The sequence below is a fragment of the Spiroplasma endosymbiont of Phyllotreta cruciferae genome, from assembly GCF_918697755.1.
This window is the reverse complement of sequence record NZ_OU953854.1, coordinates 349,801-407,096: the sequence shown is the minus strand read 5'-3', so window position 1 is coordinate 407,096 and position 57,296 is coordinate 349,801. Positions and strand designations below refer to the sequence as shown.

The 57,296-nt window shown below is 25.2% G+C and carries 75 protein-coding genes and 8 pseudogenes; 54 read left to right on the top strand and 29 right to left on the bottom strand.

Annotation, left to right across the window (positions count from 1 at the left end; translation table 4 throughout):
- From NL276_RS02620 to NL276_RS02610, 3 genes are all read left to right on the top strand, one after another.
- On the top strand, window positions 1-477 hold a 477-nt coding region (locus NL276_RS02620; RefSeq protein ID WP_253301047.1), incomplete at its 5' end, for a recombinase RecT.
- Entirely contained in the window at window positions 471-932 is a 462-nt protein-coding gene (locus NL276_RS02615) for a hypothetical protein (RefSeq protein WP_253301046.1), read from the top strand. The genes NL276_RS02620 and NL276_RS02615, both read left to right, overlap by 7 nt.
- A gap of 4 nt (window positions 933-936) precedes the next feature.
- Window positions 937-1,113 (top strand): hypothetical protein, encoded by a 177-nt coding sequence (locus tag NL276_RS02610; protein WP_253301045.1) that lies wholly within the window; start codon window positions 937-939, stop codon window positions 1,111-1,113.
- 24 nt (window positions 1,114-1,137) lie between these two features.
- On the opposite strand, the gene NL276_RS02605 is transcribed toward NL276_RS02610, so the two are convergent.
- The 5 genes from NL276_RS02605 to NL276_RS02585 all read right to left on the bottom strand — a co-directional run bounded on the left by NL276_RS02605 (window position 1,138) and on the right by NL276_RS02585 (window position 5,095).
- Window positions 1,138-1,473: a hypothetical protein gene (locus NL276_RS02605; RefSeq protein ID WP_253301044.1), complete on the bottom strand. Its 336-nt coding sequence runs from the start codon at window positions 1,471-1,473 to the stop codon at window positions 1,138-1,140.
- 74 nt (window positions 1,474-1,547) lie between these two features.
- The gene (locus NL276_RS02600; protein WP_253301043.1) at window positions 1,548-2,198 is read right to left on the bottom strand and encodes a hypothetical protein; all 651 of its coding nucleotides are present in this window, start codon (window positions 2,196-2,198) and stop codon (window positions 1,548-1,550) included.
- A 16-nt stretch (window positions 2,199-2,214) separates the two neighbouring features.
- Complete coding sequence (locus NL276_RS02595; RefSeq protein ID WP_253301042.1) at window positions 2,215-3,456, bottom strand: hypothetical protein; 1,242 nt, start codon at window positions 3,454-3,456, stop codon at window positions 2,215-2,217.
- Window positions 3,446-4,363, bottom strand: coding sequence for a hypothetical protein (locus NL276_RS02590; RefSeq protein WP_253301041.1), 918 nt, complete (start codon window positions 4,361-4,363; stop codon window positions 3,446-3,448). The genes NL276_RS02595 and NL276_RS02590 overlap by 11 nt, the downstream gene beginning before the upstream one ends.
- Window positions 4,364-4,369: 6 nt before the next feature.
- Window positions 4,370-5,095 (bottom strand): hypothetical protein, encoded by a 726-nt coding sequence (locus NL276_RS02585; RefSeq protein WP_253301040.1) that lies wholly within the window; start codon window positions 5,093-5,095, stop codon window positions 4,370-4,372.
- A gap of 61 nt (window positions 5,096-5,156) precedes the next feature.
- Between NL276_RS02585 and NL276_RS02580 the strand changes: the two genes are divergently transcribed.
- The 3 genes and pseudogenes from NL276_RS02580 to NL276_RS02575 all read left to right on the top strand — a co-directional run bounded on the left by NL276_RS02580 (window position 5,157) and on the right by NL276_RS02575 (window position 6,271).
- Window positions 5,157-5,420, top strand: coding sequence for a transposase family protein (locus NL276_RS02580; protein WP_253301010.1), 264 nt, complete (start codon window positions 5,157-5,159; stop codon window positions 5,418-5,420).
- A pseudogene (locus NL276_RS05165) lies at window positions 5,387-5,707 on the top strand (IS3 family transposase); the annotation flags it as partial. The gene NL276_RS02580 and the pseudogene NL276_RS05165, both read left to right, overlap by 34 nt.
- 12 nt (window positions 5,708-5,719) lie before the next feature.
- Window positions 5,720-6,271, top strand: coding sequence for a DDE-type integrase/transposase/recombinase (locus NL276_RS02575; RefSeq protein WP_253301039.1), 552 nt, complete (start codon window positions 5,720-5,722; stop codon window positions 6,269-6,271).
- 13 nt (window positions 6,272-6,284) lie between these two features.
- Here the strand turns inward: NL276_RS02575 and NL276_RS02570 are convergent, their stop codons facing one another.
- Both NL276_RS02570 and NL276_RS02565 read right to left on the bottom strand, forming a co-directional pair.
- The gene (locus NL276_RS02570; protein ID WP_253301038.1) at window positions 6,285-6,983 is read right to left on the bottom strand and encodes a hypothetical protein; all 699 of its coding nucleotides are present in this window, start codon (window positions 6,981-6,983) and stop codon (window positions 6,285-6,287) included.
- 17 nt (window positions 6,984-7,000) lie between these two features.
- A complete protein-coding gene (locus tag NL276_RS02565; protein WP_253301037.1) occupies window positions 7,001-7,462 on the bottom strand; it encodes a hypothetical protein in 462 nt (153 codons plus the stop codon).
- 342 nt (window positions 7,463-7,804) lie between these two features.
- On the opposite strand from NL276_RS02565, the gene NL276_RS02560 reads away from it, so the two are divergent.
- A complete protein-coding gene (locus NL276_RS02560; protein ID WP_253301036.1) occupies window positions 7,805-8,437 on the top strand; it encodes a hypothetical protein in 633 nt (210 codons plus the stop codon).
- Window positions 8,438-8,590: 153 nt separating this feature from the next.
- Complete coding sequence (locus NL276_RS02555) at window positions 8,591-9,103, top strand: lipoprotein (protein ID WP_253301035.1); 513 nt, start codon at window positions 8,591-8,593, stop codon at window positions 9,101-9,103.
- Between the two features lie 38 nt (window positions 9,104-9,141).
- Here NL276_RS02555 and NL276_RS02550 read toward each other — a convergent pair whose 3' ends face one another.
- The 7 genes from NL276_RS02550 to NL276_RS02520 all read right to left on the bottom strand — a co-directional run bounded on the left by NL276_RS02550 (window position 9,142) and on the right by NL276_RS02520 (window position 17,101).
- The gene (locus NL276_RS02550; RefSeq protein WP_253301034.1) at window positions 9,142-10,014 is read right to left on the bottom strand and encodes an IS3 family transposase; all 873 of its coding nucleotides are present in this window, start codon (window positions 10,012-10,014) and stop codon (window positions 9,142-9,144) included.
- A complete protein-coding gene (locus tag NL276_RS02545; protein WP_253301033.1) occupies window positions 10,002-10,274 on the bottom strand; it encodes a hypothetical protein in 273 nt (90 codons plus the stop codon). Before NL276_RS02545 ends, NL276_RS02550 begins: the two co-directional genes overlap by 13 nt.
- A gap of 94 nt (window positions 10,275-10,368) precedes the next feature.
- The gene (locus NL276_RS02540; RefSeq protein ID WP_253301032.1) at window positions 10,369-13,584 is read right to left on the bottom strand and encodes a hypothetical protein; all 3,216 of its coding nucleotides are present in this window, start codon (window positions 13,582-13,584) and stop codon (window positions 10,369-10,371) included.
- A gap of 3 nt (window positions 13,585-13,587) precedes the next feature.
- A complete protein-coding gene (locus NL276_RS02535) occupies window positions 13,588-14,979 on the bottom strand; it encodes a hypothetical protein (RefSeq protein ID WP_253301031.1) in 1,392 nt (463 codons plus the stop codon).
- Complete coding sequence (locus NL276_RS02530; RefSeq protein WP_253301030.1) at window positions 14,972-15,250, bottom strand: hypothetical protein; 279 nt, start codon at window positions 15,248-15,250, stop codon at window positions 14,972-14,974. Before NL276_RS02530 ends, NL276_RS02535 begins: the two co-directional genes overlap by 8 nt.
- Window positions 15,250-16,710 (bottom strand): PBSX family phage terminase large subunit, encoded by a 1,461-nt coding sequence (locus tag NL276_RS02525; RefSeq protein WP_253301029.1) that lies wholly within the window; start codon window positions 16,708-16,710, stop codon window positions 15,250-15,252. Before NL276_RS02525 ends, NL276_RS02530 begins: the two co-directional genes overlap by 1 nt.
- On the bottom strand, window positions 16,703-17,101 hold the full coding sequence (locus NL276_RS02520; protein WP_253301028.1) for a hypothetical protein: 399 nt from the start codon (window positions 17,099-17,101) through the stop codon (window positions 16,703-16,705). Before NL276_RS02520 ends, NL276_RS02525 begins: the two co-directional genes overlap by 8 nt.
- A 309-nt stretch (window positions 17,102-17,410) precedes the next feature.
- Between NL276_RS02520 and NL276_RS02515 the strand changes: the two genes are divergently transcribed.
- Entirely contained in the window at window positions 17,411-18,394 is a 984-nt protein-coding gene (locus NL276_RS02515; protein WP_253301027.1) for an IS30 family transposase, read from the top strand.
- 159 nt (window positions 18,395-18,553) lie between these two features.
- On the opposite strand, the gene NL276_RS02510 is transcribed toward NL276_RS02515, so the two are convergent.
- From NL276_RS02510 to NL276_RS02465, 10 genes are all read right to left on the bottom strand, one after another.
- On the bottom strand, window positions 18,554-19,246 hold the full coding sequence (locus tag NL276_RS02510; RefSeq protein WP_253301026.1) for a hypothetical protein: 693 nt from the start codon (window positions 19,244-19,246) through the stop codon (window positions 18,554-18,556).
- Entirely contained in the window at window positions 19,216-19,566 is a 351-nt protein-coding gene (locus NL276_RS02505) for a hypothetical protein (protein WP_253301025.1), read from the bottom strand. The genes NL276_RS02510 and NL276_RS02505 overlap by 31 nt, the downstream gene beginning before the upstream one ends.
- A 61-nt stretch (window positions 19,567-19,627) precedes the next feature.
- Entirely contained in the window at window positions 19,628-19,978 is a 351-nt protein-coding gene (locus tag NL276_RS02500; protein ID WP_253301024.1) for a hypothetical protein, read from the bottom strand.
- Window positions 19,932-20,780, bottom strand: a complete 849-nt coding sequence (locus NL276_RS02495) for a hypothetical protein (RefSeq protein ID WP_253301023.1) — start codon at window positions 20,778-20,780, stop codon at window positions 19,932-19,934. The genes NL276_RS02500 and NL276_RS02495 overlap by 47 nt, the downstream gene beginning before the upstream one ends.
- Window positions 20,781-20,783: 3 nt before the next feature.
- Window positions 20,784-21,077 (bottom strand): hypothetical protein, encoded by a 294-nt coding sequence (locus tag NL276_RS02490; protein WP_253301022.1) that lies wholly within the window; start codon window positions 21,075-21,077, stop codon window positions 20,784-20,786.
- Between the two features lie 93 nt (window positions 21,078-21,170).
- The gene (locus NL276_RS02485) at window positions 21,171-22,175 is read right to left on the bottom strand and encodes a hypothetical protein (protein ID WP_253301021.1); all 1,005 of its coding nucleotides are present in this window, start codon (window positions 22,173-22,175) and stop codon (window positions 21,171-21,173) included.
- Window positions 22,168-22,446, bottom strand: a complete 279-nt coding sequence (locus NL276_RS02480; protein ID WP_253301020.1) for a hypothetical protein — start codon at window positions 22,444-22,446, stop codon at window positions 22,168-22,170. The genes NL276_RS02485 and NL276_RS02480 overlap by 8 nt, the downstream gene beginning before the upstream one ends.
- Window positions 22,447-22,904: 458 nt before the next feature.
- Window positions 22,905-23,234: a hypothetical protein gene (locus tag NL276_RS02475; RefSeq protein ID WP_253301019.1), complete on the bottom strand. Its 330-nt coding sequence runs from the start codon at window positions 23,232-23,234 to the stop codon at window positions 22,905-22,907.
- Window positions 23,186-23,905 carry a phage terminase large subunit gene (locus NL276_RS02470; RefSeq protein ID WP_253301018.1) on the bottom strand — a complete coding sequence of 240 codons (720 nt, stop codon included), beginning with the start codon at window positions 23,903-23,905 and terminating at the stop codon, window positions 23,186-23,188. The genes NL276_RS02475 and NL276_RS02470 overlap by 49 nt, the downstream gene beginning before the upstream one ends.
- Entirely contained in the window at window positions 23,898-24,233 is a 336-nt protein-coding gene (locus NL276_RS02465) for a hypothetical protein (RefSeq protein WP_253301017.1), read from the bottom strand. Before NL276_RS02465 ends, NL276_RS02470 begins: the two co-directional genes overlap by 8 nt.
- A 357-nt stretch (window positions 24,234-24,590) precedes the next feature.
- Here NL276_RS02465 and NL276_RS02460 point away from each other — a divergent pair, with 357 nt between their 5' ends.
- The 4 genes from NL276_RS02460 to NL276_RS02445 all read left to right on the top strand — a co-directional run bounded on the left by NL276_RS02460 (window position 24,591) and on the right by NL276_RS02445 (window position 25,846).
- Window positions 24,591-24,869, top strand: a complete 279-nt coding sequence (locus tag NL276_RS02460; RefSeq protein WP_253301016.1) for a UPF0236 family transposase-like protein — start codon at window positions 24,591-24,593, stop codon at window positions 24,867-24,869.
- Window positions 24,854-25,129, top strand: a complete 276-nt coding sequence (locus tag NL276_RS02455; protein WP_253301015.1) for a hypothetical protein — start codon at window positions 24,854-24,856, stop codon at window positions 25,127-25,129. The genes NL276_RS02460 and NL276_RS02455 overlap by 16 nt, the downstream gene beginning before the upstream one ends.
- Window positions 25,113-25,448, top strand: coding sequence for a hypothetical protein (locus tag NL276_RS02450; protein ID WP_253301014.1), 336 nt, complete (start codon window positions 25,113-25,115; stop codon window positions 25,446-25,448). The genes NL276_RS02455 and NL276_RS02450 overlap by 17 nt, the downstream gene beginning before the upstream one ends.
- A 167-nt stretch (window positions 25,449-25,615) precedes the next feature.
- On the top strand, window positions 25,616-25,846 hold the full coding sequence (locus NL276_RS02445) for a hypothetical protein (protein ID WP_253301013.1): 231 nt from the start codon (window positions 25,616-25,618) through the stop codon (window positions 25,844-25,846).
- A gap of 1,318 nt (window positions 25,847-27,164) precedes the next feature.
- On the opposite strand, the gene NL276_RS02440 is transcribed toward NL276_RS02445, so the two are convergent.
- Both NL276_RS02440 and NL276_RS02435 read right to left on the bottom strand, forming a co-directional pair.
- Window positions 27,165-27,380, bottom strand: a complete 216-nt coding sequence (locus NL276_RS02440) for a Vmc-like lipoprotein signal peptide domain-containing protein (protein ID WP_370281051.1) — start codon at window positions 27,378-27,380, stop codon at window positions 27,165-27,167.
- 14 nt (window positions 27,381-27,394) lie between these two features.
- The gene (locus NL276_RS02435) at window positions 27,395-27,847 is read right to left on the bottom strand and encodes a hypothetical protein (protein WP_253301011.1); all 453 of its coding nucleotides are present in this window, start codon (window positions 27,845-27,847) and stop codon (window positions 27,395-27,397) included.
- A gap of 100 nt (window positions 27,848-27,947) precedes the next feature.
- Here NL276_RS02435 and NL276_RS02430 point away from each other — a divergent pair, with 100 nt between their 5' ends.
- The 5 genes and pseudogenes from NL276_RS02430 (at window position 27,948) to NL276_RS02420 (ending at window position 29,934) form a co-directional block, all read left to right on the top strand.
- Window positions 27,948-28,211 carry a transposase family protein gene (locus NL276_RS02430; RefSeq protein ID WP_253301010.1) on the top strand — a complete coding sequence of 88 codons (264 nt, stop codon included), beginning with the start codon at window positions 27,948-27,950 and terminating at the stop codon, window positions 28,209-28,211.
- A pseudogene (locus NL276_RS05160) lies at window positions 28,178-28,498 on the top strand (IS3 family transposase); the annotation flags it as partial. The gene NL276_RS02430 and the pseudogene NL276_RS05160, both read left to right, overlap by 34 nt.
- Window positions 28,499-28,510: 12 nt before the next feature.
- Window positions 28,511-28,708, top strand: coding sequence for a hypothetical protein (locus NL276_RS02425; protein WP_253301009.1), 198 nt, complete (start codon window positions 28,511-28,513; stop codon window positions 28,706-28,708).
- 299 nt (window positions 28,709-29,007) lie between these two features.
- Window positions 29,008-29,328 (top strand): annotated as a pseudogene (locus tag NL276_RS05155) (IS3 family transposase); the annotation flags it as partial.
- Window positions 29,329-29,340: 12 nt separating this feature from the next.
- Window positions 29,341-29,934 carry a DDE-type integrase/transposase/recombinase gene (locus tag NL276_RS02420; protein WP_253301008.1) on the top strand — a complete coding sequence of 198 codons (594 nt, stop codon included), beginning with the start codon at window positions 29,341-29,343 and terminating at the stop codon, window positions 29,932-29,934.
- 274 nt (window positions 29,935-30,208) lie between these two features.
- On the opposite strand, the gene NL276_RS02415 is transcribed toward NL276_RS02420, so the two are convergent.
- The 3 genes from NL276_RS02415 to NL276_RS02405 all read right to left on the bottom strand — a co-directional run bounded on the left by NL276_RS02415 (window position 30,209) and on the right by NL276_RS02405 (window position 31,824).
- Window positions 30,209-30,955, bottom strand: coding sequence for a recombinase RecT (locus NL276_RS02415; protein WP_253301007.1), 747 nt, complete (start codon window positions 30,953-30,955; stop codon window positions 30,209-30,211).
- 1 nt (window position 30,956) lies between these two features.
- Window positions 30,957-31,145 (bottom strand): hypothetical protein, encoded by a 189-nt coding sequence (locus NL276_RS02410; protein WP_253301006.1) that lies wholly within the window; start codon window positions 31,143-31,145, stop codon window positions 30,957-30,959.
- Between the two features lie 181 nt (window positions 31,146-31,326).
- Window positions 31,327-31,824, bottom strand: coding sequence for a helix-turn-helix domain-containing protein (locus tag NL276_RS02405; RefSeq protein ID WP_253301005.1), 498 nt, complete (start codon window positions 31,822-31,824; stop codon window positions 31,327-31,329).
- A 794-nt stretch (window positions 31,825-32,618) separates the two neighbouring features.
- On the opposite strand from NL276_RS02405, the gene NL276_RS02400 reads away from it, so the two are divergent.
- The 36 genes and pseudogenes from NL276_RS02400 to NL276_RS02230 form a co-directional block, all read left to right on the top strand.
- Entirely contained in the window at window positions 32,619-32,942 is a 324-nt protein-coding gene (locus NL276_RS02400) for a hypothetical protein (protein WP_253301004.1), read from the top strand.
- Window positions 32,943-33,059: 117 nt separating this feature from the next.
- Window positions 33,060-35,906, top strand: coding sequence for an excinuclease ABC subunit UvrA (gene uvrA, locus NL276_RS02395; protein ID WP_253301003.1), 2,847 nt, complete (start codon window positions 33,060-33,062; stop codon window positions 35,904-35,906).
- Window positions 35,907-35,909: 3 nt separating this feature from the next.
- The gene (locus NL276_RS02390) at window positions 35,910-37,034 is read left to right on the top strand and encodes a bifunctional folylpolyglutamate synthase/dihydrofolate synthase (RefSeq protein WP_253301002.1); all 1,125 of its coding nucleotides are present in this window, start codon (window positions 35,910-35,912) and stop codon (window positions 37,032-37,034) included.
- Between the two features lie 4 nt (window positions 37,035-37,038).
- The gene (locus NL276_RS02385; RefSeq protein WP_253301001.1) at window positions 37,039-37,797 is read left to right on the top strand and encodes a folate family ECF transporter S component; all 759 of its coding nucleotides are present in this window, start codon (window positions 37,039-37,041) and stop codon (window positions 37,795-37,797) included.
- A gap of 165 nt (window positions 37,798-37,962) precedes the next feature.
- Window positions 37,963-39,204: a DnaD domain protein gene (locus tag NL276_RS02380; protein ID WP_253301842.1), complete on the top strand. Its 1,242-nt coding sequence runs from the start codon at window positions 37,963-37,965 to the stop codon at window positions 39,202-39,204.
- Window positions 39,205-39,231: 27 nt separating this feature from the next.
- On the top strand, window positions 39,232-40,143 hold the full coding sequence (locus NL276_RS02375) for an ATP-binding protein (protein WP_253301841.1): 912 nt from the start codon (window positions 39,232-39,234) through the stop codon (window positions 40,141-40,143).
- Window positions 40,118-40,444, top strand: a complete 327-nt coding sequence (locus tag NL276_RS02370; protein ID WP_253301840.1) for a hypothetical protein — start codon at window positions 40,118-40,120, stop codon at window positions 40,442-40,444. The genes NL276_RS02375 and NL276_RS02370 overlap by 26 nt, the downstream gene beginning before the upstream one ends.
- Window positions 40,445-40,471: 27 nt before the next feature.
- Window positions 40,472-40,753 carry a hypothetical protein gene (locus tag NL276_RS02365; RefSeq protein ID WP_253301839.1) on the top strand — a complete coding sequence of 94 codons (282 nt, stop codon included), beginning with the start codon at window positions 40,472-40,474 and terminating at the stop codon, window positions 40,751-40,753.
- A 132-nt stretch (window positions 40,754-40,885) separates the two neighbouring features.
- Window positions 40,886-41,887 carry a type I glyceraldehyde-3-phosphate dehydrogenase gene (gene gap, locus NL276_RS02360; RefSeq protein WP_253301838.1) on the top strand — a complete coding sequence of 334 codons (1,002 nt, stop codon included), beginning with the start codon at window positions 40,886-40,888 and terminating at the stop codon, window positions 41,885-41,887.
- A 382-nt stretch (window positions 41,888-42,269) separates the two neighbouring features.
- Window positions 42,270-42,533 carry a transposase family protein gene (locus tag NL276_RS02355; protein WP_253301010.1) on the top strand — a complete coding sequence of 88 codons (264 nt, stop codon included), beginning with the start codon at window positions 42,270-42,272 and terminating at the stop codon, window positions 42,531-42,533.
- A pseudogene (locus tag NL276_RS05150) lies at window positions 42,500-42,820 on the top strand (IS3 family transposase); the annotation flags it as partial. The gene NL276_RS02355 and the pseudogene NL276_RS05150, both read left to right, overlap by 34 nt.
- Before the next feature lie 12 nt (window positions 42,821-42,832).
- Window positions 42,833-43,384, top strand: coding sequence for a DDE-type integrase/transposase/recombinase (locus NL276_RS02350; protein WP_253301837.1), 552 nt, complete (start codon window positions 42,833-42,835; stop codon window positions 43,382-43,384).
- Window positions 43,385-43,513: 129 nt separating this feature from the next.
- Window positions 43,514-43,903 (top strand): rolling circle replication-associated protein, encoded by a 390-nt coding sequence (locus NL276_RS02345; RefSeq protein ID WP_253301836.1) that lies wholly within the window; start codon window positions 43,514-43,516, stop codon window positions 43,901-43,903.
- 189 nt (window positions 43,904-44,092) lie between these two features.
- Window positions 44,093-44,317 carry a hypothetical protein gene (locus tag NL276_RS02340; RefSeq protein ID WP_253301835.1) on the top strand — a complete coding sequence of 75 codons (225 nt, stop codon included), beginning with the start codon at window positions 44,093-44,095 and terminating at the stop codon, window positions 44,315-44,317.
- 80 nt (window positions 44,318-44,397) lie between these two features.
- Window positions 44,398-44,598 carry a hypothetical protein gene (locus NL276_RS02335; RefSeq protein WP_253301834.1) on the top strand — a complete coding sequence of 67 codons (201 nt, stop codon included), beginning with the start codon at window positions 44,398-44,400 and terminating at the stop codon, window positions 44,596-44,598.
- A 573-nt stretch (window positions 44,599-45,171) separates the two neighbouring features.
- Complete coding sequence (locus NL276_RS02330; RefSeq protein ID WP_253301833.1) at window positions 45,172-45,333, top strand: hypothetical protein; 162 nt, start codon at window positions 45,172-45,174, stop codon at window positions 45,331-45,333.
- Between the two features lies 1 nt (window position 45,334).
- Window positions 45,335-45,475 carry a hypothetical protein gene (locus NL276_RS02325; RefSeq protein ID WP_253301832.1) on the top strand — a complete coding sequence of 47 codons (141 nt, stop codon included), beginning with the start codon at window positions 45,335-45,337 and terminating at the stop codon, window positions 45,473-45,475.
- Window positions 45,459-45,686, top strand: coding sequence for a hypothetical protein (locus NL276_RS02320; protein ID WP_253301831.1), 228 nt, complete (start codon window positions 45,459-45,461; stop codon window positions 45,684-45,686). The genes NL276_RS02325 and NL276_RS02320 overlap by 17 nt, the downstream gene beginning before the upstream one ends.
- Before the next feature lie 226 nt (window positions 45,687-45,912).
- Window positions 45,913-46,104: a hypothetical protein gene (locus tag NL276_RS02315; protein ID WP_253301830.1), complete on the top strand. Its 192-nt coding sequence runs from the start codon at window positions 45,913-45,915 to the stop codon at window positions 46,102-46,104.
- A gap of 125 nt (window positions 46,105-46,229) precedes the next feature.
- Entirely contained in the window at window positions 46,230-46,439 is a 210-nt protein-coding gene (locus NL276_RS02310; RefSeq protein WP_253301829.1) for a hypothetical protein, read from the top strand.
- A gap of 219 nt (window positions 46,440-46,658) precedes the next feature.
- Complete coding sequence (locus tag NL276_RS02305; protein ID WP_253301828.1) at window positions 46,659-46,868, top strand: DUF2649 family protein; 210 nt, start codon at window positions 46,659-46,661, stop codon at window positions 46,866-46,868.
- Window positions 46,869-46,870: 2 nt separating this feature from the next.
- Entirely contained in the window at window positions 46,871-47,485 is a 615-nt protein-coding gene (locus NL276_RS02300) for a hypothetical protein (RefSeq protein ID WP_253301827.1), read from the top strand.
- A 24-nt stretch (window positions 47,486-47,509) separates the two neighbouring features.
- On the top strand, window positions 47,510-47,881 hold the full coding sequence (locus NL276_RS02295) for a hypothetical protein (RefSeq protein ID WP_253301826.1): 372 nt from the start codon (window positions 47,510-47,512) through the stop codon (window positions 47,879-47,881).
- The gene (locus tag NL276_RS02290) at window positions 47,874-48,167 is read left to right on the top strand and encodes a hypothetical protein (RefSeq protein WP_253301825.1); all 294 of its coding nucleotides are present in this window, start codon (window positions 47,874-47,876) and stop codon (window positions 48,165-48,167) included. Before NL276_RS02295 ends, NL276_RS02290 begins: the two co-directional genes overlap by 8 nt.
- Window positions 48,167-48,403 (top strand): hypothetical protein, encoded by a 237-nt coding sequence (locus NL276_RS02285; RefSeq protein ID WP_253301824.1) that lies wholly within the window; start codon window positions 48,167-48,169, stop codon window positions 48,401-48,403. The genes NL276_RS02290 and NL276_RS02285 overlap by 1 nt, the downstream gene beginning before the upstream one ends.
- A gap of 13 nt (window positions 48,404-48,416) precedes the next feature.
- Window positions 48,417-49,298 (top strand): hypothetical protein, encoded by an 882-nt coding sequence (locus NL276_RS02280; RefSeq protein WP_253301823.1) that lies wholly within the window; start codon window positions 48,417-48,419, stop codon window positions 49,296-49,298.
- A gap of 6 nt (window positions 49,299-49,304) precedes the next feature.
- Window positions 49,305-49,844 carry a spiroplasma phage ORF1-like family protein gene (locus tag NL276_RS02275; protein ID WP_253301822.1) on the top strand — a complete coding sequence of 180 codons (540 nt, stop codon included), beginning with the start codon at window positions 49,305-49,307 and terminating at the stop codon, window positions 49,842-49,844.
- Window positions 49,845-49,992: 148 nt separating this feature from the next.
- Window positions 49,993-50,868, top strand: a complete 876-nt coding sequence (locus NL276_RS02270; protein ID WP_253301821.1) for a hypothetical protein — start codon at window positions 49,993-49,995, stop codon at window positions 50,866-50,868.
- Window positions 50,869-51,195: 327 nt separating this feature from the next.
- Window positions 51,196-52,394: pseudogene (locus tag NL276_RS02265) on the top strand (arginine deiminase).
- Window positions 52,395-52,432: 38 nt separating this feature from the next.
- Window positions 52,433-53,436 (top strand): annotated as a pseudogene (gene argF, locus NL276_RS02260) (ornithine carbamoyltransferase).
- A gap of 38 nt (window positions 53,437-53,474) precedes the next feature.
- Entirely contained in the window at window positions 53,475-54,470 is a 996-nt protein-coding gene (locus NL276_RS02255; protein ID WP_253301820.1) for a hypothetical protein, read from the top strand.
- A gap of 34 nt (window positions 54,471-54,504) precedes the next feature.
- Window positions 54,505-54,966 carry a hypothetical protein gene (locus NL276_RS02250; RefSeq protein WP_253301819.1) on the top strand — a complete coding sequence of 154 codons (462 nt, stop codon included), beginning with the start codon at window positions 54,505-54,507 and terminating at the stop codon, window positions 54,964-54,966.
- A 24-nt stretch (window positions 54,967-54,990) separates the two neighbouring features.
- Window positions 54,991-55,923, top strand: a pseudogene (arcC, locus tag NL276_RS05145) (carbamate kinase).
- Between the two features lie 425 nt (window positions 55,924-56,348).
- Window positions 56,349-56,612 (top strand): transposase family protein, encoded by a 264-nt coding sequence (locus NL276_RS02235; RefSeq protein ID WP_253301010.1) that lies wholly within the window; start codon window positions 56,349-56,351, stop codon window positions 56,610-56,612.
- Window positions 56,579-56,899: pseudogene (locus NL276_RS05140) on the top strand (IS3 family transposase); the annotation flags it as partial. The gene NL276_RS02235 and the pseudogene NL276_RS05140, both read left to right, overlap by 34 nt.
- Before the next feature lie 12 nt (window positions 56,900-56,911).
- On the top strand, window positions 56,912-57,296 hold a 385-nt coding region (locus tag NL276_RS02230; RefSeq protein WP_253301817.1), incomplete at its 3' end, for a DDE-type integrase/transposase/recombinase.

Genomic DNA, 57,296 nt, shown 5'->3' with positions numbered 1-57,296 from the left:
ATACAAAATGAAGATGAAAGAGAAAAATTACCAATTATTGGTTATGTAGCATATTTTAAAATGGTTAATGGTTTTGAAAAAACTTTATATATGACAAAAGAACAAATGGAAAATCATTTTATGAAATATTCTAAAACTTATGCTAAAAATAAATCATTTTATATTGCTACTTTTGATGAAATGGCATTAAAAACAGTATTAACTAGTTTATTAAGAAAATGAGGTATTATGTCAGTCGAATTACAACAAGCTTATAAATCAGACCAAGCAGTTATTACAACTAATGATGAAAAGATTTATATTGATAATGATAGTAATATAAGCCTAAATAAGGGTCAAATTAGTAATGAAAATATATCAAATAATAATTTATCCGAACTAAGTGAAGAAGTGACAGATAATAATGTAGTAAAAGAAGAAGATATATCAAATGTAGTACCGGCAGTTAACAATGATGAGGAATGAGCAACTTGATAAAAATAGGTATTGACCCATCAGGAACTGGTACTACGGCTGTTGCTATTTTTGAAAATAATAAATTAATTGATAAATCTGAATATACAAATCGTGATTGAATTGCACAAACCGATATTATTTTAGATAAGTTAAAACAAAATGCAATTATTAATATTGAAGATTGTTTATATACATCTGCTAGTGCGAGTAAAGATAGAGATGATTTATTAAAACTTATAGGGGCAATTAAATATAAAACAGAAAAATTATTAAATATTAATTGAATATCACCACGTCATACTAAATCAGTTGTTAAGAATATGGAAAATTTAAGTAAATATAATGATAGTTGTATATGAAAATATGATAAAGATAATAATTTAACTTATCAATATGGTAAAGGCTGAAAATATAATAATAAAAAAATAAGTAATCATATCCGAGATGCAATTATTATTGCTAATTATAAGGGTTAATATTATGAAACATTCATTTAATCAAAAAACAGGAAAATATTATTCTTGCAAAATTCGGAATGTTAATATTTACTTAAATAAAAATGAAGAACAAGTTTGAAATGAATTTAATGGCTTTACTTATTCACAACGAATAGAATATCTTATTAATTATTATATAAAACACAATAAAGAAAAATAAAAAATAACCAATTAAGGTTATTTTTTAAATACTATTTGTTAGTTGTCTAATAGCATCTTTTTGCGCTTGTTTTTTATCATTTACTTTAACTTGTTTTTTAACATTTTTAATTTGACCTGTTTTTAATGCTAATTCTGTTGCATAATCAGGTCCTCGTAAATGTTTTTCGTGGGCAATAACAGCAGTTCTTAATTCTCTAATTTCTGCTTTATATTTTTTAATTTTTTTAGCAGATAATCCAAGAATACCAAGACTACTCATTCCACCAGCACCCGATAACACAAGTAAAGTAATCATTAATGTATCATTAAACATTTTTTTAATTCCTTTCTTATCCTTACTCAAACAGTGGCCATCCATTTTTTCAGAACAAAATAATTTATTAAATTAAACTATATAACCACCCAAAAATATCAGCCGCCCCTATATATAGTCTATTTTAAATTTAATTCTTGTTTATTTTCATTTTGTATATTTTTTAATTTTTCTTCTTGTTTTTTAGTATATTCATCTTGCATATTTTTAAATATCTCTTCTGTTATACCATCTAAATTATTTCATTGTTTTGCTATTCTTGGTTGAATAACACGCGGATTAATCCGACAATCTAAACAATGTCTTAAATGGTCTTTTTTTCATTTTGATTTATCAATTCAAATGATAATTAAAGAAATTATTAAAGTAATTAAAGGCAATATTGTAAATACTAATCCCATTTTAGATATTTTTAATCGTGGTATATCAATTTTCATATCTACTTTCGGTTTACTACTAGCAACAAATATGCCTTGAATTCCATGTGTAAATAAAGGTGTTAATAATATTGCGATGCCATTACCCCAATATTGACCATAATTATATCAATTAATACTATCTTTTATTGCATTAATCATGCCATATTCTAATCAACAATTTAATGCTAAAAATATCAATGTATAAAAATTAACTACTCAACTACGAATTTTATATTTTCTTTCTCATTCTCTAATATCTTTATGAGTTCAATTATAAGTCGGAATAGGGTCTTTTTTAAATCAATTTCAAGGTAAGGCCCCTTTTAATCAAGTTGTTTTATCTTGTTTCATTAATTAAAAATCCTTTCTAACTTACTTTTTTTCTTTCAATATGTAATATTGACATATTATAGGGTGAATTATTTAATCACATAAGAACATTCCCGTTTTTTTTAATAAATAAAGTAATTTGAGAATGCGAATGAATATCTTCACTATAATTTTTAAAAGTTTCTACCATTAATATCGGATATTGTTCAATATTAGCTCAAATTTTATAAACATATTTTGACTTATCAAAATTCCTAATTTTATATTCTGAAATAGTATCAGGTACAAAATCATTAGTATCAACGACTTCTCAATCATTACCACCACCACCTTTTAATTGATAATGTTCATTAATATATTTAGTAGTTGGTAATGTGTCATCTGTTGCTTCTAGTCCAGGCGTTTTTTTTGTTTTAATAACACTAAAATCTGCAACTTGGTCATTATTTTTAAAACTTGAATCTCATATTCTTAAACCACCAGTTTGTTTATCATAGTCAGCATTAGCTCTGCCACTTTCACCAATAACTATATGCAAATTCTGTGACTGACCACTTTGTTTTGTTTTTCAAACATTATTTTCATAATAAATAGTATCATTATCAAACGGAACAATAAGTTTAATATATTCGTTATAATCAATTTTAGAAAAGTCATTAATAGTTGGATAAGTAATATTTATTGAATTATCTGTTTGTAATCGCTCTTTTAATCAAAATAATAATGTTGGATAAAAAGTTTTTTTACTAATATGTTTATATTCTTCTTCTCATGGATGAGCATAATTATCTAAACTATAATTATAAGGTCTAGATACTGTTTTACTAGATATAATATCAATTATTTCACCTGCTAATTTTAAAGCATTTTTAACATCACAAGTAATATTTTCATTTGCTTCTGGGTCATTAGTTTGTGAATATGCTACACCACCTTGTGAAAATGAAGCACTACCAGTTAAATCATTAACTCCTTTTGGTAAATATCAATTTATAACTGCTAATAAACAAGCAGATTGAATATAACTTAATCATTTATCATATTCAATTAAACCAGTATTATCTTTTTTTACTCAGGGAAATAAATATTTTTTATTTATTTTATCGGAAATTGTGCCACCAGATAATCTATCCATTCATAAACTAGTTTTTAAAATAGCATTATAAATTAAATTATCATTGTAAGCAGATTGTTTACGATCATTAATGGGTTGTCAAAGTTTACTTGCTTTAACATCTTCAACTGTTATAAATAACAAATTACTTAAATTATTTTCCATATATTACACTCCTTAATTGATTACGATATTTATTTCTTAAATTAGACGGTTTATAACTATTAACTTTTCTTTTGATTTTATTAATTGCTTTAATAGACTTATTAACTTGATAAAATTTATTATTAACTGGTGTTTTATATAAATTCTTAATATTTTTAACATCGCTACGGCGTTCACGATACCATTTTTTATTATTAATTTCACCAGCAAAATTAAAATTAAAATGTCCAATCTTTAAATTATTAATAAACTTTTTAATTTGTTGTAATTTTTGAACTGTTGGTAATGTTAATTTAGTAGTTCCTTTGGGATATTTTTCTTTTAATGCTTGTGGTAATTGTTTTTTAATATAATTTCTTAAATGACTAGGTAATCATTTTCTTAATCAATAACGTCAAAATAAAGTTCCTGCATTAGATACTGCATTACTTAATAATTTTCAAACTTCAACTGGAACACTAGGATAAACATAAGGTCCATAAAACTTAGGATGTTTTGCTGTTTTTGTATATATTAAAATAGTTAAATTACCCGTTAAAGTTAACTTATTTGTTATATTAAACATACCACTATCAAGTCAACTACTATTTAAAGGTTGTCAATTAGTATTTAAATAATTTTCATTTTTAAATTGTTCTCTATTTTTAATATTATTATCTTTTTCTAATTGACTTAATATTTGTTGTATTTCTCTTTTGTGGCCCCTTTTAATTAAATCTAAATAAGTAGAGGGGTTTAATCATTTATAAACATCCTCAATCTTATTTGTAATCTTTTGTAAGGGATTGGCATAATATGACGCAAACTTATTGACTTTATTAATTAAATTAACAAACTTACTTATTATGTTTTCGTTACCTAAGTTTTCGGCTAATAAAGTTAAAACTCGTAATATTAGTAAGTTCATTTCTTATTAAGTATTTTTAATTACTACTTCAATTGGGTTTGTTTTACCAGTTGCTTTGTTTTTTCCTTCAATTACAACTTCAATAATCTTACCATTTGTAATATCTATTGGTCAGTCTTCACCTTTGGGTTTTGGGTAGTAATTAAAGTCATTTTCAGTTAAAGAACTATCTACTGTTTTTACTGCTTTTAAAACAACATCTTGCAATTTTGGTTTTAATCACCCATAACTAGCATCTTTCGGGTCTGGTAAATTAATGGTTGGTTTGTCTAATTTATTTATTCCACTAATATCAATTTTATTAATATCAACAACATTACTTAATGATGAAATTACATAATCAACAGGTACTCTAAATGTTTTATTAATATTACTTTTAGCAATATTAATTTCATCCTGTGTTGGTTGTTTTTCTAAAATAATTTTACATGTTTTAGGATATAAAATAGTTGGTGTTGCATATTGAACTTTACCAATTCATTTAGGGTTAGCAGTGTCATTATCTAAAACTTGTTGAATAGTATCCATATTAATTGGATATGCTCATACTTGTTTATTAATAATTAAACCATTTATATTAGTAAAATTATAACCTTTGTCTCGATTTACTTGTCCTTTTGTATATGTTTTTTCTAAATGAAAACTTTTAGATACTGGAATACCCATTGCAGTATTTTCATATAATTCACCATTAACCATTGCTTTTAATTGTGCTTGTGAACTAGAGTGCACCCCAAAAAGTAAGTAAAGTAAAAAAAGACTTTGCTAAACTTTTAAAGGAGGTGCATTTTATATGGCAAGAAAAGGTCAAAAATATAACAAATATACATCAGAATTTAGAACAAAAATCATTGAGGAAATTAAACAAAAAAGTTGTTGAGTAGTAGCAAAACAATATAATCTAAATGCAAATACAGTAGAATCTTGATGAGCAAATCATAAAAAAGGAAAATTAAACAATCATAAAGGACCTAAAATCTCTTTTGGTAAAAGAGATTTAGAATATTATAAAACAAGGTATGAATTATTAAAAAAGCTCCATGACTTTTACAATTAAGCAAACTAAGAATCGTCTCTTTTATTAAACAAAATTGTCATGAATATTCAATAAAATTATTATTAGAAGTAACGGGGTTAAAACGTAGTTATTGAGATAAATATAAAAATTATGACAGTAGCAAAAAAGATAAAGAAGCAATAAATGATATTGTAAAAGTCTATGAAGAAAATTTAAAACAATTTGGATATCGAAGAATTACTAAATATTTAAAAGAAGATTATGATATAAAATATAATTCAAAAAAAGTTTTAAGGATTATGCGTTATAATCAAATACAACCTGAATATGTAAGAAAAATGAGAAGAAAAATGAAATATAAACAGAATAAAGAAAAAAGTTTATTGCAATATCCTGATTTAATTAATCGTAAATTCAATGATATAAAAACAAGGTTTTCAGTGCTATATACTGATGTAACATATTTAATTTGAAAAAGAGAAAAATATTATCAATCAACAATTATTGATGGATATACTAAAGAAATAGTTGATGTAAAGTGATCTAAATATAATGACAATAAATTAGTAATAGATAATTTAAATGATGCAATTAATAAAATAAAATTAATAAAAAAAGATCTGAATGGAATAATAATTCATTCAGACCACGGATATCAATACACATCCGCTATTTATCTCGATAAATGTGTATCTAACGGTATTATAATTTCAATGGGGAAAAATTACCACTGTGCAGATAATATTGTTATAGAAAGTTTTCATTCATTACTTAAGAAAGCTACAATCCATAATAAAATATATAATTCACATGAAGAATATATACAAGATGTTATAAAATGAAATACATGATATTCAAATCGTAAAGAAAAAGATATAATAAAAAAATAGTAAATACTTTTTATTAGTACTTACTAAAATGGGTGCAGTCTAAACCAATCACTTTTAAATAAGCAGGTGTTAATCCTAAATATGCTCTTCGTCCTAAAACCATAAACATTTTATCAGTTGGTAAACCAAAGTATAAATTACTAATTTGATTTGTTAATTCAATCAAAGCTTCATTTAATGTAAAGAATGCTTTATTTGCATCATTTTCATTTTCTGCTGTATAACTACGAAATGGAATTACTTCATACTGACCATCTGCTAAACAATAATCATAAATAGCCTGAATTAATTCACATTCTAAATTAACAAATTTATTCTGTACAACACTAGAAATAGCGTTAGCAATAACACCATTTTTAATATTTTGTTCTATTAATGCCAAATCAAATGCTTCATTCATTAATTTTAAATTAAATCTTTTATCAATAGGAACTGGAATTCTTGTTAATCCCATAGTTTGAGTTGTTCCACCATTTGGCAATGAATAATCATCTTGTCATACTACACGATGAGTTAAATTATATAATGCTTGACCAGCATTAGGTAATCAAGCAACTTGTTCAGCTGTTGCAGTAGCATATTGCATAATACTTGCATATTCATTATATAAAGGTCCACGCAATAAAGCATTAACCATATCAACATAAGCCTTTTGACCCGTTGTATTACCTTCTAATGTAAAAGGTACTTGTGGCAAGTTAATTGTTGCCATATTATTTCACTCCCTTATTATCTAAGGTTTTTAAGTGTATAATCAGTTAACTTTTTAATTTCATCAGGAGTATAGGCTCCTTTTTCTTTAATAGTTTCAATTTCATCATTCTTATTTTCAGTTGATTTTTCAATCATATCTTTAATAAAATTAGTTGGTGAAACTGATGGTTGTTCTTGTACAAACAAATCAGGTTTTAATTCTTTTAAAGTTTGCATTTTTTCAGATAAGGAACTACCACTAACTTTATTTAAATTAGTTTTAATATCTTCAATTTTAGTAGATGGAACATCTTTAAATGCCTTTAATTCATCTAATTCATTAGATAATTTAATAAAGTCTTCTTTTGATATAACATCTTCGCGTTTTTGCACACTTTCTCTAATTTGCTTTGCTTCATTATTAAACTGATTTAAGATATTTTCTGCAATCTCTTCACTTAAACCTTGTTCTATTAATTGTTCTTTTGTAAGTGCCATTTTATAAACTCCTCTTTTTTTATCCTTGTCCGATTAACAAGTCAGCGTAACTCTTTTTAAGGCGGAAAGCATAAACCGTAAATTACTTTTTTGTTAAAAGAATAAACCATTAATTTAATTATATACTAATAGTTTACTAATACAATACTTTTTATTAATAAATACTAAACTTAATATGCTTGATTGCTAATTTAGCCCTTAAAACAAGTAATAAGAGCTATTTTTCAAGATAAAATTTTTAAAATAATTTCTATTTTTACTTGTATATATATATATATATATATATAATGCAATTAGATCTTGATAAAAAGTTTCAAGATTAAGAAAAGGAGAAAAACAAGTATGAAAAAATTACTTAGTTTATTAAGTGTATTAACAATTAGTGGAACTGCTATACCAACAACAATTGCCGCTAGTCCTTATCAAAAAGAAGAAACTATCAAAAATATTGATATTAATTATTCACAAAACAATAATTTAGAAATTTTAAATAGAAATAAAAGAGGCTTTGGTAGTGCAATTGGAAAAGTTGGTAGTGCAATTGGAAAAGTTGGAAGCAAAGTACTTCCAGTTGTAAATTCATCATTAACACCATTACAAAAAGGCACTAAAATAATTTCAAATAGCAGTACTATAGCGGCAAATGTATTTAATATGTATCTAACATCTAAACTTACAGAGTCTACAATAAAAGCTCAAGAGGCACAAATACGAGCAGCTAATATTGCTGAAAAATTAAATACTTTATCACTTAATAAAGCAAAAGGTGATATAGAGTTTGAAATTTATAAATTACAAAATAAATTAGATAAATTAAAAAAAGAAAATGATGAATTAGAAAAATTGAATGATGATAATTCAACAACTGAAATACAGAAAAAATATAATACAAAAAGTATTAATCAAAACAAAGAAGAAATAAGACTATTAGAAGAAGAAATAAAAATTTATAGCAATTCTATTAAATCTATTTAAATAAGAAATAATTATTTTTAATTGTTAGTTATTTTATTAATTTAAAATTTAATTACTAATATTATTCAATATATATATTGTGGAAATAAAAATTATGGTTTATTTCCATTTTTAATTAAATTAACAAATTGTAAAGAAAGAGGTTTATAAAATATGAAAAAAATATTAAGTATTTTAGGAACAATAACTTTAATTGGAACAAGTACAACTAGTTTAGCTGCTTGTAATACACTACAAGAATATACAAAAGAGCAATTATATGCATTAAAAATAGAAAACAAAATAAAAACAACAAATCAAGAAATTAGAGACAATTTAGAGTGAATTGCACCACAAGAAAAACCATTTAATGAGGTTGATAATAAATATTATTATGTAGTATGGCGTGGTGATAAAAATAATAATTGAAGAATTGCTAAATTTTTAAATGATACAGATAATGAAAAAAAAATAGATAATTATGCTAATAAATATAGTCTTATTTTTAAACCGCCACGATTTCGTTATTATACATTATTAATTAAAGAAGGAATTATTAATACAAATAATACTTTATATGCTGATGATGGTACTTATTTTAAATCAGTATATCGTTGAAATTTAACTACACAAGAACCTGATTTAATTGTTTATGATAAAGGTAATGTAAAAGTTAAAGGAGAATAAAAAGAGAGATGTAAAGACTGCACCCATTTTAGTAAGTACTAATAAAAAGTATTTACTATTTTTTTAATTATATCTTTTTCTTTACGATTTGAATATCATGTATTTCATTTTATAACATCTTGGATATATTCTTCATGTGAATTATATATTTTATTATTGATTGTAGCTTTCTTAAGTAATGAATGAAAACTTTCTATAACAATATTATCTGCACAATGGTAATTTTTTCCCATTGAGATTATAATACCGTTAGATACACATTTATCGTGATAAATAACTGATGTATATTGATATCCGTGATCTGAGTGAATTATTATTCCATTCAGATCTTTTTTTATTAATTTTATTTTATTAATTGCATCATTTAAATTATCTATTACTAATTTATTGTCATTATATTTAGAACACTTTACATCAACTATTTCTTTAGTATATCCATCAATAATTGTTGATTGATAATATCTTTCACCTTTTCAAATTAAATATGTTACATCAGTATATAGTACTGAAAACCTTGTTTTTATATCGTTAAATTTACGATTAATTAAATCAGGATATTGCAATAAACTTTTTTCTTTATTCTGTTTATATTTCATTTTTCTTCTCATTTTTCTTACATATTCAGGTTGTATTTGATTATCACGCATAATTCTTAAAACTTTTTTTGAATTATATTTTATATCATAATCTTCCTTCAAATATTTAGTAATTCTTCGATATCCAAATTGTTTTAAATTTTCTTCATAGACTTTTACAATATCAGTTATTGCTTTTTTATCTTTTTTGCTACTGTCATAATTTTTATATTTATCTCAATAACTACGTTTTAATCCTGTTACTTCTAGTAATAATTTTATTGAATATTCACGACAATTTTGTTTAATAAAAAAGACGATTCTTAGCTTACTCAATTGTAAAAGTCATGGAGCTTTTTTAATAATTCATATCTAACTTTATAATAGTTTAAATCTTTTTTTCCAAATGGTTTTTTGGGTCCTTTTTGAGTATTTAAAATTCCTTTTTTATGATTTGCTCATCAAGATTCTACTATATTTGCATTTAAATTATATTGTTTTGCTACTATTCAACAACTTTTTTGTTTAATTTCCTTAATGATTTTTGTTCTAAATTCTGATGTATATTTGTTATATTTTTGTCCTTTTCTTGCCATATAAAAATGCACCTCCTTTAAAAGTTTAGCAAAATCTTTTTTTATTTTACTTACTTTTTGGGGTGCAGTCTTGTAAATCTTTTTTTTGTTTTTTTTACCTTGGTTTAATTGTGATTTTAACTGGGTTATTACTTTTATTTCTAATACCCATTACATTTGGATTATCAACATCTAATATAATATCTTTATCATTACCAAAACTTAAATAACTATCTGCCCCTAAAATTAATTCTGCATGAATTAATTTTATAAATCTAATTTTTAATTTCATATCATTAGTATAATATACTTGCAAATAAGCTTCTTTAATTTTATCATTATCATTATTAGATAATTTTGTTGATTTAAGTGTAAAAGAAATTCTAATAGTTAATTCATTTTTTGATATATATTTGTTAAAATAATCATCATAACTTGGTAATCCATTAGTATATGCAGTAGAAAATGTTTGAATATCATTTACTTTGATATTATCAGTATATAAAGTTATGGTATTATCAAAATTAACTTTATCTGTTTGTGAACGACCACTATCTTGTAATTTTATACTAGACAATGGATTTTTATTAGTACATCCAGAAACGCCGCCAAAAGTAATATTAACATTTCTATCGGGAATAAAATTCTCTATATTTGGTGGTCCACATTCAACTTGTAAATTACCTAGATTGCTTATTTCTATTGTTTTATAAGAACTAATAAATTTATCTATACTTTGAATTGTTGGGTCAATTTGTCTTAAATCAATTTCAATCTCATAATATGCTTCATTAAATTCATTAGAAAATAAATTAACATCAGGGTATAATGTGGTGTTAACTTTTCTACATTGTGCTGGTGCTGTAATTTTAGTTATTAATGGTAGCACTACATATGAAGGTATAATATCTTTTGTATAAGGTTGATAGTTATATGGTACTGGTGGTAAAATATATTTAGGGTAATTAAATGTTGGTATTTCATAGTCGTGTGGTAATAAGAAACTAGTTTTATAATTAGTTGTCATATCACGTAAATAATTATTTAATACACTTTTTGTTTTTCCACGAAAACTTCATACTGATAATCTTAAATAATCTTCTTCATTATTTGTATATGGGTTATCGGCATAAAAGATAATTTCAAAATTACCTTTATATAGTGCTTGTATTGAAAACATATCAATAATATAACTACAATCTGTACCATCGGGTGTTTGTAAGAATTCGCAATCATTATCTTTTTCACTATCACTAACTGGTGTTTGAGCATCAACTGCTTTTGTTTTTTCATTAATTAAATAAACTCGGTTAGTTTTTTCATTTAATTGTTTTAAATTATATGTTGAATAAACTAATTCACTAGTTGGTTTACCATCCTTAGTTAAAACAGTACCTTTGCATTTATCAGTTAATAAAGTTGTAAAACCTAAACTAGTAGCGTTTGCGCCAAATATAGCACCAACTTTATCATTACCTTGTTCTCTAAATATTTCAAATGGTAAATAACCTTTACCTTTTGAGTTTTCAGATCAAAATGCATCATTATAAAAACTATAAATATTAGCACTCATAAAACCATTAAGTCATTGAAAATTAGGTCATGTTTTTTCATCTTGATTAATTACTCATCCTCAGGGAATACCAAATGAAATAAAGTTTAAGAATTTACCAACTCCACCTGGTATTGTAAATGGATTAAACACTAATTTTTGCGTATAATTTAAAGGTAATATTGTTATTTGTCGATTAATAAAATTATTTACATTTAAAATATCTCAAACATTACAAGAACCCATTTTATTATATTCAATTTGAACTTGTCCAACAGTATTACCAAATTCATCTTTTCTTCTAAAATAAGATGATGCTTGGGTACTAATAATGTTATCAATTGTGCCACCGTTTGTTTTTATTTTGCTTGGTGGAGTTATATTTCAATTTTTAGATCAATAAAATTTAGATTCTTTATCTTCTTTATGAATATTTCTGCCAACAGTAGAATTACTTGCTGATGTAGTACTGGGATCTGTTATAACAATACCTTCACTATTTTTTTGTTTTCAAAAGTCATATCTACTTTCCATATCTTGTTTTCAATCTTTATAACCAGTTATCATTGTTGGTTGAATACCTTGAATGTTATATCAACTTACTTCTGGTGAAGCATAAGTATTTACTTTGTCAGGTGGAGCAGGATACATGTTATACATTAATAAATCACGAGAATTCATGACTTTTTTATTAAATTGACCTTTAATAATTGGTCGGCCAATAACAGGCATATCAAAAAATATCGGATTACCATAAAATTTAACAGCCATTGCTCTAACACCAGGATCTTTTAATAAAATCTCATCTAATTCAATAATTGATGTATTTGTCTTTTTATTATAAATTATTTTAGGAAAACAATAACCTTCACCGGGAGCGCTAGTTTGAATAAATTGTCGTACTGATAAACCACTATTACTAATTTTGTCATTAATACTTGAAAATGTAATTTCTTGTCATAAAAAACTACCATCATAAGGTGAATAATAATTAATAACATTAGAGGGATATAATCATTGTCTATCTTGTGGTGCAATATTTATATTACCTCCACCAATATTTAAACCATGGTCATTAAATACAGTATAAAAATTATAATAATCATTAATATTTAATTTCTCAGCATCTTCATCTAAAATTAATAAAGTATATTGTCTTTCGGTTGATTGTTGAGTAAATACTTGTTCAAATTTAGCATCCCCAAATTGAATTGAACTTCTATCATCAATCATATAAGCATCTCAATATTTACCAACTTTAACCTCTTTTGTGTAAAAGTTATCTGCTTTATTATCATTATTAATAAAATAACTTAATTTATATTGCTTTAAGTATTCTAACATTCTATTAATATCATAAATATTTTCACCATCAATTAATTTTCAATAAACATTGCTATTTTCATCTTTTAATTTTATAGCGAAAGGCGTTTCATTATTTGCTCATATTGTTGAGTTAATTGGTTGATTTTTAAAATCATCAATAGTTAATATATTAATTTCTTCACCTTTATATTTTTGTACTATTTTTAAACTATCTTGTCATTGAGCAATCGTACTTTCCATATTATCAAATATTCTTGAATAACTACCATAATCACTTGGTTTAGCATTATTAGGTTTTCATCCTGTTTCAGTATCAGGTATATATGAACTATAAACATTAAAAGGAAATACCATTCAATGACGATTATCTCGTATGTTTTCTCTGATATCTATTAAAGTATCGTGGGCCTGTCTTCTTAATTCTTCGATAACCCCGGGGTTAATTCTACTCATTTTTTAATTCTCCTTTATTTCTGTTCTACCTTGTAAGGCATTTTGATTATTACCAGTTTCATCATATTCTAGTAATTTATTATTATGTTCGATTTCTTTAGTTTGCATTTTATCTTGTCATGCTTCTATTTTTTCTAAATATTTTGCTGCTTCTAATTCATCAATATTATCATATTCAGTAATTGCTCTTATTGGCTCCATTGTGCCATTATCTAATCTGGCTGTAATTAATTCATTTTGTCGCATTTGGTCAACTAAACTAGCTCTAATAAAATCAAAACCATATTCTCGTTCACCATTCCCATCTCATAAACCATAATATTTTAAAACAGTATCAAACATTTTAGTATAGTATTGCTTACGATATGCTTGTAAATATGCTTGTTTTTCTAAGTCTTTTGTTTTAGTTAATAATGACTGTGTTTTATTTTGGTCATTATCTGATTTATCACCAAAAGGACTAGAAAAATGACATGCTAAATATACTTGTTCAATAATAGATTTTTGGTCTTCAGTATATGTTTCTAAGGTTGGTGTACCTTGTACTACTTGTAAAGATTGGGATAATTGACCATCAACGGCCGATTGACCTGATTGAATAAAAATATCATCAAAAGCATCTTGTAATACTTTTTTATTACCTTTGTTATAGGCACTCATTAAATCATCATCTAATATTCCATATCAATGTGTACGATTTGCTCATCGTTCTTTTGATTTAATATTAAAACTATCTTCTAAATCAAATTGTAATTTATAACAATTTGCCATAGTAGGTCAAGGGTTTAAAGTAGTTGATGTAGATAAAAATAAAGGATTAGGTTCATTTATCATTTCTCAAAAAGGGACTATGCCTAATTTATTTTTAAATTCTTGTACCAAAACAGGTCTAACATCATCTTTAATTTGTGTTTTACTTTGCCCAACAACTACTTCATTATTTTTAGGTCAACCTTTAATAACTATTTTATCTTTGGTACAAATTAAATTTAAAATAAAACCACTATCTGATTGATGATAATTTAATCAAATATCAGCACCTTGTTCTATTTCATTTATTTTACTTACACGAGATGTAAAGTTAAAAGGGTTAATTCATAAATCAATATTTCCATCACTAGTTTCTAATAAACCAAAGATAGTTTTACCCATTAAACTTGCTGTTAATTCATTTTTATCTAATTTTTCTTTTATTTTATAAGTTTCATATCATCAATTTAATTTTTCTAAAATGTCTTTACGATGAGACTTAAATAAAATATCTTTACCATTTATTAATCGCATTTGATGGCGAGCAATAATATTTGCTAAATTAATTGTTCAATCATAATTATAAAATTTTAAAACACTATTAATATCATTTAAGTTTGGTAAACTAGGAAAAGCATTATTCATGGTTATTTTGCTCCTTTAAATTTAAGATAAGTGCATAATTAATTATATTTACTGTTAATAAATTTGGTTCATTTGCTAAAACTTGTACACATACTTTAATTTTTTGATATTTCTTAATATATTCGTTATATAAATTTAATTTACACATTGCGATATTATCTTTATTTAATTCTTGACAAAGTCTTTTTTTAACTTGTCCACAAACCGACATATATGGTCTTTTTGCATTTATTACACGCTCATCATGTATTACATAAATATCTTTTTTCATTAAGTTATTCACTCCCTTTGTTGTCATAATTTATAATCTGCTGAACTATTATGTTTAACCATTGGTATTAATTCAAAGTGTAAGGCATAAAAATCACTATCAAAGGTATCATCATATAAGTCTAACATTTTTTCTTCTCTGGCATCTGGTTTATCTTCTCATTGTATTAATTCATATTGGGTTTTACTTACAGGACATTTTTCTCATAATCATTTTAATTGATTAGTATTTATTAACATTGTAAAAGCTTCAATACGATGTCTTATTTTAAATTTTTGTTTTTGTGCTGGTTTAAATGTCATATATTGACCAAAACTATAATTATATTTTTCTCTATTTAAACTTTGTAATGTTGAATAAGCACTATCATCAACATTAATTGATATTCCTTGCTGTATTAAATTAAAATATTGATTTAATTGATTGTTATAAAACTCTAAAATATCTTTAACTTGTTCTAATTCAGTTTTAAATTGTTGAGTAGCATTTGAATGAGTATATTCAGCAACTTTATAGGCTTTTTTATCAAATGAGTTATATATTCAAAAACTAGCTGCTGTTGTATGTCCTTTAGGACTAGTAGCATTAGCAATATCAACACCACCTAATAATTTAGTTGGTTGTATAATATCTGTTGCTTGCATAATATCAATATATCTCGCAAAGATTGAACCGCTAGTATTGCCTGGTAAACCTCAACTCCAAACTCTTGCTCTTTCAATATCTAACTGTTCTAATCTTAATTGTTCATTAACCTTATCTTGTGGTAATTCATAATTAAGTCTTCAACTAGAATAATGAATAATAATCTTCATATTTCATTTTTCAATATATTTAATTTGTTCATATTTACTACGCATTAGTTCTTCATCAAAATGCATTAATTCATTACAATAACCAACAATATATCTTTTTAAACTTTCAGGATTACATGTATTAATTGTTATTTTATTTTGATAACCACGAATAGCAAACTCTAAATCACTTAAATCTTTTTGTTGAAATTGGTCACATTCTTCTCTTCAATCAATAACTAATTTATATTTATTTAAATCAGCAAAAGCTTTTAATTTTTCTTTCCTGCTAGGTGAATGTAAACCTTTACAATATATTTTGCTACCATTTGATAAAGTAAAAGTAAAATTTGATAAATTAATAGTATAAGGAATATGATTTTCATCTAGCATATTTCATATATTTTGAAACACACTATCTTTTAAATCTTTACTCCAATACATACTAGCAATAATACAAATTGGTTCTTTAATTAATAAACTAATTTTTAATAATTCACCAAACATTTTAATATTTGAAATTGTTTTACCACTATATCGTGTGCCAATTTGATTAATTTCATTCACGAGCTCATATTTTTTTGCAAATGGATATTTATTACCAACATTACTATTTTGTAATAACCAATAAGGCGTTTCTAACAAATAAGTAAAATTATTAAGCATTATTATCACTTTCTTTTTTAATATCTCTAATATCCGTTTGTAAATTAACTATTATTGGTTGTTGATTATTTAAGTTTAATTCTTTTTCAAGTTCTTTTTCTTGCAGTGAATATTTATAATTAAATGCTCGTTGTCAATATAATTTAGCACCATCAGGTGATTTCATCATAAAATTAATTATCTCACTTTCAATCCTATTAATTTGTCTTTCAATTAAAGGAACTATATTTTCGCTCCGATAAATTTCTTGTCTTCAATGGCGAGAAAGGTTGAATTTATTGGTTAAATCATTCAAAGTATAGGGAATATTATGTTTCTTATCGGCTCAAAATTCTTCTATTTTACGCTTAAATGTGCTTAAACTTGCTGTTTTTGGATTAAATTCTTTCATTTTTACTCCTTTTTGCATATTAAAATTGCTATTATTTAATAAATATGATTAAATAAAAGAGAATAAAAACCCATAAAACTGTATCAATATATCAAAGAACTTAATATAATATTTTGTTCTTTTTTTATTATCTATATTTTACACCAAAATAAAAAAAAGTAAACTTAATTACTTTATTTTTTTATAAACAGCTTTAAGAGACAGAATTTACTTACTGTTTATTATTTAAATTATATACTTATAAAAATAATTGTCAATAATTTTTAATTTAATGTTATAAATATTTTAAAAAGAATTGGAGACAGAAAAATGCAAAAATATACACATGTAAAATATGATGAACGAAATTTATTTAATGATTTATTGTTATCTGATAGTTGTAAAAAGAAAAATGGCACACTTAATTTATCTGAAATATCAAGACAAACGGGTCGTGCAGTTAATACTATTAAAAGAGAAATAAATCGATTTAAAAAGGTAGAAGATTATAATCCATATGAAGCACAAAAAGATTATAAACAAAAAAGAAAAAAATGTATTAAAAAACTGCCCGCATTTACAGACGAACAACAAGAATTTTTAAATTTACGATTTAATATTCTTTACGATTCACCAGCAGAAATTATTCAACGATTTTTAATAAAGTTTGGTGTCAAATTTCCTGCTTGTCTTAAAACATTTTATAAATGAATTTATTTAGGTCTTTTGGGTTTGTTAAAGAAAAATTTATTAAATGGTGGCAGAAGAAATAGAACAAAGAAAAGATCTGATAATCGTGGAAAATTAGATGAAAGATTTGGGTCAATTTGAGATATTGAAAATAAACAATCTAATGTTGGTTGATTTGAAATGGATACGGTAGTTGGTAAAGACCATCAATCTAGTTGTTTGGTTTTGGCAGAGAAATCAAGTAAAAAATACTTTGCTATGAAATTAGAAGAACATACTGCTAATGAAGTTTTAGAAAAACTTGAACATATAGTTAGAATTAATGGTTTAGTTGGAAAAATTAAAGGAATAATAACTGATAGAGGAAAAGAATTTAGTAAATTTAAAGAAATGGAAAATATTACTGGTTCTAATATTTATTTTTGTGATCCAGGTTCACCAAAACAAAAACCATTAATTGAAAGAATGAATCGTGAATTTAGAAAACGATATATTAAAGGAACAGATTTTAATAATGTTACGCAACAAGAAATAGATTGAGTAGTTAATGTTATGAATGAAAAATTAAGACCTTGTTTGAATTGAAGAACAGCTAAAGAAGTATTTTTAGAGAATTTTAGATAAATTTATTTGAAAAATTTAATAAATTATTTTTCAGTGTGTTTAAATATGCTTAAAATAGATTAAATTTACAAATAATTTAATTTTTTTAAAAAAATAGTTGCATTTATTTTAAATGATGTTATTATCAGATTAACAAGAGACAGAATTTGCTGCTTGAATTTACACAATACATGGGTTATCAGCATAAAAGATAATTTCAAAATTACCTTTATATAATGCTTGTATTGAAAACATATCAATTATATAACTACAATTTACCCCATCGGGTGTTTGTAAGAATTCTAGATCATTATCTTGTTCACTAAGAGTAACTGGTGTTTGTGCATCTACAGCTTTGGTTTGTTCATTAATTAAATAAACTCTGTTAGTTTTAGGATTTAATTGTTTTAAATTATAAGTTGAATAAACTAATTCACTTGTTTTTGAACCATTTTTATTTAAAACAGTACCTTTGCATTTATCAGTTAATAAAGTAGTAAAACCTAAACTAGTAGCATTTGCTCCAAATATAGCACCAACTTTATCATTACCTTGTTCTCTAAATATTTCAAATGGTAAATAACCTTTACCTTTTGATTTTTCAGACCAAAAGGCATCATTATAAAAACTATAAATATTAGCACTCATAAAACCATTAAGAAATTGAAAATTAGGTCATGATTTTTCATTTTGATTAATTACTCATCCTCAGGGAATACCAAATGAAATAAAGTTTAAGAATTTACCAACTCCACCTGGTATCGTAAAAGGATTAAATACTAATTTTTGTGTATAGTTTAATGGTAATACGGTTATTTGGCGATTAATAAAATTATTCATATTTAAAATATCTCAAACATTACATGCACCCATTTTATTATATTCAATTTGAACACTACCAACTGTATTACCAAATTCATCTTTTCTTCTAAAATATGACGATGCTTGCGTACTATAATATTATCAACTGTACCACCGTTTGTTTTTATTTTTGTTGGTGGTGTTATTTTTCAATCTTTTGATCAATAAAATTTAGAATCCTTATCTTCTTTATGAATATTTCTACCAACAGTAGAATTAGAGTATGATGTAGTAGTGGGATCTGTTATAACAATACCTTCACTATTTTTCTGTTTTCAAAAATCATATCTACTTTCCATATCTGTTTTTCAATCTTTATAGCCCGTTATCATTGTTGGTTGTATCCCTTGAATGTTATATCAACTTACTTCGGGTGATGCATAAGTATTAACTTTATCGGGGTGGACAAGGAAACATATTATACATTAATAAATCACGGGAATTCATTACTTTTTTATTAAACTGACCTTTAATAATTGGTCGACCAATTACTGGTATATCAAATAAAATTGGATTACCATAAAATTTAACTGCCATTGCTCTAACTCCTGGGTCTTTTAATAAAATCTCATCTAATTCAACAATACCTTTATTTAATTTTTCATTATAAGTTATTTTAGGAAAACAATAGCCTTCACCCGGGGCACTTGTTTGAATAAATTGTCGCACAGACAAACCACTATTACTAATTTTGTCATTAATACTTGAAAATGTAATTTCTTGTCATAAAAAAACTACCATCATAAGGTGAATAATAATTAATAACATTTGATGGATATAATCATTGTCTATCTTGCGGCGCAGTATTTATATTACCACCGCCAATATTTAAACCACGATCATTAAATACCGTATAAAAATTATAATAATCATTAATATTTAATTTCTCAGCATCTTCATCTAAAATTAATAAAGTATATTGTCTTTCTGTTGACTGCTGCGTAAATACTTGTTCAAATTTTGCTTCACCAAATTGAATTGAACTTCTATCATCAATCATATAAGCATCTCAATATTTACCAACTTTAACTTCTTTTGTATAAAAGTTATCAGCTTTATTATCATTATTCATAAAATAACTTAATTTATATTGCTTTAAGTATTCTAACATTCTATTAATATCATAAATATTTTCACCATCAATTAATTTTCAATAAACATTATTATTTTCATCTTTTAATTTTATTGAAAAAGGTGTTTCATTATTTGCTCATATCGTTGAATTAATAGGTTGTTTATTAAAATCATCAATCGTTAATATATTAATTTCTTCACCTTTATATTTTTGTACTATTTTTAAACTATTTTGTCATTGAGCAATAGTACTTTCCATATTATCAAATATGCGTGAATAACTACCATAATCACTTGGTTTATCATTATTAGGTTTTCATCCAGTTTCAGTATCAGGAATATATGAACTATAAACATTAAAAGGAAATACCATTCAATGTCTATTATCTCTTATGTTTTCTCTAATATCTATTAAAGTATCGTGGGCTTGTCTTCTTAATTCTTCTATAACCCCCGGGTTAATTCTACTCATTTTTTAATTCTCCTTAATTTCTGTTCTACCTTGGATAGCATTTTGATTATTACCAGTTTCATCATATTCTAGTAATTTATTATTATGTTCGATTTCTTTTGCGTTTATTTTATCTCAGTATTTTTCAATTTTTTCATAATATTTAATTGCTTCTAATTCATCAACATTATCATATTCAGTTATAGCTCTTATTGGCTCCATTGTACGATTATCTAATCTAGTAGTAATTAATTCATTTTGTCGCATTTGGTCAACTAAACTAGCACTAACAAAATCAAATCCATTAAGGGCGTTCACCCACACCATCTCATAAACCGTAATATTTTAAAACCACATCAAACATCTTAGTATAATATTGCTTACGATATGCTTGTAAATATGCTTGTTTTTCTAAATCTTTTGTTTTAGTAATAATGACTGTGTTTTATTTTGGTCATTATATGATTTATCACCAAATGGACTAGAAAAATTACATGCTATATATACTTGTTCAATAATTGCTTTTTGGTCTTCAGTATATGTTTCTAAGGTTGGTGTACCTTGTACTACTTGTAAAGATTGGGATAATTGACCATCTACTGCTGATTGACCTGATTGAATAAAAATATCATCAAAAGCATCTTGTAATACTTTTTTATTACCTTTGTTATAAGCTGTCATTAAATCATCATCTAATATTCCATATCAGTGCGTACGATTTGCTCACCTTTCTTTTGATTTAATATTAAAACTATCTTCTAAATCAAATTGTAATTTATAACAATTTGCCATTGTAGGTCATGGGTTTAATGTAGTTGATGTAGATAAAAATAAAGGGTTAGGTTCATTTATCATTTCTCAAAAAGGGACTATGCCTAATTTATTTTTAAATTCTTGTACTAAAATAGGTTTTACATTATCTTTAATTTGTGTCTTACTTTGCCCAACAACTACTTCATTATTTTTAGGTCAACCTTTAATAACTATTTTATCTTTGGTACAAATTAAATTTAAAATAAAACCACTATCTGATTGATGATAATTTAATCAAATATCAGCACCTTGTTCAATTTCATTTATTTTACTTACACGAGATGTAAAGTTAAATGGATTAATCCATAAATCAATATTGCCATCTGATGTTTCTAATAAACCAAAAATAGTTTTTCCCATTAAACTTGCTGTTAATTCATTTTTATCTAATTTTTCTTTTATTTTATAAGTTTCATATCATCAATTTAGTTTTTCTAAGATATCTTTACGATGCGACTTAAATAAAATATCTTTACCATTTATTAATCGCATTTGATGGCGAGCAATAATATTTGCTAAATTAATAGTTCAATCATAATTATAAAATTTTAAAACACTATTAATATCATTTAAGTTTGGTAAACTAGGGAAAGTATTATTCATAGTGATTTTGCTCCTTTAATTTTAAAATAAGTGCATAATTAATAATATTTACTGTTAATAAATTTGGTTCATTTGCTAAAACTTGTATACATACTTTAACTTTTTGATATTTTTTAATATATTCGTTATATAAATTTAATTTACATATTGCAATATTATCTTTTTTTAATTCTTGACAAAGTCTTTTTTTAACTTGTCCACAAACAGACATATATGGTCTTTTTGCATTTATTAAACGTTCATCATGTATTACATAAATATCTTTTTTCATTAAGTTATTCACTCCCTTTGTTGTCATAATTTATAATCTGCTGAACTATTATGTTTAACCATTGGGTATTAATTCAAAGTGTACGGCATAGAAATCACTATCAAATGTATCATCATATAAATCTACATTTTTTCTTCTCTGGCATCTGGTTTATCTTCTCATTGAATTAATTCATATTGGGGCTTTACTTACAGGGACATTTTTCTCATAATCATTTTAACTGATTAGTATTTATTAACATTGTAAAGGCTTCAATACGATGTCTTATTTTAAATTTTTGTTTTTGTGCTGGTTTAAAATGCATGTATTGACCAAAAATATAATTATATTTCTCTTGGTTTAAACTTTCTAATGTTGCATACGCACTATCATCAACATTTATACTAATTCCTTGCTGGATTAAATTAAAATATTGGTTTAATTGATTGTTGTAAACTCTAAAATATCTTTTACTTGTTCTAATGGTCCTTTAAATTTCTGTGTAGCATTTGAATGGGTATATTCAGCAACTTTATATGCTTTTTTATCAATGAATTATACAATCAAAACTCGCTGCTGTTGTATGTCCCTTTTGGACTAGTAGAGTTTGCTAAGTCAACACCACCTAATAGCTTAGTTGGTTGTATAATATCGGTTGCTTGCATAATATCAATATATCTTGCAAAGATTGATCCACTAGTATTACCAGGCAATCCTCAACTCCATACTCTTGCTCTTTCAATATCTAATTGTTCTAATCTTAATTGTTCATTAACTTTATCTTGTGGTAATTCATAATTAGTCTTCAACTAGAATAATGAATAATAATCTTCATATTTCATTTTTCAATATAATTAATTTGTTCATATTTACTACGCATTATTTCTTCATTAAAAGGTAATAATTCATTACAATAACCAACAATATATCTTTTTAAACTTTCGGGATTACATGTATTAATTGTTATTTTATTTTGATACCCACGAATAGAAAACTCTAAATCACTTAAATCTTTTTGTTGAAATTGGTCACATTCTTCTCTTCAATCAATAACTAATTTATATTTATTCAAATCAGCAAAGGCTTTTAATTTTTCTTTTCGACTTGGTGAATGTAAACCTTTACAATATATTTTGCTACCATTTGATAAAGTAAAAGTAAAATTTGATAAATTAATAGTATAAGGTATATGATTTTCATCTAGCATATTTCATATATTTTGAAAGACACTATCTTTTAAATCTTTACTCCAATACATACTAGCAATGATACAAATTGGTTCTTTAATTAATAAACTAATTTTTAATAATTCACCAAACATTTTAATATTTGAAATTGTTTTACCACTATACCGTGTGCCAATTTGATTAATTTCATTCACGAGCTCATATTTTTTTGCAAAGGGATATTTATTACCAACAGTACTATTTTGTAATAACCAATAAGGCGTTTCTAACAAATAAGTAAAATGATTAAGCATTATTATCACTTTCTTTTTTAATATCTCTAATATCCGTTTGTAAATTAACAATTATTGGTTGTTGATTATTTAAGTTTAATTCTTTTTCAAGTTCTTTTTCTTGTAGTGAATATTTATAATTAAATGCTCGTTGTCAATATAATTTAGCACCATCATGTGATTTCATCATAAAATTAATTATTTCACTTTCGATTCTATCAACTTGTCGTTCAAGTAAAGGAACTATCTTCTCGCTCGCATAAGTATCATATCTTCACTTGCGAGAAAGGTTGAATTCATTGGTTAAATCATTCAAAGTATATGGTTTATTAGATGATTTATTTCTCAAAATTGCTCTATTTTACGATAAAAAGTTGCCAAACTTGCTTTATTTGGATTAAATTCTTTCATTTTTACTCCTTTTTGCATATTAAAATTGCTATTATTTAATAAATATGATTAAATAAAAGAGTATAAACAAACTTATTAAGAACTAAAAATTAGCAAAATGTATTAAAGAACTTAATATTATTTTATTTTACATCAAAATAAAAAAAAGTAAATTGCTTTACTTTTTTCAGTTAAATTAATTTGCTAATAATTAACAATTAGATTATAACACAATAAATAAAAAATAATATCTTTTTTTTGCATTTTCATTATTTTTGTGCTAAAGTCCTAAACTAAGAAAGAGGGTATAAAAATAATGAATATTGATAACAACTTTTTTAATAATTTCAATAATTTGTTAAATAAACAAAGTATTGAAATTATTCAACAAAATTTAGAAAATTGTGATGAATGAATTTTTAAAAATATAAAACTGATGAAACTTAAAAGAATTAAAAGATATAAAGTAAAAGAAATAAAACTAAGAAAATTAACTATTTTAAATGGAAAAATAACCTTTAAAAGAAGACGATATTATAAAATTAACCCAGAAACAGGTAAAGAAGAATATATTTTTCTTTGGATAAAATTTTAGGAATTAAAAAATGACAAAGAATAGATAATACTGTTAAAGTAAAAATATTATCATTTATTGGCAAGAAAAAAACATATCAAGATATTTTAGATACTATGGAACATGTAAAAATTTGTATAAAGACAATTTCAAATATTATGAAAAATGCAAAAATTGATAAAGAATATTATATTAATAAAACTGATAAAAAAATAAAGGTACCTCATACTTTATATATTCAAATTGATGGGAACTTATTTAAAAATGTGAAATGAAAATAAAAAGGGGAAAGAAAAAATAAAAAAACATAGTATATTTTCAACTGTTCATACTGGCTTTAATAAAGCAAAATCAACTAAAAAAAGACCTGTAATTGCAAATAAATTAGGTGTTATAGAACTAGATAATATTCCAGAATATATTAAAAAAAATAGTAAATTAACTAATTTTGTTAGTAAATTACTTACATTAATTACAAGTTATTATGATATTAATGATAATATTGAATTTATGGTATTGGGTGATGGTGCTCCTTGAATTAAAAATATTGCAAAATTTATTCAAGAATATTTCCTAAAAATAAAGTACATTACACTATAGATAAATTTCATCTTACAAGTAGATTTAAAAAATTATATCCTTATCAAAGTAAAAACAAAGAAAACAGAGAAACATACTATAAAGCAGTTGATTATTTTTTTAATGCTAAATATGAAGAATTATTAGAATGCTTAGAAAATAGCGCTTCTTTTATAAAAGAATCAAAAATGAAATTCTTAAAAGAGACAATTAGATTAATTAAAAATAATGAAGAAGGTGTCAGAAATCAAACATTATGAAATACTATTGGTTGTCATATTGAGGGTGATATATCACATTACTGTAAGGGTGTTTTGGTTAAAAAAGCAACTTATCATGAAAAAAACTCTAAAAATAAATTAAATACTAGTATGATGAATTTTAAAAATAAAATTAATTATTCAGTAATAATTTTGTAAATAATAATTTACAACCAAACTTATATTTTATTAATTTTATCTAATAAATTAAATAACTTTAATAAACATGTATTTTTGTCGTGGAAAAATTTAAAAATGTTAAAATATTGTTGACAATAAAATTAAAAGTTATATACTTTAAATAATTAAGTGGTATTTTTTATTCCACAATTTCTAAGATATTAATTAAAACCCTTAAATAATACATACAACCAAAATTTCAAAATTTAAACATGATACAAATTTAGGAAAAATAATTGAAGATTGAGACCCTTCAAAACCATATGATACTGGTTTATATTTATATGTTTTTGAAACAAAAGAACAAGATTTATTAATAATTGATAAATCAGAAGCTGTAACAAAAAGACTTTTTTGAAGTGAAAATACAGGACAAAATTTTAAAGCAGGTTTATCGTTGAAATTTAGATACATCAGAGCCTCCTGATTTAATTATTGATGATGATAGTAATGTAAAAGTTAATAAATAATAATAAAAAGTCATTTTAAATTTAAATGACTTTTTATATCTATAATTTAAGTAATACTAATTTTTCATTGTTTTTATTAAATAATTGTAATTTATTATAAAAATTTGTTCTTTTTCTGTAAAAATTGTAATATCATAATTTCCATAACCCCATATCCCAGATATTTCAATTTGATTTAAAACAAATAGTTTTTCATGTTTATAAAAAGTTATTTTAATACTATCTTCAATAAAATTTTAATTGTGTTTATTCAAACTGCTTTAGAATAAAGTAATTTATATCATTGCGAAAAATATTTTAAATATTCTTCTATTTTATCGTTAGAAATAATCAAATTAGTTAAGTATTTGCCATATTCGCCATCGGATAATCTAATTTCAGCAGGAATAAGAGAAGGAAATTATTTGTTTCTAATTCATTTGTTATTGATAGTCAATTAAAATAATTGCCTCTAATTGATAAATTGAATTTTCTGAAATATCGTTATTTTTAGCAGTTACTTTAATTTCATTATCATCATTGCTGAAATTATTTTTGTTCTTTAAATTTCAATCTGTAATTTTCCTGCATTTGAATCAATTTGAGGTTTAGAGGCTCATCAATACCGCCTCAACGATAAACTGCTTTAAAATTTTGTCCTGTATTTTCACTTCAAAAAGTCTTTTGTTACAGCTTCTGATTTATCAATTATTAATAAATCTTGTTCTTTTGTTTCAAAAACATATAAATATAAACCAGTATCATATGGTTTTGAAGGGTCTCAATCTTCAATTATTTTTCCTAAATTTGTATCATGTTTAAATTTTGAAATTTTTCAAAATTTTGAATTATTTGATTTTCATACAACAAAATATCATTATCATCAACCTTATAAATGGTTTTTCTTGTGGTGTCATTCATTCTAAATCACCATCGTTTGTTTTTATATTGTTCTTTTCTTTTAATTTTGCTAATTCTTCTTTTGTATATTCTTGTGGTGTATTACAAGCAACTAAACTGGTTGTAGTCGCTCCAATAAAAGCGATTGTGCCCAAAACACTTAATATCTTTTTAATATTTAATCATTATACAATCTAATGGCATATCCAACTTTCATTATTTGTCTTCACTTAGAAAATGAACCGCCGCTATTTCCGTGTTGGCGAGCTAAAAATTGTAAATAATAGTTATCATTTTTTCAATAAAATGTAAAACCAACAGATTGAGAATGTTCAAACCACGCACTATCTCACCACTCTAATTTCTTCTTATCAAGAATAATATTATCGCCAATTGATGGATCATCATTACCAATATCTTGAATATTTCGATTAGAAAAACTATTATTTCTAATTCATTTTTTAAAATTGTCTTCATTAATTGAATTTATTGTTTTTTCTCCCCAATAAATATTTTTACCATTTCAATAATTTTCATCACCCCAAATACTTACTGTTTTAAACCCCTCTCCTAAAATTTCAATTTTTTCGTAATTTAGTGGATTAATTTTCCCTAAATTAAATATTTTCACAATTCTATTATTATCTACAGCAATTGTCTAGAGTGCACCCCAAAAAGTAAGTAAAGTAAAAAAAGACTTTGCTAAACTTTTAAAGGAGGTGCATTTTTATATGGCAAGAAAAGGTCAAAAATATAACAAATATACATCAGAATTTAGAACAAAAATCATTGAGGAAATTAAACAAAAAAGTTGTTGAGTAGTAGCAAAACAATATAATCTAAATGCAAATACAGTAGAATCTTGATGAGCAAATCATAAAAAAGGAAAATTAAACAATCATAAAGGACCTAAAATCTCTTTTGGTAAAAGAGATTTAGAATATTATAAAACAAGGTATGAATTATTAAAAAAGCTCCATGACTTTTACAATTAAGCAAACTAAGAATCGTCTCTTTTATTAAACAAAATTGTCATGAATATTCAATAAAATTATTATTAGAAGTAACGGGGTTAAAACGTAGTTATTGAGATAAATATAAAAATTATGACAGTAGCAAAAAAGATAAAGAAGCAATAAATGATATTGTAAAAGTCTATGAAGAAAATTTAAAACAATTTGGATATCGAAGAATTACTAAATATTTAAAAGAAGATTATGATATAAAATATAATTCAAAAAAAGTTTTAAGGATTATGCGTTATAATCAAATACAACCTGAATATGTAAGAAAAATGAGAAGAAAAATGAAATATAAACAGAATAAAGAAAAAAGTTTATTGCAATATCCTGATTTAATTAATCGTAAATTCAATGATATAAAAACAAGGTTTTCAGTGCTATATACTGATGTAACATATTTAATTTGAAAAAGAGAAAAATATTATCAATCAACAATTATTGATGGATATACTAAAGAAATAGTTGATTAGAGTGCACCCCAAAAAGTAAGTAAAGTAAAAAAAGACTTTGCTAAACTTTTAAAGGAGGTGCATTTTTATATGGCAAGAAAAGGTCAAAAATATAACAAATATACATCATAATTTAGAACAAAAATCATTGAGGAAATTAAACAAAAAAGTTGTTGAGTAGTAGCAAAACAATATAATCTAAATGCAAATACAGTAGAATCTTGATGAGAAAATCATAAAAAAGGAAAATTAAACAATCATAAAGGACCTAAAATCTCTTTTGGTAAAAGAGATTTAGAATATTATAAAACAAGGTATGAATTATTAAAAAAGCTCCATGACTTTTACAATTAAGCAAACCAAGAATCGTCTCTTTTATTAAACAAAATTGTCATGAATATTCAATAAAATTATTATTAGAAGTAACGGGGTTAAAACGTAGTTATTGAGATAAATATAAAAATTATGACAGTAGCAAAAAAGATAAAGAAGCAATAAATGATATTGTAAAAGTCTATGAAGAAAATTTAAAACAATTTGGATATCGAAGAATTACTAAATATTTAAAAGAAGATTATGATATAAAATATAATTCAAAAAAAGTTTTAAGGATTATGCGTTATAATCAAATACAACCTGAATATGTAAGAAAAATGAGAAGAAAAATGAAATATAAACAGAATAAAGAAAAAAGTTTATTGCAATATCCTGATTTAATTAATCGTAAATTCAATGATATAAAAACAAGGTTTTCAGTGCTATATACTGATGTAACATATTTAATTTGAAAAAGAGAAAAATATTATCAATCAACAATTATTGATGGATATACTAAAGAAATAGTTGATGTAAAGTGATCTAAATATAATGACAATAAATTAGTAATAGATAATTTAAATGATGCAATTAATAAAATAAAATTAATAAAAAAAGATCTGAATGGAATAATAATTCATTCAGACCACGGATATCAATACACATCCGCTATTTATCTCGATAAATGTGTATCTAACGGTATTATAATTTCAATGGGGAAAAATTACCACTGTGCAGATAATATTGTTATAGAAAGTTTTCATTCATTACTTAAGAAAGCTACAATCCATAATAAAATATATAATTCACATGAAGAATATATACAAGATGTTATAAAATGAAATACATGATATTCAAATCGTAAAGAAAAAGATATAATAAAAAATAGTAAATACTTTTTATTAGTACTTACTAAAATGGGTGCAGTCTAGGAGTATCTTTTTTTACATTAAGATTATTTTGTTTTTTTCTTATACTTTCATAAAAATAGGGTGGATCAGTTAATATTAAATCAATACTTTTATTAGGGATAGTTTTTAATATTTCTAATGAATCTCCATGTATTAATTGGCCTAAGTTAGTTATCGTGCGTAAGGATCAAAATTATTTTCAACCGGTACTACATTAGAAATATCATCTTCTATTACTACATTATTAATATCGTTATAAATATATGGTTTTTCTGCTAATTATTGAGTAGGTGTACTAAATATTATTATTAATAGGTAGTTCATCGCTGACTGCCCCCTGATTTTTAGCGACAGTAATATCAGTAAATGTGATATAATCAAAATTACCATCTTCTTTAATTTCTTTTTCATCTAGATCAATATCAGAAATATCAATTCCCATTTCTAATGCTAATTTACGATATAATTTAGCTTCAACAATTGCTTTTGGTCATTTAACTCATGGACTATATTCACTATTACCACTTGGACTAGATCCTTTTAATATATCAACATCTGATTTTCTTAACAAAATACCTTGAAAATTATTATTTTTATCTTTTGCAAATGCATAAGCTCCAATTATTTCGTTATAATCACTAGTATTAGCATTAAAATTAATTTCATGTATTTTAGGACAAGAATTTAAACTGTCTCACTCAAATTTTTCGCCTTTAAATATAATCGCTTTTCTTGGACTATATCCAGCTTCTTCAATTTTTTTACAATAAACTTTACTATCAATAATTGTTGTTAATTTATTTTTAAATGGAATAATATTAAAATCTTTACTAAAAATTAATCCTTTATTACTTAATTTAATAATTCCTAATGCTGTAATTTTTGCATTATCTGCATTAGAAACTAATGACATATAATTTTGTCCATTTTTCATTTTTAATTCTTCAAGAGCAAGAATATTTTCTTTTAAATATTTATCATTAACTTTTAACTCATATTTAATAACGGCACCTTTAATATATTGTTGTAATTCATTTACCATGTTATTTATCTCCTTTAATTTTAATTTTTATACCTTTAATACCAATTAATTGATTATCAATTTCTTCGGGAGTTAATTTTTTATTTTCAACTTCAATTTCATAACGATCCATAATTGCTAAACCATAATCTTTATAACAATCTGGATAATTATCAAACATTTCATTTAATAAATCTTTTAAATTCATCATTATTATTCATCTCCTTGTCATTTAATATTGTTATCTTCTTATTCATAATTTAATTCCTCCTAATTCTTTTTTCCTAATGCTCAATTTTCATCAGTCATATCTTCAAATGAGACTGCATAACTTTTAAACATTAATTGATTTAATTTATTAATAGTTTTTTATTTAACTTTTTCATAATAAATTACCACATAAAATCTAATGTATGATATTCAGGTCTTCTTCTAGGTAAATTAAATCTTTTAATAACATGTGCAATAGTAGAGTCGTGTACAGCTAATTTTTTAGTTATTTCTTTATATTTATATCCTTGTAAATACATATTTTTAATTTGATTATATTTACCAGTATATTTACTTTTGTTTAGTCTATCTAAATCGAGACAGATATAATCTTTTAAATTTATTATTTCTTTTAATTGATCACAAATTCCACCTTCACAATAAAAACGATAACTTTTACCATATTTAAATCTTGAATTTAAATCTCTAACAGTTCCATTAGGTAAATTATATTTTTCTTCTATTTTCATACTGGTTAAATTACTAAAATAATATTCTTTTAGACAATTAATAATAAATTCATCACTATATTTTGCATTTCAAATCTTTTTTCTAAGACCCGTTTCATCAAAATACATATATTCAAATGTTCCTATTTTTGCATTATTTATTTTTCCCATTATATTTCATCCTCTCTTATTTAAAATTGTTAATTATGATAATTAAGATAAAACAACTACAAAGTACTACAAAGTGTAGTTGTTTTTATAGTTGGGAGCCAGAGAGTTTTCTCTCTCTTCATCCGCACCATTTCAGGTCAAAACGTTCAGTTTTTAAAATAAATTCACTCGCACCTTGAAGAGCCTAATGCTATACGCAAATTTATTTATAAAGTCACTATCTCTATTTTTTATTGTCGTTCGATATTAACCTTGGACTTATCACGACTATCGCTTGTTAAAGCGTCTATTATTTCCGGACTGATTACCGTTGGGCTAGACCGCCTAATTTATAAAATATTAAGTTTTATTTAATAAAATAATTAACTGAAACAGAGAAAGGACAACACCTTAAATGATGAGAAAAAACAGAAGACATTTTGTAAAGATTTCTGAGATATTTATAAATGTGTAAACAACTTAAAGAGGGTATCAAAAAGTTGTTATAAAGTTTTTATTAGAAATATTTAAGATGCTGTCCTTTCTCTGAATCAATTAAATTAATTAATAATTTTGGTTTTACAAATAAAAAAACCATTTTAGTAAATGGTTTAATTTATTATTCTTATTCAATTTCTTTGGATATTTTCATACCCCAATCTTTTACATGCGACCAAAAAGTCAATTTTTAGAAAAGCAAGCAATGATTGATAAATATTTAGCCGAAACTATAACTAAACGAGAAAATTATTTAAACAAGAAAATAATTAATTTATATAGTACAATATAAGTAGTCAAAATTAAGGGAGGAAAATATGAAACCAGAATTAAAAGAATTTTTATTAGAAATTAAAACAAAAATTAATGATGATAAAATTTTTCGAGATTTTGTTGGTGAAATTTTAAATGAGGCTAATTACAATAACTATTATGAACAATCAGTTGCTGATGAAGAAATTGCTGAGCAATTAGTTGAAATCTATTTTATTGAAAATTATAGCAGTGATGAAGAAGTTTCAGAACTAAAAGAAAAAATCATGAAAATTTTATTCTTCTTAGAAGGACAAGAAGAATTAGTTAAAGAATATGCCTATTTTATTGAAAATAAAGTAAGCCAATTTGTTACAGAACTTAACTAATTTTATTAATCTGACAGCAAATGTTAGATTTTTTTAAACTATATTTGCATTATTTTTAAAAAATAATATTATTTTACTATGTTACTTTTACAAAATAATAATTAAGAAGGTGAAAAAATGTGAAAAGATTGAATTGTTGTTAAAGGAGCGCGTGAAAACAATTTAAAGAATATTGATGTTCAAATTCCAAAAGATAAGTTAGTTGTTTTTACTGGTTTGTCAGGGAGTGGAAAATCATCACTAGCTTTTAATACTATTTATGCGGAAGGTCGTCGCCGTTATATTGAAAGTTTGTCGAGTTATGCTCGTCAATTTTTAGGTGGTAATGAAAAACCAGATGTTGATGCAATTGATGGGTTATCACCAGCAATTTCAATTGATCAAAAGACAACTAGTCATAATCCACGAAGTACAGTTGGAACAGTAACTGAAATCTATGATTATTTACGACTATTATATGCACGGGTTGGAACTCCTTATTGTATTAATGGCCATGATGTTATTAAGTTAGTAACGATCAAAGAGATTATTAATAATTTAAAACAATTGTTAAATGAAGGCGAAAAGTTTATGATTTTATCACCAGTTGTGCGTTATAAAAAAGGGAGTTTTAAAGATTTATTCGCACGCTTAAAACAAGAAAGTTTTATTCGGGTAAAAGTTAATGGTGAAATTAAAACATTAGATGAAGAAATTGAGTTAGATAAAAATAAACGACAAAACATTGATATTATTATTGACCGATTAGTGTACAAGAATTCTGAAGAGTTATTAAGTCGGATTCATGATGCAATTGAAGTTGCCTTAAAGTATGGGAATGCTTTAGTAAAAATTGATTTTGTTGATCAGCAAAAAGAAACATTATTTTCAACAAATTATTCATGTAATATTTGTGGTTTTGTGATTCCAGAATTAGAACCACGATTATTTTCTTTTAATTCACCAGCAGGGGCTTGTAATGAATGTAAAGGGTTAGGAGTAAAATTAAAAGTTGATGAAGATTTACTAATTCCGAATCGATCATTATCAATCTTACAAGGGGCAATTGTTTATTTAAAAAATATTGTTAACACAACAAATATTGAATGGCAAAAATTTAAAGTTCTTGCAGAACATTATCATATTGTTTTAGAACAACCAGTTAGCGATTTAACAGAAGGGCAATTAGAATATTTAATGCGTGGTAGTGATGAGCCAATTGAATATAATTTTAAAACAGCAAGTGGTAATATTATGCGTGGATATGATTATATTGAAGGAGTTGGTCAATTAATTGAGCGGCGTTATACTGAAACTTCTAGTGAAACTGCTCGGGAATATTATAAACAGTTCATGACCGATAAAAAATGTGGAACTTGTCAGGGAAAACGGTTAAATGAAATTCCATTGTCAGTAAAAATTAATAATATTAGTATTTCTGATTTTACCGACTTATCAGTTGAAGATGAATTAAAAGAGATTTTAAATTTAATTTTAACTGAATCACAACAAGAAATTGCCCGGTTAGTAATTAATGAATTAGTTAACCGTCTTGATTTTTTAAATCGTGTTGGTTTAAGTTATTTAACATTGTCACGTAATGCCTCAACTTTATCAGGGGGAGAAGCACAACGGATTAGATTAGCAACACAAATTGGAAGTCAGCTAACCGGAGTCCTATATGTATTAGATGAACCATCAATTGGTTTACACCAACGTGATAATGATAAACTAATTGAAACGTTAAAAAGTTTACGTGATTTAGGGAATACTTTAATTGTTGTTGAACATGATGAAGACACTATTCGTGCTAGTGATTATGTTGTTGACATTGGTCCACAAGCAGGAATTAATGGTGGTGAAGTTGTTGCGGCTGGAAGTATTGATGATATTAAACAAAACCCAAATTCAATTACCGGAAAATATTTAACTGGTGAATTAGAAATTGCTGTTCCAAGCAAACGTCGTGGTGGTAATGGTTTAACATTAGAAATTAAAGGAGCACGTGAAAATAATTTAAAAAATATTAATGTAACAATTCCCTTGAATAAATTTGTTTGTTTAACCGGAGTTTCTGGTAGTGGAAAGTCAACTTTAATGAATGAAATTTTATGAAAAGGAATTAAAAAGAATCTTGGTTTAGCAACTAATCGTCCTGGTGCCCATGATAAGATTGTTGGAATTGATAACATTGATAAAGTTATTAATATTTCACAAGATCCAATTGGAAAAACACCACGGAGTAATCCAGCGACATATACTTCGGTGTTTGACGATATACGTGATTTATTTGCAAGTACAAATGAAGCAAAGGCGCGAGGTTATTTAAAAGGACGCTTTTCTTTTAATGTGCCTGGTGGACGTTGTGATAATTGCCAAGGTGATGGAATTATTAAAATCTCAATGCACTTTTTACCAACAGTTTATGTTTCTTGCGAAGTTTGTGAAGGAAAAAGATATAATGATGAAACATTATTAGTTAAGTTTAAAGATAAAAATATTTATGATATTTTAGAAATGACAGTTGATCAAGCTTGTGAATTTTTTGCAAAGCAACCAAAGATTAGCCAAAAGTTAGCAACAATGCAAGAAGTTGGTTTGGGTTATATTAAGTTAGGACAATCAGCAACCGAATTATCAGGTGGAGAAGCACAACGGGTTAAGTTATCAACTTTCTTATTAAAACGAACAACAGGAAAAACATTATTTTTATTAGATGAACCTACAACAGGTTTACATGTTGACGATGTTAAGAGGTTATTGTTGGTTTTAAATAAAATTGTTGATAATGGCGATACTGTTGTTACAATTGAACATAACTTAGATGTGATTAAAGTGGCAGATTATATTATTGATTTAGGACCAGAAGGTGGTGTTGGTGGAGGAACTGTTATTGCGACAGGAACTCCAGAACAAATTGCAGTAAAAAGCGATATTAGTTATACGGCACAATATTTAACTCCACTTTTGAATAAGGAAAAATAATTGATGGATGTTAAGAAACAACTTTTTAAAGCTGCTTTGTTTAAGAAAGAATATAATTTAGGAAAACTATTAGCAGAAAAATATTATAATGCTCAAGATAAAATTCAAGTTGTTAATGTTGTTGGAACTAATGGGAAAGGTTCTGTTTCTAATTATTTGCAACGACAATTAATGTTAAATTATAAAAAAGTTGGTCTTTTTACTTCACCCGCATTTTTAAAACATAATGAAAGAATTAAAATTAATAATCAGTTTATTGGTGATAATGATTTAAAACGAATTATTAAAAGTATTAAAGACGATATTAAAACTTATCAGTTAACTTTTTTTGAAATTTGAGTTTTAATTTGTATTAAATATTTTTTAGAACAACAAATTAAAGTTGCTGTTATTGAAGCTGGAATTGGTGGACGATTGGATGCAACTAATGTTTTTAATAACCAACTAGCATTGTTGTTAACTTCAATTGACTATGATCACACTGAAGTTTTAGGAACAAGATTAGAAAGTATTATTCAAAATAAAGTTGGTATTGTTAAAAATGATTGTCAACTTTTTATTAGCGCAAGTTGTCAAAAATATTTTTCTGTCATTGCAAAATATCTTAATTCGGATAGAATTATTACAAGCGAAGTTTACCCGCAAGCAATTAATTATTATCAAGAATTTAATGTTGGACTAGTAATTAAATTTCTGACAGTTTTTAAGTTTAAAATTAATTATGCACTTTTAAAAGTAAATCCTGTCTTGGGTCGTTTTACCCAATTGAGTAAAAATCCGTATTTTATTATTGACGGTGCACATAATCCAGAAGGAATTCGTGCCTGTATTCATACCTTTGAAATGTTAAATAACTTAAACCATGATGAAGTGTTAGTATTATATGCATCATCCCAAAAGAAAGATTATTTACAAAATCTAATGTTATTAAAAGAACATTTTGGGTCAAATTTGTATATTACTACTTTTAAGCATCCAATGTCCTGAGATATTACGGACATTAATTTTCATAATAAAGTTAAAAATTGAAAAAAATTATTATTACAGAATAAGACAAAAAATATTTTAATTTGTGGGTCGTTATATTTTATTCCGTTAGTATATCAGTTTTATTTAGAAAGGATGTAAAATTATGTTATATTTATTAACAAATATTGGTGCCTGATTAGGAATTGCCATTTTATTTGGTTTAGGCGTTTTATTGGATTATAAAAATTTAAAAAAAATTAATATTTTGACAATGACCGTAACAAGTCTATTGATTGCATTATCAGTAATTTTAACAAATTTAATCGGATATACAATTACAATTACAGGAGGAATTCGATTGGCATTAGGTAACTTTTTGATTTTTGTTGTTGGAATGTTATTTGGACCTTTCTTTGGTGTTATGAGTGGAATTGCAACCGATACTTTAGGAGCGTTGGTTAATATTCAAGGGACTTATCATGCTGGTTTTGCTTTTAATCTTGCTTTTTATGGTTTTATTGGTAGTGTTGTTTTTTTGTTTAAGAATCAAAGATTTTGAATTATAAAAACAATTATGTTATATATTATTACGTTTGTGTTAATTTCATTTGTATTTAATGTTTTATGATTATATTCAATTGGTTGAAATTTTGTTGTGTTAGGAACAACGTTTATTGCAAAAGCAATTAAGTTTCCAATTCAAATGGCAATTTATTTACCAATGGCAATTTCTAGTTTTACCATTTTATATAAATTAATTACATCACGTCACAGCATTAATTTATGATGTGCAGAAAATAGATCTTTAAAATTAATATTAATTAGATTTAAAAAACGTATCAGTTGTTTTTGAACAATTTGATTTTGAACTTCAATATTACTACCAATTAAACTTAAAAAATATAAGTCTCCTTATAAATAAAAATTGTTTATATGTGTAAAACTTCTAAAAATCTAATAAGAATAGGGATTTTTATTAAAAACATTTGTGGATAACTAAAAAGATATTATGATTTTGTTAATTTATATTTACTTATTATTTGTTAGTTGTAATATTATTAATGATTAAGTGAAGGAATGTGAAAAAATGTTGGAAAAAGAGGCTACATATTTAATAAAACAAGAAAGCCAATTATCAGATGATGAACGTATGCTCCTTTTATGTTTATATCGTCCAATTATTGGGGATAAAGCACATATGTTATATATTGCTTTTACGGCACAAGATTTTGTTTTAGAATTAAATATTAAGTATCAATTAGACCATCTTTTATTATTATTACAAATTACATACGAAGAGTTTTTAAAAGCAAAAAATACATTAGAAACAATTGGGTTGTTAAAAATGTTGAAACTTGAAAAAGGGAAACATCATATTTTAAAACCACAATTACCTATTTCTGCAATTGCTTTTTTTGAAAATAAAATCTTAAGTGATTACTTATTAAATATTGTTGGTGTAAAGTGTTTTACAATTATTAAAGATAAATTTATTGAAGAGGAGCACCCTAAGACTGGTGATAAAATATCACCACAATTAAATATTGCTAATGTTAATTTAGATTTTGTTTATATTGATAAGTACTTAGCAACCAAAAATGCCAATCATAAATTGTATCTACCATATCGTGAAAAAATTATTCAATTAGCAAATTATTATCATGTTTTAACAAATAATCTTGCTATTTTTATTTATAAGAGTATTGAGTTAATTGATCAAAAACGCATTTTTAATTATGAAAAATTTCAACATTTATTATCTGATTTTCATCAGAAAACAATTTTGAAAAAACAAATAACCGGAGATCAATTAAAGTTAATTGTTAATGAAGAAAATATTGTAAGACCAACAAATATGTTAGAAGCAAAAATTAATGAAATGACATCAATTGATACGATTGAATATTTAACCTTATTACGAGAAAATACAAAACCAACACCAATGGAAGTTGATTTAATTCGTGATTTAATTATTAATTATTCATTAAAGCCAGGTGTTGTTAATTGTTTAATTGAATATGTTTGGTTTAAAAATTCACGTCGAATTGAAAGAAAATATTGTGAAAAAATTGCCAATACTTTTAATCAATTACAAATTGATACTGTTGATAAGGCAATGCAACATTTGCGTAGCGCTTATGCAAAAACACAAAAAAATAAAATTGCAAAGGAAACAATTAAGAGTAGTACTTATAAATTTAAAGAAGCAGCAGTAAAAAATAACATGGCAACATTAGAATATAATAAGTTTTATGAACAAAAACGACAAAAACAAGAAGAAGAAAAGGTTGATCTCAACCAATTATTAGATGATTTAAGAAACTTATAAAATATTTTAAAAAGAGAGGGCATAGAAATGACAAAACTAAATTTGTTAGAACAAATTAAGAGTAATGAAGAGTTAATGCTTAATTTGCAAGCAATTGTTTTTGACGTTAATGATTATGAAAAGTTTAGTTCACTCTTTGAGGAATATTTAAATAATTATTATTATTGCGAACCTACACAAGACTTGTCATTATGTCAACAGCAGTTTAAAGGTTATAAATATTATGTTAAAAAAGAAGATAATAAATTATTTTTAACTCGTATTGAATGTGAGCATACAATAGCAATAAAAGAAAAAAATAAAGTTAAAAATAATTACTTATATTATGATTTTAGTGATGAATTATTAAAATTACAGTTAAATTATAATCTTGAAAAAGATGCAAATTTTAATAATATGAAGAAAATTATTAAAGAAATGACGAAATTTAGTAGGGGTGAACGGAAAAAAGGATTATACCTTCATGGTGATTCTGGTGTTGGGAAAACTTATTTATTAATTTGTTTAGCTAATCATTTAGCAAACAAAAATCAAAAGGTTGCTTTTATCTCATTAATTCATTTAATTAATCAAGTAAAAGAATCGTTTAATGTTTTTAATAACGAATCTTCATTGGTTGAAGTTTTATTGCGATCCGATGTTTTATTCTTGGATGATATTGGGGGAGAAATCGTTTCATCATGAGTTCGTGATGATTTGTTGTTTCGTATTATTAATGACAGGATTACTCGTCAGTTACCAACTTTTTTTTCTTCTAATTTTTCAACACTAGAGTTGATATCCATTTATGCCAATGTTAAAAATGAAGTTGGTGATAAGAAAATTAATAGGTTAAAGGCGATTAGAATTGTTGATCGAATTCGAGGGTTAGCAACAGAATTAGAATTAATTGGAAATAGTAGGAGAAGTGATGATGATGCCGAATTATGAACTACATAAATATTTTTTTAAATGATATGATCAAAAAAATAATGTGCAAGATATTTTATATTTGAATGTTCAAAAATATCAGTATCAGCCACAAATTGAAATTAAAGTAATAACAAAAGACAAAAAAGAATATTTGATTAAAAATTATTGGTTTGATTATGATAAACCAGACCAATATGATAAATTTAAGTTTGAATGTTTTGAACGTGATTTACATAAAATTTTATTTTTAAATGAATGACAACAAGACAAAAAAGCATTTATTGATAAACATTATTTACCGTTAGAAAAATTTAATATCTTAAAATAACAAAAACAAAAAGTTCTTGCAGAATATTTGACTTTGCATGGTTTAACGGCAAAAGATGATCCGGCATATCGTAGTTTAGAAGCTTCTTTTAGTTTATTGAAACATAAACCACGAACAGAAGTAGAACATGAATTAACAGAAATGGCAGAATATTATACAGCGGAGATGAAGGAATTTGAAAAACTAAAACAAGCAAATTCAATTTTAGCTTTTGAAGCGATTGCATTAGACTTATATGGTGATCCATTATTATTTGAAGAAGCAGTTGGTGATCAAAATGAATTTTTAATTCATAATGAAGATTTCTAATTTTTTGTGTTTGCTTTATTTGGATATTTTCTAAATTTCTTGCAAATTAGGAGATGGGGTTGTAAAATAAGAGTAAGTATGCAATGTTTTATTGCAGACTAAGTTATTAAAGTAGTAGAGGAGAAAGAGTAGATGACAAAAATTGCAATTAACGGGTTCGGACGTATTGGCCGTTTAGCATTCAGAAAATTATTTGAAGAAAAAAATGTTGAAATTGTCGCAATTAATGATTTAACAGATGCAAAAACATTAGCAACATTATTAGAACTTGATTCAGCCCAAGGAGGATGAATGCGAGGAAAAATTTCTTCAGAAGAAAATGCTATTATTGTTAATGGGAAAAAAGTAATTGTTTGTGCAGAAAAAGATCCAACCGCTTTACCATGAGGGAAATTGGGAGTGGATGTTGTTGTTGAATCAACAGGAAGATTTGCTGATAAAGCAGGATCTTCACAACATATTACAGCAGGAGCAAAAAAAGTTTTAATTTCAGCTCCAGCAGCAAAAGGAACTGATGTTAAAACGATTGTTTATAATGTTAATCATAAAGATATCACAAAAGATGATACGGTTATTTCGGGAGCAAGTTGTACAACAAACTGTTTAGCACCAATGGCTCAGGTTCTATACAAAAAATTTGGAATTGAAAAAGGATATATGACAACTGTTCATGCTGTTACAAATGACCAACGTTTATTAGATTTAGCTCATGATGATTTAAGAAGAGCGCGTGCTGCCTTTTCTAATATTGTTCCAACTAAAACTGGAGCAGCCTTAGCCGTAGCATTAGTATTACCACAATTAAAAGGTAAATTTGATGGAATGGCATTACGTGTACCAACAATTACGGGGTCAATCGTTGACTTAGCAGTTGAATTGAAAAAAACAACAACAGTTGATGAAATTAATAATGCAATGAAAGCAGCTGCATCAGAAACTTTTGGTTATAATACACAACCAATTGTTTCATCAGATATTATTGGTGAATCACACGGATCAATCTTTGATGCAACATTAACAAAAATTATTGAAGTTGATGGAAAACAATTAGTTAAAGTATATGCATGATATGATAATGAAATGTCATATGTATCACAAATGGTGCGCACATTATTATACTTTGCAACAGTTTAATTGAAAGCAAGAAACACTAAGAATCTTTAGTGTTTTTTATTTTTTTAGAAAAAGATATTTCTTATGTTATGATAATTATTAACTAACACAACTGTACATCGTTAAAAAATATATTGTAAAATTAGAATTTATGTATTACAATAAAATTAACTTTCAAATATAACACTTAATTATATTGAAAGTTTCAAACTATTTATAGTTTCCTACTACGAAACTTTTAAATGTAATTTAGTGTTTTTTTATTTGAAAGGAGTTTATAAAAATGAATAATGTTTTTATTTATGATAATTTAAAAAAGAGTAAAAAAATATAGAGTGCACCCTAAAAAGTAAGTAAAGTAAAAAAAGACTTTGCTAAACTTTTAAAGGAGGTGCATTTTTATATGGCAAGAAAAGGTCAAAAATATAACAAATATACATCAGAATTTAGAACAAAAATCATTGAGGAAATTAAACAAAAAAGTTGTTGAGTAGTAGCAAAACAATATAATCTAAATGCAAATACAGTAGAATCTTGATGAGCAAATCATAAAAAAGGAAAATTAAACAATCATAAAGGACCTAAAATCTCTTTTGGTAAAAGAGATTTAGAATATTATAAAACAAGGTATGAATTATTAAAAAAGCTCCATGACTTTTACAATTAAGCAAACTAAGAATCGTCTCTTTTATTAAACAAAATTGTCATGAATATTCAATAAAATTATTATTAGAAGTAACGGGGTTAAAACGTAGTTATTGAGATAAATATAAAAATTATGACAGTAGCAAAAAAGATAAAGAAGCAATAAATGATATTGTAAAAGTCTATGAAGAAAATTTAAAACAATTTGGATATCGAAGAATTACTAAATATTTAAAAGAAGATTATGATATAAAATATAATTCAAAAAAAGTTTTAAGGATTATGCGTTATAATCAAATACAACCTGAATATGTAAGAAAAATGAGAAGAAAAATGAAATATAAACAGAATAAAGAAAAAAGTTTATTGCAATATCCTGATTTAATTAATCGTAAATTCAATGATATAAAAACAAGGTTTTCAGTGCTATATACTGATGTAACATATTTAATTTGAAAAAGAGAAAAATATTATCAATCAACAATTATTGATGGATATACTAAAGAAATAGTTGATGTAAAGTGATCTAAATATAATGACAATAAATTAGTAATAGATAATTTAAATGATGCAATTAATAAAATAAAATTAATAAAAAAAGATCTGAATGGAATAATAATTCATTCAGACCACGGATATCAATACACATCCGCTATTTATCTCGATAAATGTGTATCTAACGGTATTATAATTTCAATGGGGAAAAATTACCACTGTGCAGATAATGTTGTTATAGAAAGTTTTCATTCATTACTTAAGAAAGCTACAATCCATAATAAAATATATAATTCACATGAAGAATATATACAAGATGTTATAAAATGAAATACATGATATTCAAATCGTAAAGAAAAAGATATAATAAAAAAATAGTAAATACTTTTTATTAGTACTTACTAAAATGGGTGCAGTCTAATAATAATTATATGAATTCTTTAAATTATGTTAAAAAAGAATATTATTTAAAAAAGGTTTAATTATGGTAATTATGTTAAAAATATAGTGTTACCATTTGAATTGATTAATAATAATCTTCGTAATAAAACTGGTATTAAAAATACGGGTAAAAATGATAAAAAATTATGGAATAGTCGTATTCGTTCACAAGGAAATTGTATTCGCAAAGCATATGAAAATTTTTGAAATTGTAAAAATTTATCTTTTCTTACTTTAACTTATGCAGTTAATGAGAAAGATGTTAAAAAATGCAAAAATGATTTAAAATTATTTTCTAATAATATTAATCGTTGATGAAATAACCCAATTATATCAAAACATCATAAAGGAATTTTAAAATATACGTATACTTACGAGTATCAAAAACGCGGAGCAGTTCATTTTCATATCATATTAAACCAAAAAATACCTAATAGTGTAGTACAACAATATTAAAAACACGGTATTAACAAAAATATTAAAGTTCGTGCAGGTTCGAATGAAGATGTAGTTAAATATCTTGCCAAATATATTGTTAAAACTGCAAATGATAATAAAAGTCAAAATCATTATGATTTAAATATCAAAGCATATCAATTTAGTAAAAATTGTAAAAACCCAAAAGTAAAAGTTGGTGTTGTTGAGTTGTCAGAACAAGATTTAATTTATTCTGTTAAAGATAACTTAAATTATTTTGCTTTTGGTGATGAAAATGGTTATAAAATTGGTTTTAGTTGCGATATTTATTATGGTTTAGATAAATTTAGAGAGTATAAAAAATATGTTTCACACGAAAGTAAACTATTAAGGCAACAAAATAATAAAATAATTAATAATTATATAAATAAATTTAAAAATTTAAGGTGTTAAAAAAAGCTTTTTTGTTCAATTTCGAAATTGAATGTACAATCTTGTTGATTCAAATACGTATTTGAAGGGAGATTAATTTTATGGCAAATAGATATATTAAATGTAAAGAATGTGGTAAAATTTGAACTTTTACCACCAAAAATACAACTTTTAATAAGTATTATGGTTTGGCAAAAGATACTATGTTATCTTACTCTCATTATTATTTTTGTCCGGATAATAATTGTTTAGGTATGTATAAACATCGAAGACAAGATAAATGTTGTATTCATAGTAAATAAAAAAATGAGTAAAAAACTCATTAAAAAAGTGGCAATTGCCTACTACAACAATCACCACAAATTAATTAAAACAAAAAAAAAAACAAGTTGTGATGTATATTTTACAATATATTTATTTTTGTGCTGAAAATTTGACAATTTTAATTTTTATTGTATTATTAATTTAACTTAAACGTTTGATTGTGTTTGAGTTTCAAATCTTAAAAGGTTTCCTACTACGGAACTTGGATATAATTAAATGTTTTTTTATTTATAAATTTATTCAAATAAAAAACACTAATTTTGTATCAAAATTTTAATTAATCATTTTTTTATATTTAAGTTTTAAACTTTAAAGAAATCTTTTAAGTAATTTAATTAAATTATTTAAAAGAAAGGAGAAATCTTATGAATGGATTTCTAGTACAGTTGATAGATATTTCAACTGATAAAATTATTAAGGATGATAAAGGTAATTAAAGTAAATGAGATAGTTATACATTTACACCAGTTATTAAGTTAGAAAATGGTACTGTTAAAGGTACAAAAGATTTATCAAAGTCAAAATGATTTAAAGTAATTGATGATAATTATTTGAAATTAAAACCTTATTTAGTTGATGGTAATTTATTTTATGTTTCGCTTAAATGAGATGGAAAAATTAATACAGTTGAACCATATGCAGAAAATAATAGCGAGCAAGATTTTATTAACAAATATTCTAATAGTTCAACAATATCAGAAAGCAATAGTTAATATGAAACAACAGTTATGTATGGTTTGTGTTAATGATACTGTTTGAGAAAATGGTTCTACTTATTGCTGAAATTGTGTTAATGAAAATGTTGTTTTAATTAATCAATATTATTCTAGGTTAAACAATGAAAAAACAAACTAAATTATATAAACAACGATTAGAATATTTAGTTAATGTTATTCATCAATGTTTACCTACAAAAATACCATTATTTATGTTAAGAAAAGCAATTAAGTTATATCTTAGTCATAATGTTATTGATATTGGTGTTATGCAAGAACAACATTTTAAATTATTAGTAAAACAAGTAAAAAATTATATGTTAAACATAGAAAGTGAGAATGAAAAATAATGGATATATTTTCAATGATTATTGTATTTTTATTAGTTATTTTATTATATGCTTATGTTATTTTTTCTGTTTTTAATAAAAAAGAAATTAAAAAATAAAAATTAGAAATTAAAAAATCAAAATTAGAAATTAAAAAATCAAAATTAGAACTTGAAAAATTTGAACTTGAAAACGAGAAATTAAAGTTAGAAATTTCAGAATTAAAAAATAAAGGTGGTGATAATTAATGACTGTATTTGCAACGATTGTTTTAGTTATTACAATGTTTATGTTATTGATATTTTTAACAGTAAGCACAGTGTTTAAATTTAAAAATAAATATTTAATTTGTCCGCATTGTTCTAAAAAAGTAGAATTTAAAGAATGGGGAAAACGAAAAATTAAAAAAGCAGATAAATCTGTTGATTGAATAAGTTAATATCAGTCAAATACATTGCCAAATTATAAAATTGATTTTAATTTTTAGTTTTAATTACTAAAATCAAGGTTAGAGTATGGCAATGTTTTATTGTAAGTTATTAGTATTTAAGTAGTGAGTTTTAGATGAATGTAAATTTATTAGCAGATAACCCTGATGAAAGTGTTATTAAGCAAATAGCAGATTTTGCTGGTATTATTGCTGATTGGGCGATTGCTTTTACGAACTGATTTATCGGTTTTTTAGGATCACATATGTTATTAATTATTCCGTTAGTTTTAATGTTTATGGTTTTAGAAATTGAAACAATCAGAAAATTAATTCACGGATATTAATATTTGTAGTAAACTCTAACCTTGATTTTAGTAATTAACATTTAGGAAAGGAATAAGAAAAATGCAAAGTGTTTGAGATTTATATTATGAATTTATGACAATTATTTTTGGGGTTAATCATCCTATTATTTTAGATATTGTTATATTTATTGTATTTTTAATACTTGTTTTTGGTATGTTGTTTTTAATTTTAAGTTGTATTTTTAGGTGGATAAAATAATGGATTGAAATGTTTTTTTGCAACGAGTATATCAAGGACTTTTGCAGATTTTTTATTTTATTCCGAAAACTGAAATTGATAACTTTGTTGGTAGTTCTACTGATAGTATTACTTATGCAGTGATCATGATAGGTGTTTGATTAGTAGTATTTTTCTTAATTTGATTATCAATATTTATTTTATATAAAACAATAAGTTTGGTAGTTTAGATATGTTTAAGATTTATTTTAATTTATTTAGAAGACAAAAAAATATTAAGGTTTTTTATTGGTTTGTGAATTGATTTATGGAAAATATTTTATTTTATCTTTTTATTGTTTGTTTTAATTTACAGTTTATATATTTTAGTTCTACATCTGTTATTGATATTATCCTTTTTATTTTTTTAGTAATTTTTGATATTATTTTCTTTTGGTCTTTTTTTAGTAATCTTTTTCAAACACGGAAATTAATTAAAATTGTTAAAAGTAGTCCAATATCAATTATTAATGGTGCTTTGGGTACTGGTAAAACTTTATTGATGACTTATTTATCGCAAATTGCTAAATTTTATAATGTTTATTCTAATTATTTTATTAATGATGAAAAAATTGGAGTTTTAGGTTTAAACCATTTAGACTTTAAAAATAAAAATTATAAGATACCGCCAAATGATAGTTTAATTTTATTTGATGAAATATTTTTGTATATGAATGGTGCTAAACCGGAAGAAAATAATAAAAAGTTTAGTGGTTTAATTCCATATTTTTTATTATGTCGTCAGTTTGACAATAATATTGTTTTTGCCGGACAACGAATTAATCAGAATTGGGTTGAATATAGATAAATTGCTAATATGATTATTGTTCCTATGCAATGTATTAAACCTAGTATATTTTTTCCTTATTTTAAAATGAAAATAGGTTTTTTTGATGATTTAGACGATTATTTAGTATGAAAAACTGAAACAGTTAAACGAACAGCAAACGGTAAAAGAGTTCGTAAAAAAACTAATAAAGATATTGGCATTAATTTTGTTAAAATAACAATTCCTTTATCTATTGCAATGCAATATGATAGTAAGTATTTAAAGTTTGTGCGTGATTTAAAAAATGATAAATTACCAAGTTATACTAAACAAAATTGACCTAGTATTGTTAAAAAAGATATTAAAATTAATGAATTGCGAGAAATGGGTATGGAACATTTATTAAAAAACTTGGGGGAGTTAGATAATGATTAATTTACTTGCTAATGATGTATGAAATGGTGCAATTAATGTTGTAGTTGATATTTTTATGAAAATTATGGACTGAATGTGAGCATTAAAATTGCCTGGTACATATATTCCTTTATTTGTGTTGTGAGTAATTGGTGGTGTTATAAATGTCATTATGTTATTGGTTAATAGTTCTCGTGGTTTAAGTTCAGTTTCTCGCTCTTCTTTAAAAGCAAGTAAGCAAATATCTAATGGAGTTAAAAATATAAGTAATAATTCTAAAAGTAATAATAAGGAGAATGATAAATAATGTTAAAGTTGATATTTTTCTTTGTTATTGGTTTAACTGTTGGTTTTGGTTTTATTGATAATATTGTTATGGCAACAGATTTAGGTTTTTCTACTGTTAAGCATTATTTGGAGTCTGCTAATGATTTTTATAAATTAGTAGCACAGTTATTTATTATTGCTACACATCCTATTTTCCAGTTATATATGGCGTTTGGGATTATTATTATGGGTATTAGAATTATTTTTATTTTTTAAGTGGGTTAAAACAATGCGAAAACGATTATTAGATATCTTTGTTGTTTTTTATTTAATGTTTGGTTGAATATTTCTTTTTTGTGGTACTATAACTACAAATTATTTTAGTAATGTTTATAAATTAGAATTGAAAAATAATGATGTTTTTAAAGATTTATTATATTCTGATTTAAATAAATATGATATTCAAAGTAGTTTAATGTTGCGACAAGATTATTTTATGCAAGATTTAGCACCTAGTAATTATGCGTTTAGTTTTGGAATTCAAACTCCTTTGTATAGTGGTGTAAGTGTTAATAAAAATGATACTAATTATTTATTTAAAAAAATTATTTTAAGTACTTTAAAAGATGATTTTTATTTAACTTGATGAAATAAAACTCAAAATGGTAATGACCCTAATCCGTATAATCAATTTTATTTAAAACCAGATAAGGGTGGTAGTGTTAGTGAATCAATAGGTTTTAAAATTTTATTTAATGGAATAAAATATAAGTTTACTTTAAATATGAATGGTTTATCTTTATTTTTTGTTCCGTTTTTTGCTAATCAAAGTCCAAGAAATTTTGATTTAAATTTTTTAATGTTTAATTTTAATTATCGTAATGTAATTAATTTAAATAATTTAAAACAATATAATTTTAAGTTTTATGTTAATAATAAATTAACTGATAATTTTAATGATTTAGATTTATTGTTTAAACTTTTAGATTATTTTTATTCTAATGTTTTAAGAACTTTATTTGATGTTTCTAATTATAAAGAATATCTAATTTTTACTAGTTTAACTGGGAATTTAGGTTTTTCGTTTTTTATAAAAAATGGTTTTTTATTATATCCTAAGTCAATGCTTTTTAATTTTTGAGTTAGTAATAGTACTGACCCACAATATTAAGTAAAATTGGCAAATGCTTTTAAAATAAATTCAAATGATAATTATTATTCTTATTTATCAAATTGAGATTATTTAACTGATGTATTGCCTGGTAATGGTAATGGAGGTTATGGAAGTAAAGTTAAAATTCTTGATATGACAACAGATACTAATAAATACCATGGTTTTAATATAATTACTTTTCAAAGTAAAAATTTGCCTAGTAAATCTACTTTATATCTTTTTGGGTTTAATTTTAGCATTTATAATGCTACTGATTGAAACAATGAGATTAATGGTGGTGATATTTGGAAAATACCATATAAAAATTGTAGTTGATATAATATTGCTTGCCATATTGAAAATGCAGGTATTTGATTAGTTAACAATTTGCCTGGTATGAAAGATGTTTATAATTTTGTTAATGGGATAGTACACGTATTTAGTAATGTCTCTGAATTGTTTAATAATATTGGTAATTTGTTTGCTTTTGATATTACATTTAAAATTATGTTAAGTTATATTTTAGTGTTAGCAATTGTTAATGGACTTTTACGCTATTTTTAGTATATAATGTTGTTAGTAAAAAAAAGTAAGGCGGTGTGGTGGTTTATCCACGCACCACCTTACTTAAACGGGTAAAAGTCGCGTAGCGACTTAGGGGCAACACCCCCTTACTTGATAGTAATTTATAGAAATAGAGGGATATGATATTATGACACAACAGAATAATTTCTGAGCAGATGTTGAAAAAGGAATGATGAATTATTTAACAAAATATATTAATCTTTTTGAAGCAGATTATCAAAAGGATACTGCAGAAAAAAATCAAAAAATTGAGGCATTTTTAGCAGGAGCTAAATTTAAAACTAATTTTGAAGATTTATTTAATTTTGTTAAAACAGAAATTAAACCTTTATTTGATGATATTAGGGCTGAATATTTAGAAGACAAAAAACCAGAAGAAGTTGATCAAAAAAAAGTGACAACATTAATTGAAGTAAGTAAATTATTTAATGCAATTATTCCGCTACCTCGTTTTTTAAATGATTTTATGACTAGTGCCAAGGAATCAAGTCCAGTTGATTTAAATAAACTTTTCGTAGATATGATGAAAGTAGAAATTATTGAATTAACAAAAATTTATGATGAGGAAATTAAAGGTTTAGATTCAGCCCTTGATAAATGTTTAGAAGATATTAACCAAGCAACTGATGCGTTAGAAATTTGAAATTTAGTAAACCAATTAGGATTATTCTTACAGCGTGATATTGTTTTAACTGAATTTTCAGTTGATCAAGAAGAAGAAAAATTAAAAGCACAATTAGAAAATATTGATAAAATTGAAAAAGATTTTAATGAGGGAAAAATTAAGTTACCAGAATTTAATAAAACAAAAATTATTGAGGAAGTACAAGCTTATCACAAGTTTGTTCTTGGTTTAACCCCAGAAAAACGATTAGAAATTGCTCAAAAAACAGCATATTATCGAAACAAAGTTGTTCCATTAGTGCAAATTATTCAGTGTTTACATGATTTGTTAATGAATATTTTAACTTCAACTAATATTATCAATACTGCAAAACAATAAGAAATTTATTGTTTTTTTATTTAAAAGAGTATATTATAAACATATAAGGATAAAAAAGTAAGGAATGGCATCTTTACTTCTTCAATATGTAAAAGTCATATTGTTCAATAAATATATATTGTGCTAGGAGAACAACGAATACAAAAAAGTATATTTATTTAAATGATATTCAAATATTACAACTTGATAAGCATCCTGCATATTTAAAAACAACTTGTTTTTTACTTTTTTTACAATTATTTACATATTCTTTAAAATTTTTTAATAAAATATTTTTGTTAAAGTATTTTATTAAAGATTAACGTAGAAAGAAAGAGGAAATGTAACATGGCAGAAAAATATGGTATTAATGTTTACTCAGAAATCGGCAAACTAAAAATCGTTTTATTACATCGACCTGGCGATGAATTGGCTAATTTATCACCAGATTTGTTAGAAAGGTTATTGTTTGATGATACACCAGATTTAGCAGTTGCGCAAAAAGAACATGATGCTTTTGCAAAAGTTTTTAAAGATTTAGGCGTAGAAGTTTTATATATTGAAAAATTAGTCGCTGAAGTTTTAGAAACTGATTCAAAAATGCGGCAAACTTTACTAGACCAATTTTTAAAAGAATCTGGTGCAAAAGCAGAGTATATTAGTAAATTACGTACTTATTTAGACAAATTAGATAATCAAGCTCTTGTTAATAAAATGATTGCGGGAGTGACAAAATATGAATTAGGAGTTGAGATAACTGATGATTATCCGTTAGCGGTTGACCCCCTACCAAATATTTTATTTCAACGTGATCCATTTGCATAAATTGGGAATGGAACAACTATCCACAAAATGTTTACTGTAACAAGAAATCGTGAAACATTATTTTCTGATGTTGTTTTAAGACATCACCCATGTTTTAAAGATAAAATTAATTATTGATATAGTCGTGATGAAAAAGAAACTTTAGAAGGTGGAGACATTTTAGTCTTAAACAAAAAAACATTAATTATTGGCGCATCACAACGGACATCAATGGAAGCAATTAAAAAGGTAGCAAAAAATTTAATTGAAAATGATTCAGTTAGTTACGAAAAAGTAATTGCGTTAGATTTAAAAACAAAAAATCGTGCTTTTATGCACTTAGATACTGTTTTTACAAACATTGACTATGATAAATTTATTGCTCATCCATTAATTTTTGAAGCAATGGGTGAATTTAAAATTTTTGAGATCACAAAAATGGGGTTACAGAAATTAAAGAAACAATTAAAGATTATTTATCAGCAGAAGTAGGGAAACCAGTACATATTTTTAAATGTGGTGAAGAAGATCCAATTGCCCAAGCAAGAGAACAATGAAATGATGGAACAAATGTAATTACAGTTCGCCCCGGTGAAGTAATTGCTTATTCACGTAATCATATTACGATTGAAGAATTAAAAGCAGCAGGAGTTAAAGTTTATGTCATTGATTCATCTGAATTATCACGAGGACGTGGTGGACCTCGTTGTGTGTCAATGCCAATTTGAAGAGAAGATATTTAAAACATTAATATTATATTTAAAAGGAGAGAAAAAATAATATGGCTGTAAATTTAAAAGGAAGAAGTTTTTTAACTTTATTAGATTTCACACAAAGAGAAATTTATTATTTATTAGATTTAGCAAAACAATTGAAAGATGCAAAATATGCTTGAACAGAACAAAAACCATTAGCTGGTAAATCTTTTGCTTTGTTATTTGCAAAGGATTTAACACGAACAAGATGTGCATTTGAAGTAGGAGCATTTTATTTAGGAATGCACCCCGTTTATTTAGGGCCAAGCGGTAGTCAAATGGGAAAAAAGAATCAATTGAAGATACAGCAAAAGTATTAGGAAGAATGTTTGATGGAATTCAATTCCGTGGTTTCAAACAGACTGATGTTGAAGCTTTAGCAAAATATTCAGGAGTACCAGTTTGAAACGGTTTAACTGATGAATTTCACCCAACAAAAATGTTAGCTGACATTTTAACATTGCAAGAAGAAAAAGGTCGTCGTAACATGAAGGGTTTAAAATTTGTTTACTTTGGAGATTCGCGTTTTAATATGGCAAATAGTTATATGGTTGTTAGTGCTAAATTAGGAATGCATTTTGTTGCTTGTGCACCAAAAGATTTATGACCAGACAAAGAATTGTTAAAAAAAGTAGAAGCTATTGCAAAAGAACATGGTGGATCAATTACTTTGACTGAAGATCATAAAACAGCAGCAAAAGATGCCGATGCTATTGCAACTGATGTATGAGTATCGATGGGAGAAGATCCATCAGTGTGAGGTCAAAGAATTAAAGATTTAACACCATACCAAGTAACAATGTAAAAAATGAAACAAGCAAAAGAAGATGTTATTTTCTTGCATTGTTTACCAAGTTTCCATGATGCTGAAACTGATACTGCACAACAAGTGATTAAACAATTCGGAGGAACTGGTGAATTGGAAGTTACTGATGAAGTATTTCAATCAAAATATTCGCGTGTTTTTGAAGAAGTGGAAAATCGTTTACACACTATTAAAGCAGTAATGCTAGCAACAATTCGTGGTTAGAATTTATTGAAAAATATAATTCAGAAAGGTTTTCAGAAATGGATGTAAAAAATAAAAAGAAGTTTAAGTTTAAATTACCAACAGCATTCACAATTTTATTAGGAATTACGTTGTTAATTATTATTATTTCTTGAATTCCAGGAACAACAAGGTCTTATGCTGATGCGGATGGAAAAAAGCATGCTGGAGGACCAGCTGGGATTTTCGACTTATTTTTAGCCCTAATGGAAGGATTTAAAGATAAAGTTGATGTTATTGTCTTTATCTTGGTGCTGGGAGGATTCTTAGGAATTGTTATTGAATCCAAAGCATTAGATGCCGGAATTGGGCGATTAGTAGCAAAAATGAAAGGTAGCGAAATTTTAATTATTCCAATTGTAATGTTTTTATTTTCAGTTGGAGGAACAACTTACGGAATGGGAGAAGAAACGATTGCGTTATGTCCTGTTATTATTCCGGTTTTATTAGCTGCTGGATTTGATGTCTTGACAGATGTTATGACAATTTTGTTGGGAGCTGGAATTGGATGCATTGGGTCAACTTTAAACCCATTTGTAGTTCAAATTGCAGTTTCTAATGCTGGTGTTCTTGATTTAACATCATCAACAGGAATTGTTTGAAGAGTAGTATCATGACTATTACTAACGGCAGGGGGAATTGCCTTTGTTGTTTGATATGCGTTACGAGTTCGTCGTACTCCGGGGAAATCACCATTATTTGATAAAAAAGATTTCTATGAAGCAGAATTTGCAATTGCTGCTGATTTACCTGAATATAATAAGAAACGAAAAGCAATTATGTCCATTTTTATGATTGCATTTGTTTTAATGATTTTTGCCTTAATTGGGTGAGATAAATTTGGAATTCCGATATTTGTTTATTTTACAGAGTTAGTTAGTAAACATGCTCCATGAATTGCACGTTTTTTTGCGCCATTAGTCCAATGATATTTTATGGAAATTTCGGCGTTATTCTTTATTGCGTCAATCATTATTGCATTAATTAACTGAAAAGGAAGAAGAAAACTATGTTAATAGTTTTATTCGTGGATCAGCTGATATTTTATCAGTGTGTTTAATTTTTGCGTTTGCTGCTGGGATTGGTTTTATTATGACTAATACTGGAATGCAAACTAAATTAGTTAGTGGATTATCTTCACCAATGTCGTCATTAGGAAAAACTGGCTTTATTATGGTGGCGTTCTTCTTCTTCTTAATTATTTCCTTTGTAATTCCATCAACTTCAGGAATTGCAACAGCGGTCTTTCCAATTTTAGGACCAGTTGTGAATGGAGTTTCAACTGGATTAGCATCAGGAACAATTACTGCCTTTTCATTTGCTAATGGAATTATTAACTTAATTTCACCAACTAGTGCAATTTTAATGGCAGCATTATCAATCTCAAAAGTTCCATATGATCGCTTTATTAAAGCATCATGGCCATTGCTTGTTGGGATTACTGTTGGGTCAATTGTCTTGTTGGCAATCGGTACTTTATTACCAATTTCAAATACTGGGCCTTGATTCTAATAATAAGAAAGGATATGTAAATTTATGGCAAGAATAGTTGTTGCGTTAGGGGGAAACGCTTTAGAAAACTCCCTAACTGAACAACAAGAAATTGTAAAAGATAACGCAAAAGCAATGGTTGATATTATTGAAAACGGTGATGAGTTAATCATTGCGCATGTAAATGGACCACAAGTTGAAATGATTAACAATGTATTTGATGAAGCATCACATGTTAATAATAAAATTCCAATGATGCCATTTCCAGAATGTGGCGCAATGTCACAAGCTTATATTGGATATCATTTACAAAATGCAATTTTAAATGAATTAAATAAACGAAAAATTAATAAAAATGTTGTGATGATTGTAACGCAAGTTGAAGTTGACTAAAAAGATCATGCTTTTAATAATCCAACAAAACCAATTGGTGCTTTTTATCCGGAAGCAGAAGCAAAGGCATTAGCAGCAAAGAACGGTTTTACAGTTAAAGAAGATGCTGGACGAGGATGGCGACGAGTAATTGCTTCGCCACAACCCGTTAATATTGTTGAAAAACAAATTATTGAAGATTTAATTAGTAAAGGACATATTGTTATTACTGTTGGTGGTGGGGGAGTTCCCGTTGTAAAAACCGCTAATGGTTATCAGGGTGTTCCGGCTGTAATTGATAAAGATTTTGCTAGTGCAAAATTAGCAGAATTAATTAAGGCAGATAAACTAATGATTTTAACCGCAGTTGCGAAAGTTGCAATTAATTATGGTAAACCTAATCAAGAGGCTTTAGATGTGTTAACATTAGCTGATGCTGATAAATACATTGCTGAAAATCAATTTGCACCAGGTAGTATGTTGCAGAAAGTGCAAGCCGCAATGAAATTTGCAAGTTCAGGTGCTAAAACAGTTGCCATTATTGCCGAATTAGCACAAGCAAAAGCAGCATTAGCTGGTAGTGCGGGAACAACGATAAAAAAATAGTTTATTTATAAAAAAGTATTTTAAAAAAATACTTTTTTTATTTTTAATATATTATTAAAATAGTAATAGATTAATTAGATAGGGGGGCGCTCCCTTATTTTTTTATCCCAAAACTACAATATAATTCAAGAAAGGTAACGAGTATGGTTTTTAACTTTGCTATGTTATAATTATGCTAAGAGTTTTAACTACTTCATAATTGTTTTTCCAAATAGTTAGGCGGTAATTTTTTTAATGGAATTGTTATAAATCATTGGTGACATTCTGAAAATAATCACCCTTCTATTACAAGTTATTTACATATATAAAGAATCATCCGAATAGAATAATTTAGACATATAGTGGAGTGGCTAATAGAGTGCACCCCAAAAAGTAAGTAAAGTAAAAAAAGACTTTGCTAAACTTTTAAAGGAGGTGCATTTTATATGGCAAGAAAAGGTCAAAAATATAACAAATATACATCAGAATTTAGAACAAAAATCATTGAGGAAATTAAACAAAAAAGTTGTTGAGTAGTAGCAAAACAATATAATCTAAATGCAAATACAGTAGAATCTTGATGAGCAAATCATAAAAAAGGAAAATTAAACAATCATAAAGGACCTAAAATCTCTTTTGGTAAAAGAGATTTAGAATATTATAAAACAAGGTATGAATTATTAAAAAAGCTCCATGACTTTTACAATTAAGCAAACTAAGAATCGTCTCTTTTATTAAACAAAATTGTCATGAATATTCAATAAAATTATTATTAGAAGTAACGGGGTTAAAACGTAGTTATTGAGATAAATATAAAAATTATGACAGTAGCAAAAAAGATAAAGAAGCAATAAATGATATTGTAAAAGTCTATGAAGAAAATTTAAAACAATTTGGATATCGAAGAATTACTAAATATTTAAAAGAAGATTATGATATAAAATATAATTCAAAAAAAGTTTTAAGGATTATGCGTTATAATCAAATACAACCTGAATATGTAAGAAAAATGAGAAGAAAAATGAAATATAAACAGAATAAAGAAAAAAGTTTATTGCAATATCCTGATTTAATTAATCGTAAATTCAATGATATAAAAACAAGGTTTTCAGTGCTATATACTGATGTAACATATTTAATTTGAAAAAGAGAAAAATATTATCAATCAACAATTATTGATGGATATACTAAAGAAATAGTTGATGTAAAGTGATCTAAATATAATGACAATAAATTAGTAATAGATAATTTAAATGATGCAATTAATAAAATAAAATTAATAAAAAAAGATCTGAATGGAATAATAATTCATTCAGACCACGGATATCAATACACATCCGCTATTTATCTCGATAAATGTGTATCTAACGGTATTATAATTTCAATGGGGAAAA